We start from the raw sequence: 44,095 nt of genomic DNA on the forward strand, positions 1-44,095 counted from the left end.
GCGCGGCCCGTGGAACGGCCTGGACGACGTCGAGATCGCCACCATGGAATGGGTCGACTGGTACAACAACCGGCGCCTCCACAGCGCCTGCAACGACCTCCCACCAGCCGAATTCGAGACCCACTACCGAACACAAACCGCCACGGCTATCCTCACCCCAGCCAGCTAACCCGGCCTCCACGAAACTCGGCGCGGTTCAGGTGATGGTCTGCAGCCGCGCCAGTGACACCCGTGCCTGGGTGCCCAACGCGGCGTCCAGCATCGTGGTCGGGGTGACGTAGAACTCCCACTGGTCCAGGTCGAGCGGGTTGACCGTCGCCTTATCGGTGTGGTGCAGGAGGCAGAAGACGTAGACCCGGCTTGGACGGTGTGGCACCGTCGCCACAGTGTTCGTCCGGGCATCCCATCCCTTGGCGGGGGCGACATTGAACTCGATGCGCGACAGCCGCTGCTGACTCCACGACTGTACGTAAGCCGCCGATTTGACCTCGATGTCCAGCCCGCCGGGCAGCCGCAGGTCGACCGCATCCCACTCCGTGCGAACACCATCGCCGGCACCCATGGCCAACGCAACGATGTACTCGGCGAGGACCCCGCGCAGTCGATTGCTCATCAGGTCGGAGCATGCCCACGCCCAGAAGTCGGTCAGGACGGCACCTGCCGCAGCCCCGGCCTGTGTGAAGGGCTCGGTGCCCGACCTGCGGGGGACGGCGAGCGCGTCAAGCGGCACGCCGCCGGAGGTCGCCTCGAAGTCGAGCATTGCGGATGTCCTTCCGATGTGTAGGTGGGACAGATCGGCCCGGCCGCCCTGACCTCAGCCGGCCAACCCGGCCCGGTTCGGCATTGCGTGTCAGGCCGGTGGTTGTGGGGGTGGGATGTGCAGGAGGCGGGCGGCCCAGGAGAGGGCGACGGTGAGGTGGCGCCGGCGTTGGTCGAACAGGGCCGGGTTGGCGTCGCGCGCCGGGGCGAGCAGGGGTTGCTGCCCGGCGATCAGCGCGGCGTGGGCCGTGGCGTGCGGGCCCTGGTCGGTGTCCGGTGCGGGGCCGCCTTCGGCGTGCAGGGCGACGAGCCACAGATGGTGGTCGAGCCAGGGATCGCCGATCGCCGCCGACGCCCAGTCGGCCAGCACCAAGCGGCCGTCATGCCACCAGAGGTTGGCCGCGCGTACGTCACGGTGGATCAGGCTGTCCCCCTCGACGGGTGCCTCGGCGGCGGCGGCATGGAGCGTGTCCAGGTGTTCGGCCAGCCACCGGCGTGAACATACGCCCATGCGCAGCAGGCGGGCCGGGTCGGCGGCGATGGCCTCCCAGGGATTGGCCATCTCCCGCAACACCGGTACGCCGGACGGCGCGGGCAGCGTGTGCACCTCGTGGAGCAGCTTCCTGGTGGCCGCGACCAGGGGTGCGGTCCACTCGCGGACCCAGTGGTCCTGCTCCAGCATTTCCAGCACGAGCATCGGCATCGGCTCGCGGGTGCTCGCCAGCAGCCGCGGCAGGAACGGGTGGTCACCGAGGGCCTCGTACACCGCCGACTCCACGACAAGTTCGGCGGGTGCGGCGGCTTTGACGAATACGGAACCGCCATCGGCACGGTCGGCGATTCGCGCCACGGAATGCCCGCCCGTGACCGGTCGCAGACCAGTGATCTCGCAGCCCAGCGCGCGGCCGACCGAGGCGGCGATGTCGGCGTCGGTTGCCGGTCCGGTGGTCATGGGCCGGCCGGACACGCGTGACAGCAGCAGTTCGACCACCGGTTCGTTGGCGCGGCGGACCGCCTGCCTGCTGTCCGGGTCCGGCCGGCCGAGCGACTCGGTGACCAGGCGCCATATCAGGGCGCGCAGCAGCAGTTGGTCGATGTCGTCCTCGCCGTCCAGTTCGTCGAGGATGCCGGGCGGTGCGGCCGACCAGGCCAGCAGGTCCACGGCGGCGACCGCCAAGGCGTAGCCCGTTGGCCGCCAGCTGGGTGAGAAGTCGATGACCGCGGGCGGCTGCCCATCCGCGAACAGCACGTTGCCCGCGATGTCACAGTGCACGAGCTGGCTGGGCAGCCGTACCGGCCGGGTGGCGGCGCGCAGGGCCTCCACCAGATCCGACAGTTCCGGCGCCGGCTCGACCTCGGCCTGGTCCCATGCCACCCGCTCGGCCACCGCCCAGCGGTTTCTGCCGCGCCCCAGCCAGCTCGGGGCGGGGACGCCGGCGAGGGCCGCGTGGAAGGCCCGGCCGGCCGCGACGAGCTCCGGCCAGCGCGTCACGGGATCGGGTTCGCCCTCGACAACGGTCCACGCCGCCCATCCGCCGGCGACCCATGAGCCGTCGGCCGCGCGTACGGGCCGGGGCACCCGGAAACCCGGACCGCGCAGATCGGCGAACACCTCGGCCAGCCATGACGCCACCGCCGGACGCGGGGCGGGCTTGAACACCAGCTCACCCGCCTGCCAGCAGGTGCCGCCACCTCCGGGCAACAGCCGCGCGGGACCGGACGGAACCCCGAATGCCGCGCGTACGTCCAGCGGGAGATCATCGGACACCACGCCACCCTCCACACGGGCCCGCGCCGGTGTCAATCGAAATACCACCCCCTGCCAGGCCTCTCGACTCGCAGGTGCGGGCGTTGCCGCCGGTCAGCTCTCGATGAGGACAAGGAGCACTGCCTCATGCCTCACCCCCGAAGAATCGTCCTGCTCGGCGGCGGCTTCTCCGACGACCCCGACACCCTGCTGGACGACTTCGTCCTCGCGACCACGGGCAAGCAGCGCCCGAAGGTCTGTTTTGTTCCGACGGCCAGTGGCGACTCGGCGGGTTACGTCGACCGCTTCTACGCCGCTTTCTCCTCCCGTGACTGCCTGCCCACTCACCTCTCGCTGTTCCGCCGCGAGCACCGCGACCTGCGCGCCCTGATCCTGTCGCAGGACGTGGTGTACGTCGGGGGCGGCAACACCGCCAACCTGATCGCCGTCTGGCGCCTGCACGGGTTGGACGAGGTGCTGCGCGAGGCGTACGAGGCCGGGGTGCTGCTCTGCGGAATCAGCGCGGGTGCGGCCTGCTGGTTCGACGCCTGCCTCACCGACTCGTTCGGCCCGGTGAGCCCTCTGCTGGACGGTCTGGGACTCATCGGCGGAAGCTTCTGCCCCCACTACGACGGGGAGGCCGACCGGCGGCCTGCCTTCCTGAACGCGGTGGCCGACGGCAGCCTGCCGGGCGGCTGGGCTCTCGATGACGGAGTGGCCGCCCTCTTCACCGACGGAGTGCTCACCGAGGCCGTCTCGCGGGTGCCCGGCGCCGCTGTCCACCGGGTGACCGCCACCGCCGACGGCACTGCCGTGGAAACCGCCGCCCCGGTCCGGCAGCTCCGTTAGCGCCCCTTGTCGAAGAGCCGGAAGAACCGCTGGGCCGCGTCGGTGTCACCGGTCACCAGCGCGTCGCCGGCGTCGGCCGCCTCCGCCACCGTGAGGCCGGTGAAGATCAGGGCCCGCAGCGTACGGACGTCGGCGCGCACCGTCGCGTGCGCCTGCGAGTGTCCGCCGCGGGCCACGCTCACCCCGGACGGCGTGGCCGTGATGTCGAACGCGTCGACGCCCACGACCAGCCGGACCGTCAGGGACGGTGTGTCCGGGGCGGGCGGCCGGTAGAAAACCTTGAGCAGCAGCATGAACGCGTCGGTGCTCATCTCGGCGCCGCCCAGTGTCGCCCGGCGCGCGCCCCAGCGGGCCAGCTCGATCAGCACCGGTTCGAGCTCCCGGCCGCTGTCGGTCAGCTCGTAGGCCCGGGCGCTGACCGGCGGCCCGAGCTCCACCCGGCGGACCACCCCTTCGTTCTCCAGCTCGCGCAGGCGCTGGCTGAGCACGTTCTGGCTGGCGTTGGGGAGGGCGTTGCGCAGGTCGCGAAACCTTTTCGGGCCGAAGACCAGCTCCCGCACGATGTGCAGGGCCCAACGCTCGCCGACGACGTCGAGCGCCAGGGCGGCGCCGCATCCGTCCCCATAGCTTCGCTGTGACACAGGTCAACTTTACTCTAGGAGCAACTGGTCCTACTTTAGGAGCAATCAGTGTGAAGTTAGGAGTTAGAGATGGACGCACTGCTCGCCCGCGTCATGGAGGCGCACGGCGGACTCGAACGCTGGAAGAACCTGTCGATTCTCACCGCGCGCATCACCGCCGGTGGTCCCTTCTGGGAGTTCAAGGGTCAGCCCGGCTTCGCCGGCGACGACCTGGTGGAGGTGAGCCTCCAGAAGGAGCGCATCGTCCATCGCCGCCCCGAGACCGGCCGTACGGTCGTGTACGACCGCGAGGCGGACCGGGTGACCGTCACCGGCCCGGACGGCGAGGTGCTGGCCGATCTGCCCGAGCCGAGGTCCACCTTCGACGGCCACACGCGGGACACGCAGTGGAACGTGGGTCAGGTCGCGTATTTCCGCAGCTACGCCCTCTGGCACTACCTCGTCGAGCCGTACGTCTTCACCTGGCCGGGGGTCGAGGCGCACGAGGTGGAGCCGTGGACCGAGAACGGCGAGAAGTGGCGGGTGCTGAGCGTCACCTATCCGCCGTCGATCCACACGCACAACGCGACGCAGCTCTACTACTACGACGACTCCGGGCTGCTGCGGCGGATGGACTACCAGCCCGACGTGACCGGCGGGTCGGAGACGGCGCACTACATCCGGGCGCACGAGGTGGTGGACGGCATTCCCGTTCCGGTCAAGCGGCACATCCACCGGCGCAACGAGGACCGCACGGCGGACCTCTCCTGGGCTCCCATCACGATCGACATCTCGGACGTCACGATCGGTTGAGAGGCCCGGCCGGGCAGGCCGGTGGCGGTCCGGCCTGCCCGGGTCTCTGTCTCTCCTGCCGCCATGGGTGGCAGGTCAGGCGGCGGGCGAGTGCTCCTTGATGTAGCGGATCAGGCCGACGACGTCGTCGGGCACGAGGCGGCCGATCGCGCCGCTGGAGTAGACGCTGACGACGACCCGCCCGGCGGGGTCGAGCACGAAGCCGGTCGACTGGACGTACCGGGGGTCGTCGTTGACGAAGGCGCCGGTCGTGCGAGCCAGCAGGTCCGGGTCGGCGCTGTGGCCGACCGGGAAGTCCAGCCGGAGCGTGGTGACCAGGTCCTTCGTCGTGGCCTCGTCGTCCACCGACAGGGCCACCACCTTGGCCTCGACGCCGCCCAGGGCGTCCAGCGACCGCTGGAAGGCGCGCAGCTGCGCCTTGCAGTAGGGGCACCACGAACCCCGGTAGAAGAGCACGACGCCGAAGCTTCCGGCCAGCGCGTCGGGCAGGCGCAGGGTCTCTCCGTCGATAAGGGTCACGTCCAGATCGGGAAAACGGTCACCAGGGTTGAGCAGCGTCATGTTCGATCCCCCTGTCGTATCGAATTCGGGTTGTCACTGTCTTCGCGTCACCACGGGGCGAGGTCTTACCTCACGAGTTCGGGCGAATAGCATCGGACGTATGGCGGCCGATCACGGCCTCGGGCAACACCAGGCCACCCTCGCCTCTGCCGACGCCGAGTCGGCCGAGTGGCTGCGTACGCTCGGCGGCGCCGGAGCGGAGCGGGAGGCGGCCGTGGAACGGCTGCACGCGATCCTGCTGCGCGTGGCGGGCAACGAGGTGCGCAGGCGTGCCCCGCGACTGCGCCTGTCCGGACCCGAGCTGGACGACATGGCGCACCAGGCCGCAGCCGATGCCCTGCTGGCCGTCATCGCGAAGCTCGGTCAGTTCCGCGGTGAGAGCCGGTTCACCACCTGGGCCTACAAGTTCGCCGTCCTGGAGGTGTCGGCCAAGCTCGGCCGCCACTTCTGGCGTGATCCGGGGGTGCCGCTGGAGGGGGAAGACTGGGAGCGCCTGCCCGACCGGTTCGAGTTCGACCCGGCCGAACGCTCCGAGCGGCGCGCCCTGGTCGACGCGCTGCGCCGGGCCGTGGATGAGGAGCTCACCGAACGGCAGCGCCACATCTTCGTCACGATCGTGCTGCAGGGCGTCCCGTCGGACGCTGTGGCCGTTGAACTGGGCACGAACCGCAACGCGATCTACAAGGCGATGTTCGACGTCAGGCGCAAGCTGCGCGCCGCGCTCGTCGCCCAAGGCTTCCTGGACATCGGCACTGCGAGGCGGTCATGAACGGTTTGGACGAGCTGGACCGGTTCCTGCGCACCGACCCGCGCGACGTGGGCTGCGACAAGGCGCTGGACCTGCTCCACGTGTACGTCGAACTCGTGGCCCGGGACCCGGACGACGCGCGGCGGCGCTACCCGGGGATCGCCGTTCACCTGCGCGCCTGCGGCCCCTGCAACGACGATTTCGAGGGCCTGCTGGCCGTGGTGTCCGACGCGATATAGCGCAGCGCGTGGAGGCAGAGGTCGACGACGGCATCGGCGTACGCGGCGTCGAGGGGCTGCCCCGACACCAGCAGCCGATAGTGGAGCGGCGCGAAGACGAGGTCGAGAGCCGTGTCCGGATCGACGTCGGCGCGGACGGCCCCGGCCCGCTGCGCCTCGCGCAGCGCCTCTCGCACGGGTGCCCGCCGGGGCTCGAACCACTGCTCCGCCATGGCGCGGGCCAGGTCGGGGTCGGTCTGCGCGGCGCCGATCAGTTCCCGTAGCCGGCTTCCCCCGGCCCCGTCCACGTACAGGGTGAGGAATCCGTGCGCGTAGGCGCGCAGGAGCGTGGCGAGGTCGCCGGTGGCGAGGTCGCCGTCGGCGGGGAGCGGGCCGATGCTCACCTTGTCGAGGAACGCCTCGAAGACGATCGCCGCCTTCGAAGGCCACCACCGGTAGAGCGTCTGCCTGCCCACGCCCGCCCTGGCGGCGATGCCGCCCATGGTGACCGACTGGTAGCCGCCCTCCACGAACAGGGCGTACGCGGCGTCGAGGATCGCCCGCCAGGACTCCTGGCTGCGGCGGGCGGGATCGGCGGGGATGGGTCCACTGTAGTGGAGACGAGACATCTCGTCTCGTGTATGGTCGTCGCGAGACGAGATGTCTCGTCTCGTCAAAAGCCGTGAAGGAGGCGCGCTGTGACCGGAGACCCCGCGGCCGGAGGCCGCTTCACCATCGAGCGCCGCGACCGCTGGTCGCTGCGTACGCCTGACGGGTCCCCTTTCCTGTCCGTCGGGGTCGTCCACGCGGACGACACCAACCTGCGTTATCCGCACAACATCGGGATCTACCGGACGCGTTATGGCGGGTCACGCGGACGCTGGCTGCGCGAGGGACTGGTGCCGGAGATGACCTCGTGGGGGTTCAACACGATCGGCTGGACCTCGGAGTACGTCAGCGGCACCGGTCTCGCCACGGAGGGCGGCCCCGTCGACCTCGGACACTCGGACGGCCTGCCGCCCGACGAGCTGGCCGCGTCGGGCCTGCCGTACACGCTGTCGCTGCGGGTGGCCGAGATCGAGCTGTGGAACGGGTCGCCGGCTTACCGCGATCCCCGTACGCCTGCCTTCGCGGAGTGGTGCGATCACCTGGCCAGGACGCTGTGCCGCCCGGACGACACGAACCTGCTCGGCTACTTCCTCGCCGACGTGCCCGGCTGGGGGCCGCACCCGGCGGGCGGCGGCTTCCCGCCCGACGAGCTCTCCGCGATCGCGGAGGCCTACTATCGCGTCGCCACCGAGGCGATCCGGCGGCACGATCCCCACCATTTGATCCTGGGTGACCGCTACGGCACCCGGGCCGGGGTGCCCGAGCCGGTGCTCGACGCCATGGCGCCGTACGTCGACGTGCTGTCGGTGCAGACGTTCCCCCCTCCCGGGCCCGGCCACCTCGATGCGGCGCTCGACCGCATCGAACGGTGGCACGAACGCACCACCCGGCCCGTCCTGATCGCCGACACCGGCAACTGGTGCCCGACGACGATGAGCCCTGGCCGTACGGGGTCCTGCCGTGACCAGCGCGAACGCGGCGAGGGGTACGCGACGGCGGCCGAGGCGTTCGCCGCCCGCCCGTGGTGCCTGGGCTGGCACTGGTGCAGCTGGCTGGAGAACCCCCACCGCGGATTCGGGCTGAAGGACCCCTGGGACGAGCCCTACCGGGACCTCGTCGACGCCGTGACCGAGACCAACCACCGGCTGAGCGCGCTGCTAACCGCGGCGGCGCCGCAGCCGCGTGGCGATCGTGCCGAGCGCCGTCACCAGCGCGACCAGGCCCAGGACGACGAGCAGGTTGCGCCCGTAGTCCAGCGGCAGGAGTGACGGATTGTCGGCCCGGCGGCCGAGACCCGTGACCATCGGCAGGGCGACGAACGACAGCACGGCCGCGACGATCAGCCCGGCCCGCACCCACGGTGGCGTACGCAGCCTCCCGGCGGCCACGCCGACGAGCAGGACGAGCGGCACGAGCACCCCGTCATGCGCCACGACGAAGCCGCCGAACCACAGCGCCCAGCCGAGCGGGTCGCTGTGGCGGGCGTCCACGAGCAGGCCGGTGAGTCCGGTGAGGACCAGGCCGCCGCCGATCGCGTATCCCAGCAGACGCGGTGCGTTCACGCGTCTCGGCAAGCGTCTCGGCAAGCGTCTCGGCAAGCGTCTCGGCAAGCGCGGTGCGTTCACGCCGCCACCACCCTCGACACCCATTTGGTCTGCAGCACGCCCGGCCGGTTCGGCGCGATCAGCCGTACGGGGAAGCCGTGATCGGGGGCGAGCGGCGCGCCCCCGATCCGCAGCGCCAGCAGCGTGAGCGGGTCGTTCCAGTGCGGTGGCCGCACCTCGCTCGACCGGTAGCCCCCGCCTCTCTCCAGCGACTCGACCGTGAGAACGGCGTCCGGCGCGATGCCCGCCAGGGCGGCGAGGTCGCGCAGCCGGATGCCCGACCACTCGGCCTCGGCGCTCCAGCCCTCCACACAGGCGATCGGCAGCCGCACGGTGTGCTGGGGGAGCCGCAGCAGGTCGTCGTACGCCAGGGACAGCGGCGTGCGCACCGCGCCGGTCACGGTGAGCCGGTATCCCGGGTCGTGGATCACGATGGTCACGCCCGCCGCCTCGGCGGACTTGTTGACAGGCAGGCCCTGCGGGCCGATGTGCGGGTCGCGCGGCGCCAGCAGGGCGAGCCTGGAAAGCGGCGCGTACGTCTCGCCCACCGTGAACAGCACGGTCAGGCCCGACGCGGCGGCCACCGTGCCGAGGAAGCGGCGCCGCGCCGTCACCGTCTCCGGGGGATCGACCTGCTCCCGCGTCCACAGGTTCCTGCGTATCTTCGCCCACTCGTTGACGACATGGATGATCAGGGCGCCGTACAGGAGATATGCCGTCCAGTAATGCGCGACGGGAAAAGAGAACGGCCACAGGTAAACGTACGAGATGTTCAGCAATCCAGTGACCAACTGGAATAGCGAAGCCCCGACGAGAACGAGCACGAGCGCGCGTTCCATGGCGTGGGAGAGCGACCGGAACGGCGGCCACTGCCACAGCTTCGGATAAACGGTCCAGAGCTTCGCGAAAAGCAGCGGAACCGTCGCAAGCCCGCCGATGACGTGGAGCCCCTGCGTCACCCGATAAAGCCCGACCGGCCGGGACGGCCACGCCAGGCCACCGGGTGGATGCTGCATGAAGTGGCTGATCAGGCCGGTCACGAAGGCCACGGTGAAGCTGATCCCGAGCCACATGCCGAGCCGGGCGGCCACGCGCTCGGAATGCAGCACGCTGCCGAAACGGCCGGGCACACTTCGAAGAAGCGTTTCGGCCCGTTCTCTCACGGCGGAATCAACGACGGAATCACGCACCATGGCGCGGCCTCTTTTCCCGGAACGGCGGCGAACCATGATCCGCGCCGCCCGCGCCGGAAAGGACATTCGGAAGCACAATCGCGACCGTACCGCCGCCCGGCCTCGCGAATGCTTACGGAACCATGACGGGCCGCCGGGAGATCCGGCCGGCGCTGGTCCACGGCCCTTTTCCGTCGGCCGGCACGCGCGCCGGCCGGCACGGGCGGGGCGAAGATCTTTTGTCGGTGGCGCCTGTCAGGCTTGCCGTGAACCTCAAGTCCTTGTGGGAGCCCAGGCTGGGACGCCAGCAGCGACCACGTCGTCCCCCTACAACCCTTGATCGAGGTGCCATGTCCATCGCACAGGTCGATTCCCCAGCCGAACCCGCGACCGCGGTTTCGAGACGCACCCCGGCCGTGATCCGGCTGCTGGTGCTCGCCACGTTCGTGGTCATCCTCAACGAGACGATCATGATCAACGCGATCCCGCGGCTGATGGGCGCTCTGCACATCACCGAGCAGACCGCGCAGTGGCTCTCGACCGCCTTCATGCTGACCATGGCCGCCGTGATCCCGATCACCGGTTGGTTCCTGCAAAGGGTGACCACGCGCCGCGCGTACGCCACCGCGATGGGCCTGTTCCTGCTCGGCACGGCGTTGGCCGCCGTCGCGCCGTCGTTCGAGGTGCTGCTGGGCGCCCGCATCGTTCAGGCGTGCGGCACGGCCGTGATGATGCCGCTGCTGATGACCACGTTGATGCAGGTCGTGCCCGAGTCGGAGCGGGGCCGTGTGATGGGCAACGTCAGCCTGGCCATCTCGGTCGCGCCCGCGATGGGCCCGACGGTGTCGGGCGTGATCCTCCAGTTCGGCTCCTGGCGGTTGCTGTTCGCCGTGGTGCTCCCCATCGCCGGGATGATCACCTGGCGCGGCCTGAAGCAGCTCAAGAACGTCGGCGAGACCCAGGTCAGCTCGATCGACTGGCTGAGCGTGGTGACCTCGGCCGTGGGCTTCGGCGGACTGGTCTACGGGCTCAGCCGGTTCGAGGGTGGCAACGTTCGCGTGGCCGCCGCGATCGTGGGAGGCGGTCTGGCCGCCATCGCCGTCTTCGTCGTCCGCCAGATGTCGCTGCAGAAGCGCGGCGTGCCGCTGATGGACCTGCGCACCCTGCGCCACCGCACCTACACGGTCGCGCTGATCCTGATGGCGGTGTCCTTCATGGCGATGCTCGGCTCGATGATCCTGCTGCCGTTGTATCTGCAGAACATCCGCGCGCTCAGCCCCCTGGAGACCGGGCTCCTCGTGATGCCGGGCGGTCTCGCGATGGGGCTGCTCGGTCCGCCCGTCGGCCGCCTGTTCGACCGGTTCGGCGGCCGGGTCCTGGTCATTCCCGGCGCTGTCGGGATCGCGCTCGCGCTCGCCGGCTTCACCCAGGTCACCATGACCATGCCCTACTGGCAGCTCCTGGCGCTGCACGCGCTGCTGATGGTGAGCCTGGCCGCGACCTTCACCCCGGTGTTCACCCTCGGGCTCGGCGCGGTGCCCCCAAACCTCTACTCCCACGGCAGCTCGATCCTGAGCACGCTGCAGCAGGTCGCCGCGGCCTTCGGCACCGCGCTGGTGATCACCGTGATGAGCGCGCGAGCCGATGCCCTGCGATCGGCGGGAGTCGCGGAGGCGCTCGCCGACCTCGACGGCATGCGGCTGGCCTTCGTCATCGGCGCCGTGCTGTCTGTGGCCGTGGTCGTCACCGCCGTGCTCCTGCCCGCCCGAGCGGACAGCGCCGTCAAGTCGGCGGGGCCCGTCCACTGAGATGGGCCTGACATTGGCGGAGGGACGCCTGTGGTCGATCCGCCCGCCCCGCGATCGCGGAACGAGCGGATCTGGTCATCCGGCGGTCACAGCGCCTGGCGGCATATCCCTGGGGAAGAGGACGCCGCCGCCAGGCGTCGTACGGCGGGATGTGGCACACGGGGCCGCCTCGTGGAGTGCGGCCCCGTGCCCGTCGGCCGATGCGATCAGTCCGGCTGGTTCGGCCGGTTCGGTCAGTTCGGCCGGTTCTGCCGGGTCGGTCAGGGGCGGCCCGGGCCTCCGCCGTCGCGGCGCGGCGCGCCCGCGGCGAGTGCGAGGTCCTGCTGGATCACGTAGTACTGCGACTTGGGCTTCAGGTCCGCGTCATACAGCAGGGCGGCGCCCTCCTGCGGGTCGGCGAACCAGCCGGGGATCCAGGAGTAGGTGTCGCCGAAGCCCCACGGGGTGAACGAGATGCACTCGCGCACCGCCAGGCAGGCCTTCAGAGCGCGGGACCAGTAGCTCTCCTGGGCGTAGACGGCCAGCGGGTTGGTCGGGGTGTTCACGTTCGGCGCGGCCTCGGTGAACGTGCGGACGTCCACCTCGGTCTCGGCCACCTTCAGGCCGAGGTCCGCGAAGCGCTGCAGGTTGTTCTGCAGGTCGGGGAAGCCGTACTGGGTGTCCAGGTGGCCCTGGAAGCCGACGCCGTCGATGGGCACGCGCTGCGCCTTCAGCGTCTTGACGAAGTCGTACACCGCGTTGCTCTTCGGCCCGGTGAACTCGAGGTTGTAGTCGTTGTAGAACAGCAGGGCCTTGGGGTCGGCCTCGTGTGCCCAGCGGAAGGCGTCGGCGATGTAGCCGAGGCCGCCCCACGCCTTGTACCAGATGGTCTCGCGGGGCTTGCCGTCGTCGTCGAACGCCTCGTTGACGACGTCCCACTGCCAGATGTCGCCCTTGAAGTGCTTCACCTGGTCCTGGATGTGCTTCTTGAGCACGGCCTTCACCTCGTTGTTCGACAGCGTGGTGGTGAAGCCGTCGGAGGAGAGCCAGGTGGGCAGCTGGTTGTGCCACACCAGCGTGTGACCGCGGACCAGCTGCTTGTTCTTCTTCGCGAAGGAGACCAGCCGGTCGGCCGCGGCCCAGTCGTACGTGCCGCGGTTGGGCTCCACGAGCTGCCACTTCATCACGTTCTCCGGGGTGACGCTGGAGAACTGCTCGGCCGTGATCCGGGTGTATTCGGCGTTGCTGCCGAGCTCATCCGTGTTCACGGCGGTGCCGATGCGCAGGCCGATGCGGTCGCCGAGAGCGCGCAGCGAGTCCGCGGGGACGGGCGCGGAGTGCCCGGGGCCGGGCGGAGGAGGGGCGGGGGCGGCGCCGGGCTCGGCCGAGGCCGAGCCGGTGAGAGCCGCCCCGCTCAGCAGGACCGTGGCGCTCACGAGGCCGATGGACAGTGCGGAACGAAGCACACGAACTCCTCGGGGGATGAAAGTAGGGGGTTGATGGGTACTGCGATCGGGTCAGCCCCGGCGGGCGGGCAGCGACAGGCGCCATCCCTCCGACCGGAGCGCGGGAATGACCGTGTCGACGGCGGCGATGGTCTGACTTCGGTCCCCGCCGCCGTCGTGCATCAGGACCACCGCCCCCGGTGTGATCCCTTCTCTCAGGCGGCGGACCAGCTCGGCGGTGCCCGGCGTCTCCCAGTCGCCGATGGCCAGACGCCACCCCAACGCTTGCATGCCGAGGTCTGCCGCGACGGCCGGCGTCTGTCCCCAGTTGCCGTACGGGGCACGGAAGTACGGGATGCGCGCCCCTGGTACGGCCGCGCGGATGGCGGCGGTCGTCTCCAGCAGATCGGCGCGGATCCGCTCGGCCGGCCAGGTCGCCATGTCGTCGTGGCGCATGCCGTGGTTGCACAGCGTGTGCCCGTCGGCGACGATCCGCCGGACGACCTCCGGGTGCTGCCGCACATGCTCGCCCCAGAGGCAGAAGACCGCCTTCACGCGGTGCTCGCGCAGCACGTCGAGCAGGCGCAGGGTGTCGGGCGGGTTCGGCCCGTCGTCGAAGGTGAAGCTGACCGACCGCCCGCCGCCGCGGGCCGAGTCGACGACCGTGGGAGTCGGGTTGTCGGCCAGCGCCGGGTGTGCCATGCCCAGCAGCAGACCTATCGCGGCCAGTGGAGCGGCGAGAAGACGTGGCCTGCGTGGGCGACGGCTTCGGTTGACCACGATGACTCCATCTTCAGACGACGTACGCCCGAAAGTTTCTGTGACATTACGAAAGTAATGCAGACCATAGGAACGCGATAGTGCTACGTCAAGAGGTCAAAACCGCCCGCAAGCTCGCGTACACGGTGTCGTGGCTGATGAAAGGCATGCCAGCGGGTTCCCGACCGCCGTAAAACACCCGGCAGCCCCTCCGAAACTTTCGGGTTAGAAGGGGTGTGATCAGGGGAGGCGGCCAGCCTCCTCGTCGTGGAGGTACGCCGACGCCTGGAGGGTGAACAGCTCGGCGTATCCGCCCCCGAGCCGCATCAGTTCGGTGTGGGCGCCGTCCTCCACGAGCCTGCTGTCCTCCAGGAACATGATCCGGTCGGACTGGCGGACGGTGGAGAACCGGTGCGAGATGTACAGCGTCGTCTGTCCCGCCGCCAGGGCGCGAAGCCGGGTGAACAGATCATGCTCGGCCTGCGCGTCGAGCGCGGAGGTCGGCTCGTCGAGCACGAGGATCGCGGACTCGCGCATGAACGCCCTGGCCAGCGCGATCTTCTGCCATTCACCGCCGGACAGGCTGACGCCCTGGTCGAACCACCGGCCGAGCGGACTGTCGAAGCCCCTGGGCAGCCGCTCGAGGCGCTCGGCTATCCCGGCCCGCTCGGCGGAGTCCGCGATCGCCTCCCTGTCCTCAAGATGCGAGAGGTCGCCGAGGCCGATGTTCTCGCTCGCGGTGGCCTGATAGGTCACGAAGTCCTGGAACATCGCGCTGATCCTGGCCCGGTAGTCCTCCGGGTCGTACTCCCTGATGTCGACGCCGTCGAGCAGGATCCGGCCCTCCGTCGGGTCGTACAACCGGCACAGCAGCTTGATCAGGGTGGACTTGCCCGCGCCGTTGCGGCCGACGACCGCGACGGCCTCGCCCGGACGGATCTCGAAGCCGACCCGGTCGAGCGCCTTGACGTCGGAACCGGAGTAGCTGAACGAGACATCCTCGAACCGCACGTGACCCCGTACGTCGGCCGGCACTGGGCGGGGCCGCTCCGGCCTGCGGATCTCCGGGCGGGTGCCGAGGAAGCGGTAGAGCAGGTCAAGGAACAGGTTGTTCTCGTACATGCCGCTGAACCCCAGGAACAGGCCCTGGACGGCACCCTGCACGGCGGTCGCGGCGCCGGTGTAGAGCGCGAGATCACCCAGGGTGAGCCGGCCCGAGCCGGCCTGCACCGCGATGTAGAGGTAGATCCCGGAGCTGGTGAGGGTCGTCAGCATGCTCCACGCGGCGGCGGCCGCGTTGCGGGTGCCGATCAGCTTGCGCTGCCGTTCGTAGTAGACCTGGCCGAGCCGGCGGAACCGGTCGACGAGATAGGAGCCGAGCCCGAAGTGCTTGATCTCCTTGGCGTACGTGTCGGTGGTGACGAGCCCGGCCAGATACTCCATCCGGCGGCGGATCGGTGAGCCGAGGAAGCTGAACGCGAAGCTCCTGGCGGAGTATCGGGTCTGCGAGACGAACGCGGGGATCGGGGTGACGAGCGCGACGACCGCGAGCAACGGGCTGATCGCGATCAGCATGGCGATCATCGTGCAGAACGTGATCACGGTTTTCACCAGGCCGAACGCGGAGTTCATCATCGACAGCGGGCGGCTGGGCGCCTCCTGGTCGGCCTGCCGCAGCAGGTCGTAGGACTGGGAGCCTTCGAAGAAGGCGAGATGCAGGTCGCTCGCGTGCGCCATCACCTTGTGGCGGATGGTGAGCACCATCTTCTCCTGCAGCAGTTGCTGGGCGATGTTGGTGAGCGACGTGACGACCGTGGTCACCGTGAAGAGGAGGAACTGCAGCGCGGCCACTGCGACGATCTTGGCGACCGACGTCATGGCGATGCCCGGGAACAGCGGCACCGTCAGCATGACGACGTCCGAACGGTGCTGGGCGTGCACCTGGATGCCCTCGACCACCGAGTCCATCAGCAGCTTCGTCATGTACGCCGAGGCGGTGGGCAGCAGGCCGCTGACGATGGTGACCGCGCCGATCACCACGGTCAGCACGGGACTGGCCTGCCATGTCAGCCCGACCACGCGCGGCAGCCCGCGCGCGGTGCCGGCGACCGTCTGCCGGATCCGCCGCCACCGCGACCTCAGGTCTCTGGGCTGTTCGCGCGGCGTGGTGTCCGGAATGTCGATAGGGCCGGTCAGCCCGCTGTCGGCGATGCTGGTCGGGTCGTCCAACCCGAGTGGCAGGCGGCGCATCGCCGATTCGATGCCGCCCCCACCCCGGTCCACTAAGCACCGCCCTGAGACCTGGCCGGCGGTTTCGCGTGCTCGAACGCGCCGTGCGGGAAGGGCTCGATCGGCGAGGCCAAGAGGATCGGTTCGCCGTTCGCGTCGGGCCGGCGAAACCGGGCGGACAGCGCCGCCGGGGCGATCCGACCGATCGTCACCGCGGCTCCGCGCTCGGCCATAAGCGGAACGGTCACGTTCACGGCGCGGCGTTGCCCGGCGCTCATGCTCGGGCCCTCGGCGCCTGGCCGGCGGCGTCCGGCAGGGGCTGCGTCAGGGGCGTTCGGTGGGGGTTTCGTCATGCCTCGACCGTACGGAGTGAGCACTCACTCCGTCAAAGCGTTTCTCGCCGACCGGGCTCGTCCGGTTCTGACCGACGGCATTGACTGGGCCGTGCGGCTTGTGCTCGGGCCGGTCCCGCCTCGCCTACCGTGGCTAGACTCGGTGAGGTGACGTTCGATCTGCATGGGCGGACGAGGCGACTGGAGCTGACCGACCAGGATCTGCGGTCCTTCGAGGCCGTCGTGCTGGAGGCCACGCCGGACGGGATCGTCCTGGACCGATCGGCCTTCTATCCGGGCGGCGGAGGCCAGCCGCCGGACCACGGCGTGCTGCTGTGGCAGGGCGTCGAGACCCGCATCGAGGGTGTACGCAAGGGCGACGACCTCTACCTCATCCCCGCTGCGGACGACCCGATCCCGCCAGCCGGAACGGTCGTGCGGGCGGCGGTCGCCGACGAGCGGCGCTCCGCGCTCATGCGCACGCATTCGGGTCTGCACGTGCTGTGCGGCGTCGTCTTCCGCGACTACGGAGCCCTGGTCACCGGCGGGAACATGGAGCCGATGACCGCGCGGATGGACTTCAACCTCCCCGAGGTGCCGCCCGGGTTCAAGGAGGCGGTCGAGGAGGCGTGCAACGCCGAGATCGCCGCCGACCGCCGGATCGACGTACGGGTGCTGCCCCGCGCGGAGGCGTTCGCGATCCCCGACATCATCCGCACCGCGACGAACCTCGTGCCGGAGGGCATCCCCGAGGTGCGGATCGTCGACATCGTGGGCCTGGACACCCAGGCCGACGGGGGTACGCACGTCGCCTCGACCAAGCAGATCGGCAGGATCAAGGTCGCCAAGATCGAGAGCAAGGGCCGCGGCTTCCGCCGCCTCCGCATCGCGATCGCCGACTGACCGCGCCCCGGCGGACCAAGCCGCCGGCCAGCTGCGCCGTCGGCTGATCGTCGCCCGACCGGGCCGCCGACCGCCGGGTCAGCTGAGCGCGCCGCCGACCCGCCGTACGCCGAACATCGGCAGGTCAGAAGTCGATCCGTACGACGGCTCGTCTGAGGGTCGGCCTGCTCACCTCGGTGAACCCGGCGTCGAGGAAGACGTCGCGGCTGCCGACGTGCAGCTCGCCCCAGGTGATCTCGACCCCCGGCCTGGTGATCATCGGGTATACCTCCAGGGCCCGGGCTCCCCGCTCGCGCGCGTAATCGATCGTGGCCTGCGCGAGCGCGTAGGTCACCCCGCGCCGGCGGAAGCCCTTGCGGGTGACGAAGCAGGTCACGGCCCAGACGCTGTCGTCGGCCTGGTCCTCCTGCCGCCCCTTCCAGGGGACGCGGGTGCGGGTCAATTGGGGATAGGCCGTACGGGGCTCGACCGCACACCACCCGACCGGCTCACCGTCCAGGTAGGCCACGAGACCGCTGGTCGACCGGGCGCCGGGGGTTCCGCAGCCGGTCTGTTCGCGCAGGCGCGCGGCGCGTTCCGCGTCGGACACCGAGTGCCACTGGTAGGTGAAGATCTTGTAGCGCTGGCAATGGCAGTCCGTCGTGCCGAAGACGGCCTCCAGGTCGTCCCACGACGCCTGGTCGGCGGGGACGACGACGAGTCGATCGGCGGGAATCGGCTCGGTGATGTCCTGCCTCATCTCTACGGGTGGTCCTCTCCGACCAGGCCGTCCACGGACTCGCGGATGAGGTCGGCGTGCCCGGCATGGCGGGCGTACTCCTCGATCATGTCGATCAGCAGGCGGCGGAGGCTGGGCGACTCGCCGCGTGAGCTGGTGTACACCGCGAGCCGTCCGAGGCCGCCCTCGGCCAGCGCCTGCCGTACGTTGGCCCGGGAGCGGGCCACGGCGTCCTGCCACAACGTCGTCAACTGCTCGGGGGTGTCGTCGGTGGCGGTGCGCCACTCCCACTCGGGGTCGGCGTCGAAGTCCACCGTGTCCCACGGCGGCGCAGGAGGTCGCCCCAGCAGCTTCTGCGAGAACATGTCGTCCTCCACCAGCGCCAGGTGCTTGAGCAGCCCTCCCAAGGTCATCGACGACGCGGCGGTGGTCGCCCGCAGACCGGCCGCGTCGAGCCCGCCGCACTTCCAGGCGAAGATCCGGCGCTGGCGGTCAAGGGAGCCCAGCAAGGTGTCGATTTCGTCACCGGCGACCGGCGGCTCATGGAGGACGTTTTCGGTCATGCGGCACAGGCTACGGTGCATTCCGGACGATCCACTTCCGGAATATGGCGGGTGTGCCGAATGACGCACGACGAGAGCCCGACGGCGCGGGCGCTCCTGCTCCTCGAACTGATCCAGAGCAGCCCCGGCATCACGGCGGAACGGCTGGCCGGGCGGCTCGGCGTCTCGGAGCGGGCCGCCCGGCGTTACGTCGGCATCCTGCGTGAGGCGGGCATCCCCGTCGAGTCCGAACGCGGCCCCTACGGGGGATACCGCATCGGCCGGGGGCTCCGGCTGCCGCCCCTGATGTTCACGCAGGCCGAGGCGCTCGGGCTGGTGATGGCCGTGCTCGACGGTCACCACGACTCGGCGGACCCGGCCGATCCCGTGGGCGGCGCGCTCGGCAAGATCCTGCGGGTGGTTCCCGAGGCGGTCGCAGGGCTGGCCGCGGCCGTACGGAGCCTGAGCACGAGACACCCCGAGCCCGGGGCCAGACCGCCCAGCCCGGAGACCACCGCCGCCCTCGTCCAGGCCTGCGCGGGGCGCCGCCGGCTGCGGCTCGGATATCGCATCCGCCCGGGAGACGAGCGGGTCATGGAGGTCGATCCGTGGGCCGTCGTCGTACGCCGCGGCCGGTGGTATCTGCTGTGCTGGTCGCACACGAAGAACGCCCGCAGGGTGCTGCGGGTGGACAAGGTGGCGGACGTCGAGGTGCTCGACGTGCCGGCCGGCCCTCCGGCCGATCTCGATCCGGCGGAGATGCTGGAAGACCATCTGTCGGCGGGGTGGCGGCACCAGGTGGAGGTCGTCGTCGACGCGCCCGCCGAGGCCGTGGCCGAGTGGATCCCGCGCAGCCTGGGCCGCCGCGAGCCGATCGACGCGACCACCACGCGCCTGGTGGGCAGCACGGACGAACCGGGCTGGTACGTCCGGCAGCTCACCGCGATCCGGGCGCCCTTCCGCATTGTCGGGTCACCCGAACTGCGCGAGGCCGCCGAAGCCCTGGGCCGGCGCCTCCTCCAGGCCGGATCCTGACGTGCCGGTCCTGTTCGCCGGATCAGGTGCGGAGCTGGTCCGCGCACAGCTCTAGGCGGAGCAGGTGGCCCACAGTTCGGCCCAGTTCTCGGCCATGAAGTCGTCGTTCTGATACGCGACCGTGAATGAGTGCGGCTCGGGATAGAAATCGACGATGCTGACGCCGGCGGGGTGCCGCTGGTCGACACCGGTGAGGTGCGGGTGGGTGGGCGGGCAGGCCACCGTGAGCAGGGCGTCGCCGCCCGGCGGCAACGTCGTACGTTGCATGAACTCGAAGCCGGTCATGGGTTCGTGCTGCACGTTCGAGCAGACCACGTCGATCTTCACGGAGATGCGCATCCTGTGCGGGTCCGTCTTCGACTGGGAGTTGCTGAACGACACCTTCACCTCGCGCCCGTTCACGGTGATGGCCTTGTAGTCCAGCAAAGGCCCGTCGTAGGTGTCCTGGATGATGGACGTGGTCCGGGTCGTCACCGGGTACGGCTTCGTCGACGGGCAGATCACCGAGACGTAGGACGAGAATCCCGGCGCGACGGAGGTCGAGTTCGTCCTGACCACCGTGTCCTCGGCGAACGCCGGGGCGACGGAAACCGCGAGCGCGGCCGCGGCCATCGCCGCGATCGCGCCCGTTCGCGTGAGCTTGCGCATGTTGCCTCTCCTTGTTCGTCAGGCTTGTCCTTGCGCCGACGACGCTAGAGAGACGGTCTTGCCGCGATCTTGTGTTTGTCGTGTGGCGGGCTTGACGGGCACTTGCGACGGACGTTTCAGGTCGGCATGACGATGGTGGACAGGAGACGCCGGGTGCGGCCCGGCGCGGGCCACCTGCCGGAATCCCACGCCGTCGCGGCCGAGGTCGATGTCGTCGCGCGTGAGGTGACGGTCGAAGTCGGCCAGCAGCAAGGCGACGAACGTCACGAACCCGTGGTCAAGGAACTCCTCACCGGCTGGCTCGCGCGCACGCTGCCGGCCACGGCGCGAGACGCGCCGTGATGGAGCTCGTCCTTCCTGCCGTCCCCCGCCTGCCCTCCTGCCGGCGCCTCTCCCGGAGGAGAGGTCAGCGCAGGCCGGCGAACAGGTCGTCCTCCTTGGCGGGGGCGGCCACCCGGGACGTCGTCCGGATGAAGTACTCGCGTGAGAACGCCTGGTGCTGGGCCTCCGGCGGCATCTTCAGGAAGGGGATGTTGTCGCCCTGGCTCGCGTGGGCCGCCAGCGCCTTCAGCTTGTTCTCCACGTACGGCGAGACGTCCACGACGCTGGTGATGAGCTCGTCGGGCGTGCCGAAGTCGTCGGGGAGCTCGAAGTCGTCCGGCGCCATGCCGTTGGCCCGCATGAACTCGAACATCTGCCGGATGCCCTCACGCGGCACGGCGGCATAGTAGAACTTGTCCGGAATGCCGGTCTTCTCGGCCGCCGCGACCGCGATGCGGTGGGCCTGGATGTGGTCGGGGTGCCCGTAGTTGCCGTTCTCGTCATAGGTGACGACGACCTGAGGGCGGTAGTGCTCCATCAGCGTGGCGAGCCTGGCGGCGGCCGTCTCGACCGGGACGTTCGCGAACGCGTCGGCGTGGCCGTTGCCCTCCCAGCCGTCCATGCCGGAGTCGCGGTAGCCCAGCAGTTCCAGGTGGTCGATCCCCAGGTGGGCGATCGACTCGTGCAGCTCGGCCAGCCGCCGCTCGGCGACGGCGGCATCGTCGTGACCGGGCTCGCCCGGCTTCACCCCGCCCGGGCCGTCCCCCTGCTCGCCGTTGGTGCACGTCACCAGGACCGTACGGATCCCTTCGGCGGTGTATTTCGCGAGGATCCCGCCGGTGCCGATCACCTCGTCGTCGGGGTGCGCGTGCACGGCCATGAGGGTGAGCTGTCGGTCCATTCCGTCCCCCGGAGTGTCGTTTACCGTCACCCGGACGAGCCTATATCGCCCCTTGAACGTCGCGCGGGCGCGTGCCGTTTGGGGCGGCCCGGCCCGGTTAGGCGACCGCTATGAGCATTTATCGAGACATGGCGGCGGGAGCGGTCGCGGGAGCGGCCGGGACGACCGTGCTCAACGCGATCACCTATCTGGACATGGCGGTGCGCGCCCGTCCGGCGAGCTCGCTGCCGGAGCAGGCGGCCGGCGCCGTCAGCGAGCGGCTCCACGTCGGCCTCGGCGAGGAGGAGGACGCCCGCAACCGGGAGCAGGGGCTCGGGCCCATGCTCGGCATCCTCACCGGCGTCGGTGTGGGCCTCGCCTACGGCCTGTTCCGCCACGCCGTACGGCGGAGGGTCAGCCTCCCGGCCGCGGCGACCGGGGTGGGCATGGCGGCGGCGGTCGCGGGCAGCGCGCCGATGACCGCGCTCGGGCTCACCGACCCGCGTGAGTGGGGCGTCGGCGGCTGGATGTCCGACCTGGTCCCCCACCTCGGCTATGGCCTCGCCACGGTCGCGGCGTTCGAACTGACCAGGTCCCGCCGCCGGCGCTAGCTAGAGGAGGAGGCGGCGGTGCTCGCGGCCGGGGTCATGCGGGTGGTCACCAGCCACCAGATGACCAGTTGGAGCAGGGCCAGCGCCACGGCGAAGGGCGGCAGCGTCCAGGCGCCGATGCCCTGGGCGATCGCCCCGGCGAGCCACGGGAACACCGCGCCGCCGATCACCGACACCCCGTTGATCAGCCCGATGGCGGTGGGCACCAGCCGGGCCACGGTGAGCCGGGGCGCCACGGCCATCGTCGTGGGGAAGATCGGCCCGAGCCAGAAGCCGAGCAGCACGAAGCTGACGCTGGCCATCACGGCGCCCGGCACGAGCCAGGCCAGCGTCGTGCTGAGCGTGACCCCGGCCAGGCAGAGGAAGGTCATCCCGGTCGCGGTCATGCCGAGCCGGGTGGCGATCGGGCTGATCAGGAAGCGGCCCAGGGTGAGCCCGAGCCAATACCCGGAGACGGTGTATCCGGCCAGCAGGCCGCTCTGCCCGTGCTCGTCGACCAGGAAGCTGAATCCCCAGTTGCCGACGCTGATCTCCAGGCCGACGTACACGGCGAGGAACACCGCGCCCAGCAGGACGGCGGGCTGCCGTGAGGCGGTGGCCAGCAGGCCGGAGCGCTCCGCGTGCTCCTCGGCGGTCGCGGGCGGCGGGGCCTCGCGGGCGGGCAGGGTCAGATAGAAGCCGATCAGCAGCGGCAGGCAGACCAGGGCCAGCACCAGCCACACGGCCGTCCAGGGCAGGAAGGTCAGGATCCACGTGGCCAGCAGCGGCCCGAGCAGCGCGCCGACGCCGAAGAACGCGTGCAGGCGGTTGAGCAGCGTCGTCGCCCCGGGCAGGTCGGTCAGGTAGGCGTTCAGCACCGATTCGAAGATGCCGGTGCCATATCCGGCCACGATCTGGATCACCAGGAAGGCCAGGAACGGCGGGCGTACGGCGGTGAGGAGACCGGCCAGCGCGAACGTGCCACCGCCGAGGATGAGCGAGGCCCGGATCCCGAGGCGGTGGATCAGCGGGCCCGCGGTCGAGCCCGACAGCATGAACCCGGCGGAGAAGGCGAAGAACTGGGTGCCGATCGTGGCCTTGTCGAGGCCGTAGTCGTCGATCTGCGCCGGCAGCAGCACCCCGCCCACGCCGGAGCTCAGGCCGACGAGGACGAAGGTGATGTAGGAAAGCGCGACCGGCGCCCAGAACTCGCGCCGCAGTGCGGACACCTGACCTCCCGCGTACGAGCAGCCTTCCGGCCACCCGGCATGCGGGATCGGCCGACGATCAACGGTGATCCCGTTTTCGGCGACATGTTACTTGCTGTGCCCGTTGCTCCCATAGGGGTTTACCGGGGGTTATCGTCGCAAAGTGGCGAGCGCGAGGGTGAAGGCCAACGGCATCGGGATCGCGTACCGGACGTACGGTCCGGACGGCGCCCCGCCGCTGATCCTGCTGCACGGTCTGGGCGAGGGCATGGCCGGCTGGGACGGCGTGGCCGGCGCGCTGGCCGTCGGCCGGCACGTGTATGCCCTGGACCTGCGCGGTCACGGCGCCAGCGACTGGCCGGGGGACTACGGCCTGGAACTCATGCGCGACGACGTCCTCGCCTTCCTCGACGCGCTGTCGCTCGACCCGGTCGACGTGATCGGGCACTCCATGGGCGGCGTCGTCGCCTACCTGCTCGCGGCGGAGCGGCCGGGCCGGGTGGGCACGCTGGTCCTTGAGGACGTCCCGCTCCCGGTGCCGCGTGTCCCGCCCCCGCTCGTACGGCCGGAGGGGCCGCTGTCGTTCGACTGGGCCATGGTCGAGGCGATCAGGCCGCAGATCGACGAGCCCGACCCGGCCTGGCTGGAGCGGCTGGGCCGGATCACCGCCCGCACGCTCGTGATCGGCGGCGGGCCGGACAGCCACATCCCGCAGGACCGGGTCGCCGAGATGGCCCGCCGCATCCCCGGCGCCGTGCACGTCACGATCCCGGCCGGGCATCTGGTGCACGAGACCGCCCCCGACGCCTTCGTCCGCGAGGTCACGGCCTTCCTCGGTTAGAGCGAGGTCACGGCCTTCCTTGGCCAGACCGGCTGACAGGGCCGGTGGCCCGATCCCGTCGCGGCATATACTTCCTTCATGGAAGTAACTAGTTCGGTCTGGACGATCGTACGGGCGTTGCATCGGGCGGCCCAGATACAGCGGCGAGCTGCGGCGGCCTCCGAACCGGGGCCCGTGGCTCTCGGCCTGTTGAATCTCGCGGCGCAGGGCGGTGTGCGGCCGAGCGCGGCGGCGGCGGAGCTGGATGTTCCGCCGCAGTCGGTGACGCGGGCGGTCGCGGAGCTGGAACGGCTCGGGTTCGTGCGTCGCGTCGGTGACGCCTCGGACGGACGGTCGTACGCGATCGAGGTGACCGACGCCGGGCGCCGGGAGCGTGAGCGGTTCCGGGACGAGATGACCGCACGGTTTTCGGCGCATCTCACCGGCTGGGAGCCGGAGGAGATCCGCCGTTTCGCCGACCAGCTCGACCGTCTGGTGACCTCGCTCGCCTCGGACGCGCCCGCCCGCCCGGCCACGGAGCGCAAGCCGAACGCGTGGCGGACGTCGTCATGAGCGACGTCGATGTGATCGTCGTGGGCGCGGGCCTGGCGGGCCTGGCGGCGACCGCGTTCCTGGCCCGGCAGGGGGGGCGGGTGCTGGCCGTCGACCGGCACCCGGGCACCTCGGTGCATCCGAAGGCGCGGCTGGTGAACGTCCGGTCGATGGAGCTTTATCGCACCCTGGGCATCGAGGCGGAGGTCCGCGCGGCGGGCGAGGCGAACAGCGGGTTCGAGAACGCCGAGACCCTGGCGGGAGAGTGGGCAACGTGGATCGCGCCCCCGGCCGACGAGGTCGAGGCGGCGGGCCTGAGCCCCACCGTGCCGTACTCGTGCGACCAGCAGCGTCTCGAACCGATCCTGCTGCGACGCGCGCGAGAGCTGGGAGCGGAGGTCCGGTTCCGCACCACGGCCGTCCTGACGGACATCACCGCCGACCAGGTGACGGTCGGTTTGCGTGGGGAGGACGGCGAGGAGAGGTTCGTACGCGCCCGGTTCCTCGTCGCCGCGGACGGCGCCCGCAGCGGCATCCGCGCCCGGCTCGGCATCGCGCTGCGCGGCGAGGAGATCAAGGGGGAGTCGGTCAGCGTGGTCTTCCGCGCCGATCTGGCACCGGCCCTGCGCGGGCGGGAGGTCAACGCGATCATGTGTCGCGACGCCGGCGCGTTCCTGTTCGCCCGCGGCACCAAGGACGACCGTTCCTGGCAGCTCGGCACCTACCTCCGGCCGGGATGGGCTGCGCTGGAGCCCGGCGAGCTGGACGACCGGCTCGTCGAGGTCATCCGGGCGGCGACGGGCCTGCCCCACCTGCGTCCGGTGATGGAGGACACCGCGCGGTGGACGACCGGCGCCTACGTCGCCGGCCGTTTCCGCGCAGGCCCGGTGTTCCTCGTCGGAGACGCGATCCACGTGATGCCGCCCTACGGCGGCTTCGGCGGCAACACCGGAGTGCAGGACGCCCACAACCTCGCCTGGAAGATCGCCGCCGTGTGCCGTGGCGATGCAGCCGAGACGCTGCTGGACACCTACGAGCCGGAACGGCGGCCGATCGCCGAGCTGACCGTCGCCCAGGCGCTCCTGCGTTCCCGCAAGAGGCCCGGACAGGCGCCGCCACCGGAGCAGATCGACGCCGTCGCGCTCGCGCTCGGCTTCCGATACGGGCACGACTACGGGCACGACGGCGGCGCCCCGGTCGAGGACCCCGCCCGGCCGAGTGGCCGGCCGGGCACCCGGATGCCGCATGTGCGCCTCGGCGACGGCCGCAGCACGCTCGACCTCCTCGATCCCACCCGCTTCAGCCTCGTCGGCCGCAGCACGGAGCCGGTCGTCCGCGATCTCGCGGCCCGCCTCGATGAGCTCCGTGAGCTCGTCGCCGCCGTTCCCGTGGCCGCAGTTCCCGTCGACCCCGGCGTCGTCGACCCCGCCCACCGCGAACGGTGGGACGCGGTGTGGGACCCGGGCGCACTGCTCGTCCGTCCCGACGGCGTCATCGCGGCACGGATCAGGACCCGATCCGAGATGCGCGAGGCGCTCCTCTCCTGCCTCGGGAGACGTCGCTAGACCATGGGCGGCAGCGAGAAGACGGCGAACAGGGCGGGGTCGCCGAACACGACGTTGCGCGCGACGCGGTCCCCGTAGATCGTGAGCACCTGGAGCGAGTGGGCCCGGAAGACGCCGTCGCCGCCGTCCACGTAGGCCGCGAGCGCAGGCTGTCCGTTGGCGCGGGTCGGCACCATCCGCCAGGGGCCCCGGGCGGCGCAGACCCAGCGGATGAAGTCGCCGAACATCTCCCGCCCGGCGAACCACGACAGGAACGGCGGCATCTCCAGCACGGCGTCCTCCCGCAGCAGCCGCTCCAGGGCCTCGACGTCGGCCTTCTCGAACGCCGCGACGTAGCGGTCGAGCAGGTCGCGGCAGGCCGGGTCGTCCGGCTCGACCAGGTCGTCCTCGGCGGGCGCCACCCGGTCGAGCTGGGCGCGGGCGCGCTGCAGGGCGCTGTTGACCGCGGCGACCGAGGTCTCCAGCAGGCCGGCGACCTCGCTCGCCCGCCAGGCCAGCACCTCGCGCAGGATGAGCACCGCCCGCTGCCGTGGCGGCAGATGCTGCAGGGCCGCGACGAACGCCAGCCGGACCCCGCCCCGCGACGCGACGAGCGCGGCGGGGTCCACCAGCGCGTCGGGAACGGGCTCCAGCCAGGTCACCTCGGGCAGCCGCCGCTGCGGTCCCGCCTCCGGGTCGTCGCTCGGGCCGGTGAGGCCGGACGGCAGGGCCCTGCGCCCGCGCTGTTCGAGCGCCGTGAGGCAGGCGTTCGTCGCGATGCGGTAGAGCCAGGTGCGCGGGGAGGCCCGCCGCTCGTCGTAGTCGCCGGACGCCCGCCACGCCCGCAGCATGACCTCCTGCAGCAGGTCCTCCGCGTCGTGCACCGAGCCGAGCATCCGATAGCAGTGCGTCATCAGCTCACGCCGGTAGGGCCCGGTGATCTGCTCGAACTCCTCGTCACTCCACATGTGTTCTCCCGCGTCGCGTGGCCGTCACCGGTATCTACCGCCTCGCCGCGCCGGACTCATCGGTCGCCGATGAGTTTTCCGGCCGGCCCCGGTAGGTACCGGCGAACCCACTGCGGAAGGACACGACGTGACAACCAGCCATACCGTCCGCCCCGCGCCGCCCCGTGCCGGGCGGCCCTGGCCGATGCTGGCGGTGCTGCTCGCCGGCCAGTTCATGGGGCTGCTGGACCTCTACATCGTCAACGTGGCGATCCCCAGGATCGGCGCCGACCTGGGGGCGTCCGGCGCCGCGCTGCAACTGGTCGTGGGCGGCTACATCATCGCGTACGCGACCCTGCTCATCACCGGCGCCCGGCTCGGCGAGCTGTACGGCAGGCGCCGCATGTACGTGATCGGGGTCGCCGGATTCACCGGGGGCTCGCTGCTGTGCGGGCTCGCGCCCGATGCCGGGACGCTGATCGTCTTCAGGTTCGTCCAGGGGGCCGCGGCGGCGGTCATGGTCCCGCAGATCATGAGTGTGATCCAGACCAGGTTCACGGGCAGGGCCAGGGCCACCGCGCTGAGCGCGTACACCGCGGTGCTCTCGGCCGGTTCGGTCGTCGGGCTGGCGCTGGGCGGGGTGCTGGTCGGCGCCGACCTGGCCGGCACCGGCTGGCGGCCGGTGTTCCTCGTGAACGTGCCCGTGGGCGTCGTGCTGACGGTCGTGGTGCCCCGGCTGGTGCCCGCGGACGCGCCGCCGGACCGGCCGCGCGGCTCGCGCCGGCTCGACCTGCGGGGCCTCGCGCTCGCGCTGCCCGCCACGCTGCTGGTCGTGCTCCCGCTCGTGCTGGGCCGGGAGGCCGGGTGGCCCCTGTGGACGTACGCGTCGATGGCCGCGGGGGTGGTGCTCGCCGCCGTGTTCGTCGTGGCGCAGCGCCGTACGGCGGCCCGCGGCGGCGACCCGCTGCTGAACCTGGACGTGCTGCGGGCGACCGGCATGCCCTCGGGGCTGACGACGCTGCTGGCCCTGATGGTCGCCTATGGCGGGTTCCTGTTCACCTTCGCCCTGCATCTGCAGGGCGTGCTCGGGGAGAGCCCGCTGCGTGCCGGGCTCACGTTCCTGCCCATGGCCGCGGCGTTCGGGCTGGGCAGTTTTCACTGGCGCAGGCTTCCGGGGCGGATCCACCACCTGCTGCCACCGGCCGGGCTGGCGCTCAGCGTCGTCGGCACCGCGGCCCTGGCCGTCTCGGCGACCGGCGACCCGGTGATGTGGGCCGCGCTGGTGGTGCTCGGCGCGGGGCTGGGCGTCTCGACCAGCCTGCTCACCCACGCCCTGGTCCACGTGCCGCCCGCCCGCGCCGCCGACGCGAGTGGCCTGCTGACGACGACCATGCAGTTCGGCCAGCTCAGCGGGGTTGCGGTGTTCGGTGCGGTGTTCCTCGCCCTGGCCGATCCGCCGCGTCCGGAGGCCATGGGCGCGACCGCCTGGTGGCTGGCGCTGGCCGCGGCCGCCGGCGCGGTGAGCGCCGTCGCCCTGGCCCGTGCCGTACGGGCCCGGCCCGCGTGAGGCCAGGTGCCGCGTCCGGCGGCGTTGCGTCCCCTGCGGACGGCCTTTGCCAAGGCGGGGTTACCGTGGGGTGTACGCCCTGGGGCCCTGGGGGAGTGATCCGTCATGCCTTACGGCCGACAGCTCGCCGACCGCGTGCTGGACGCGGTGAACGCGCATGACCTCGACCGGCTGGCGGCGTGCTACGACCGGCATGCCGTCCTGGTCACCCCTCTGAGCATGTGCGAGGGGCGCGATCGGATCATCGGCTACTGGAAGGACCTGTTCGGGGGCTTCGTCGACCTGGCCATGACGGTCTGGAACAGGGTGGAGTACACCGAGCCCGGCTTCAACGAGTGGATGATGACGGGCACGCACACCGGCACCATCGCGCTGCCGGACGTCGTCGCGGACGCGAGCGGCCGGCGGATCACCCTGCGCGGCTGCGGGGTGTTCCACACGAAGAACGGCCTCGTGGCCACCCATCGGCACTATTTCGACCTGCTGGAGCTGTACTGCCAGCTCGGATTCTCGCTCGACATCGACTAGCTAACCTCACCCCGCTTTCGGGTGATTTGTGGTGGTTTACGTAGCCTGGAAGCCTGGGAGAGGGGAGGCGTCATGCCCGATCCAGCGGACGCGACCGTGTTCTTCGTGGGAAACGCCACCATGATCATCCGTTCTCACGGTTTCACCGTGCTGACGGATCCGAACTTCCTGCACCAGGGGCAGCGGGCCCATCTCGGCTGGGGGCTGAGCACCCGTCGCCGTACGGAGCCGGCGATGGAGATCACGGAGCTCCCGCCGCTGGACCTGGTCGTGCTGTCGCACATGCACGGCGACCACTGGGACAGGATCGCCAGGAAAGGCCTCGACAAGGACCTGCCGATCGTCACCACCCGACACGCGGCGGCCCGGCTGCGCCGCCAGGGTTTCGTCCGCGCCATCGGCCTGGAGCCGTGGGAGTATCACCACGAGCGCCACGGGGACGGCACGCTCACCGTGACGGCCACGCCCGCCCGGCACGCGCCGGGCCCGGTGAACTCGATGATGCCGCCGGTGATGGGAAGTGTGCTCGACTTCGCGCACGCGGGCGAGGTCGATCTGCGCCTGCACATCAGCGGCGACACGATCATGGACGAGTGCCTGTCGGAGATCCCGCGCCGCTTCCCCGACATCGACGTCGGCATCCTGCACCTCGGCGGCACGCGGATCCTCGGCGTCACCGTGACCATGGACGGCGCCCAGGGGGTGGAGTGGCTCGGGCTGATGCAGCCGGAGTCGGCCCTGCCCGTCCACTACGACGACTACGCGGCGTTCGCCTCCCCGCTCAAGGACTTCCAGCAGCACGTCCGGCGAGCGGGGCTGTCGCACATGGTCCACTACCTCATGCGCGGCGAGACCTACCGCCTGCCCGTACGGAAGGCCGGCGTACGCCCGCACCGCCCGGTCGTCGGGCCCGGCTGACCGCACCGGGGACCTTCGAGGACTCACCACGCGGTGAGAACGCCGCCGCGGCGTTGTCCTGCCCCGGCCGTACGGACCTCGCGATCAGGCGGAGTGGCTCTCCTTCGGAGTGGCGGGATCGGCGCTCCACTCCGACCACGAGCCGTCGTAGACGGTGAGCCGATCGAACCCGATCTCGCGGAGGGCCAGGAAGGCGGCGCTGGCGGAGACCCCGCCGCCGCAGTAGAGGATCGTGGGCCGGTCCCGTACGATGCCGGCCCGCTCGGCGAGCTCCGCGATCTCGGACGGGGCGCGCAGGAGGCCGCCTTCGGCGAAGAGGGCCGGCGCCGGGAACCTGACCGCGCCGGGGATGTGGGCGCCGGCCGCCCGGTAGGTCTCGTCCATCCGGCAGTCGGCGATCGTGACGTCCCCCGTGCCGAGGGCCGCGAGCACGTCGTGCTTGGTGACCCGCAGGTCCCGGGGTCCGGGCACGGGGTACGTACGAGGCTCGGGCGCGGGCACCTCGGCGGTGACCGGCCGGTCCTCGCGCAGCCACGCGGGCAGCCCGCCGTCGAGGACGTGGGCGTCGGCGTGCCCGTACTGGCGAAGCGCCCACACCAGCCGTGCCGCCATGTAGATCGTGCCGTCGTCGTAGGCGACCACGGTCGTGTCCGGCCCGATGCCCGCGGCCCCGAGCACGCGGGCGAACGCCTCCGGCGTGGCGAGCTGGCCCTCGACCGGGTCGTCCTCGTCCGACAGGTCGCGCAGCCAGCTCAGGTAGACAGCGCCGGGGATGTGGCCGTCCGCGTAGGCGCGCGCACCCGCCTCCGGGTCGTCGAGCCGCCACCGTACGTCGACGATCCGGACACCCGGGTCGGTCAGCCGGGCCGCGAGCTCGGCGGTGCCGATGAACGTCATGATTGCTCCTTTGTGCCGAGATAGATGTCGCGGACGCGAGTGGAGGAGGACAGGTCGGCGGCCGGGCCGGATTCGGCGATGCGGCCGGTCTCCAGCACGTAGGCGTGGTCGGCGAGGTCCAGCGCGAGCTTGGCGTTCTGCTCGACCAGCAGGATGGTGTGGCCCTCGTCGCGCAGCCGGGCCAGCGCCTGGTAGATCCGCGTGACGAGCTTGGGCGACAGGCCCATCGACGGCTCGTCGAGGATGAGCAGGGTCGGCCGGGCCATGAGCGCCCGGCCGATGGCGAGCATCTGCTGCTGGCCGCCGGACAGCAGCCCGGCCGGGGCGTCCAGCCGGCCGGCGAGCTCCGGGAAGGTGCCGAGCACCCGGTCCAGCTCGTCGTCGCTCCGCCAGCTCCGGGGGCGGGTCGCCGCTCCCATGCGCAGGTTGTCGCGGACCGACAGCCGGGCGAAGACGCGCCGCCCCTCGGGCACGTACGCGATGCCGAACCCGGCCATCTTGTGCGCCTCGTGCCTGCTCACGTCGGTGTCGCCGACCTTCACCACGCCGGAGCGGTCCGCCTGCAGCCCGAGCAGGCCCCGGATGGTGGTGGTCTTGCCCGCGCCGTTGGCTCCCAGCAGGCAGGTGACCCGGCCGGTGGCGGCCTCGAACGAGACGCCGTGGACCACCTCGATGCGGCCGTAGGCGACACGCAGGTCGCGGATGGTGAGCGCGGCCGTCATGGTGTCCCCTCTCCCAGGTACGCCTCGATGACGCGGGGATCGGCGCGTACCTCCGCCGGGTCGCCCGCCGTCAGCAGCTCGCCGTGGTCGAGCACCGCGATGTGGTCGGAGACCTCCATGACGAGCTGCATGTTGTGCTCGATGAGCAGCACGGCCACGCCCGCCCGCGCCATGCGGGTCACCTGCTCGCCCACCATCCGCGCGCTGGTCGCGGGCAGCCCGGCGGCCGGCTCGTCGAGCACGACCACGTGGGGGTCGAGGGCGAGTACCCTGGCCAGCTCCAGGAGCTTGGCCTGGCCGAAGGGCAGGGACTCCACCGGCACGTCGGCCGAGTCGGCCAGGCCGAACCGCTCCAGCAGCTCGCGGGCGGCCGTGCGCAGCCGCCGTTCCTCCCGCCGCGCGCCCGGCGGCGCGAGCAGGGCGCCGACCAGCCCGCTGCCGCCCCGGCCGTACGCGCCCATCATGACGTTCTCCAGCACCGTGAGGCCCTTGAAGATCTCCAGGTTCTGGAAGGTGCGGGCCAGGCCCGCCGAGGCGCGCAGCTCGGGACGCTGTCCGGTGAGGTCGCGGCCGGCCACCTCGATCCTGCCCCGGTCGGGGCGTTCGAAGCCGGAGACGATGTTGGCCAGGGTGCTCTTGCCGGCTCCGTTGGGGCCGATCAACGCGGTCACCATGGCCGGCCGCACGGTCAGGCTGACGTCGTTCAGCACGCTGACCCCGCCGAAGCTCTTGGAGACCCCCGTGATCACCAGTCCTTCGCTCATCGGGCCCTCCTCGGCGCCAGGCGCGCGGTCAGGCCGCCGACGCCGTCGGGGAACGCCTGGACGGCCACCAGGAACACCACGCCCACGATCAGCGACTCAAACCCGGCGTATTCGGTGCCGAGCTGGGACAGGCCGGTCAGCAGCGCCGCGCCGATCAGCGGGCCGGTGGGACGGCCCGCGCCGCCGACGGTCAGGCCCACGACGAACAGCACCGCTGTGAAGAAGCCGAAGGACGAGGGGCTGACGAAGGTGTCGTGGAACGTCTGCAGGGCTCCGGCCACCCCCGCGTAGCAGCCGCTGAGGCCGAAGGCGAACAGCCTCAGCCGGTAGGCGGGCACCCCGCTCGCCACGGCGGCGGGCTCGGAGGACCCGAGCGCCCGCAGCGCCCGGCCCGCCCGCGAGGACGCCACGTTGTGCGCCACGAGCACGCCGAGGAAGGCGAGCGCGGCGGCCAGGACGTACATCGCGGTGGTCCCGCTCACGGCCTCGCCGAGCGGCGGGATGCCGAGCAGGCCGTTGGGCCCGCCGGTCAGCCAGGTCAGCCGGCCGAACAGCAGATAGAGCACGTAGCCCGCCGCGAGGGTGGCCATCGTGAAGTACGTGGCCCGCAGCCGCAGCGACGCCGACCCGATCAGCAGCGCGACCACGGTGACCAGCAGCGGCGCGCACACGAAGGCCAGGACCGGCGGCAGGATCGAGCGCGCGCTGAGGATGCCCGCCGTGTAGGCGCCGAGGCCGTAGAGGCCCGCCTGCGCCAGGGAGATCATCCGGGCGTGGCCGTTGATGAAGTCGAGCCCCGTGAGCAGGAGCAGCATGACGCAGAACTGCACCAGCACCGAGTGCGCGTAGTCGGAGACGAACACCAGGGGGAGGGCCACGAGCAGGACGCCGGTCGCCACCGGCGGCGACAGGACACGCGAGACGGCCATCAGACGCGCACCGCCTTCCGCTGCGCGAACAGGCCGGTGGGCCGGGTGAACAGCACGATCAGCAGGACGACGAACGCGACCGCGTCGCTGTAGGTGGCCGAGCCGTACCCGGCGACCACGGCCTCGGTCAGCCCGAGCAGCAGCCCGCCGGCCAGGGCGCCGTAGAGGTTGCCCAGCCCGCCGAGCATCGCGGCGGCGAACCCCTTGAGCCCGAGCAGGGTCCCCGAGTCGTAGGACATCACCGACAGCGGTGCGAGGCCGACCCCGGCGAGCGCGCCCAGCACCCCGGCGAGCACGAACGCCCAGCGGGCGGTCGTACGGAACGGCACGCCAAGGGAGGCGACCATCTCGGGGTCGTCGGCGGCGGCCCGCAGGATCGTGCCCCGGCGGGTGCGCCGGAAGAACGCCGACAGCGCCGCGGCGACCACCACGACGACCGCGAGGTTCCACAGCGCCTGGGTGTCGACGACCGCTCCGGCGACGTGCAGCGGCGCCTCCCCGAGGAAGTGGGGAAGCTGGTAGGTGCGCGCGCCGGTGGCCAGCAGGACCACCGCTTTGATCACCAACGTCAGCCCGATCGTCGCGAGGGTGATCACGTCGGCGTTGTGGGAGCGGGAGAAACGACCGGCCGCCAGCTCCGTCAGCAGGCCGGCCGCCACTCCGACGGCCAGGGCGGCGAGCAGGCTCACGACCAGCGGCGGTCGCAGCCACTCGTTGACGATCCCGGCCATGACGCCGCCCAGCATGACGAACTCGCCCTGCACGAAGTTCACCGCGCCGGTGCCGTTGGCGACCACGCCGAAGCCCACGGCCACCAGCGCGTACACCGCGCCCACGCTGAGCCCGGCGAACAGGACCTGGAGCAGCAGGGTCACCGGGCCTCCCACCGGGCCTCCCACCGGGCCTCCCACCCGGCGCGGGAGAGCGGGGGCCGGGTCGTCCGGCCCCCCGCCAGGTCTCCGCTCGGGCGAACCACGCCGGACACGACCTAGCTCCCGGCGGGCACGAAGCGCGTGCCGTCCCACTTGATCATCGTCACGCCGTCGGAGGCGAGGCCGCTGTGGTCCTGGGCGCTGTACCGGAACACGCCGGTGAGGCCGACGTACTCGCCCAGGTTCTCCAGCGCCTTGGCCAGCGCCGGGCCGTCGGTGGTGCCCGCCTTCTCGATGGCCTCGGCGGTGATCATCATGGCGTCGTACGCCTGGCCCGCGTAGACGTTGGGCTGCTCCTGGTACTTCGCCTGGTAGGCCGTGACGAAGTCGCCGATCGTCTTCTTCTGCGGGTCGGAGTCGGGCAGCAGGTCGTAGACGGGGAGCTTGGGGGAGGCCAGCACGGTGCCGACGCTCGCCTCCCCCGCCTGCCGCATGTACCTGTCGTCCACGAAGCCGTGGCCGTGCTGGATCAGCACCGAGTCGTCGCGCACCAGCGCCCGCGCGTTCTTGATGAAGGCGACGCCCGAGCTGTCGGTGGTCCAGGCGAGGTAGGCCTGGGGCTTGCCGGCCGCGAGCTTGCCGAGCGTGGGGGTGAAGTCGTTGGTGCCCGTGTCGAAGGACGCGACGTCCATCTTGATGCCGGCCGCGGGGACCTCCTGCTTGGCCACCTCCAGCGCCGACTGCCCGAAGCCCGTGGTGTCGGGCAGCATCGCGACCCGCGAGACGCCCTTGGCCTTCCAGAACTCGATGATCTTCTGGATGACGACGGTGTCGTTGAAGGTCGCCTTGAACGTCAGCGCGTGCGCGCTTTCCGGCTGCACGATGTTGCGGGCGCCCTCGGTGGCGACGAACAGCTTCTTCGCCGGTTCGGTGAGCTGCGCCATGGCCAGCGCGATGCCGCTGGCGCTGCCGCCGCCGACCACGACGTCGACCTTGTCACTGGTCAGCAGCTTGCGGGTCTGCGACACCGCCGTCGCCGTGTCGCCGGCCGGGTCGTAGAACTTCCACTCGATCTTCTTGCCGTCGATGCCGCCCCGCTGGTTGATCTGGTCGATGGCGAGCTCGATGCCCTTGCGCATCTTGTCGCCGACGTTCGCCGCCGGGCCCGTCACCGAGAACAGCGTGCCGACCTTGATCGTCTTTGCTTCGCCGCCGCCGGAGTCCGCGCCGGCCGAGCAGCCGGCCACCAGGACCGCGGTGGAGAGTGCGGCGGCGAGCCCATGCCTTGTCTTCATGTTTCTCCTAGTGCTGCCGATCGGTGTGCTGTTGATCGGGAACGTCGCGTTCCCACTGCTCGTCCGCCTGCCGTACGGCGGCGATGATGCCCTGGTAGCCGGTGCACCGGCAGAGGTTGCCGGACAGCGCGACGCGGATGTCGCGCTCGGACAGCCCCCGCCGGGTGCTGAGCAGCTCGTACGCCGTCATCAGCACCCCGGGGGTGCAGAACCCGCACTGCAGGGCGTGGTTGTCGGTGAAGGCGCGCCGCAGCGGATGGGAGGCCGAAGCGCCGGAGGCGAGGCCCTCCACGGTGGTGACCTCGTGCCCATCCGCCTGGACGGCCAGCAGCAGGCAGGACCGCACCGACGCGCCGTCGAGCAGGACCGTGCACGCGCCGCACACCCCCTGCTCGCATCCGACATGCGTGCCGGTGAGCCGCAGCTTCTCGCGCAGCAGCTCGGCGAGGCTCTCGCGCGGCTCGGCCCGTACGGCGTGCTCCACGCCGTTGACGCGCAGCCGGACGAGAATCCGCTCGTCACGCTCCCCGGGACCGGTGGTCACCGCTGCTCACCCGCCCGGGACCAGGCCGTCTCCAGGCTCCGCAGCGTCAGCGCGTACACCAGCCGCCGCCGGTGCGCGGCGTCGGTGCGGGCGTCGCCGTACGGCTCGCACTGGACCGCGGCGGCCCTCGCCACCGCCCGGAACGCCTCGGGAGACGCCGCGGACGCCTCCGCAGACGCCTCCGGAGCGGCGCCGATCAGCGAGGCCGCCGCGGGCACGCGCCACGGACGCGGCCCGACCCCGGCGCAGACGAGGGCGGCGTCCGCGATCACGCCGCCAGCGGTCAGCGTCAGCTCGCAGGCGACGCCCACCAACGGCAGGTCCGCGTGCCTGCGGCTGTACTCCACCCACGCCTGGCCGGTGCGCGGCGGCGGGAGCGGGAACCGCACGCCGATCGCCATCTCGCCCAGGGCCAGCGACGTGTGGTTCGCCCCGAGGAAGAACTCGCCGGCGGGACACGTCCTGAGCCCGGCCGCGGACGCGATGCTCACCTCGGCCCGGCAGGCCACGGCCACCGCGGGCAGCTCCGCGGACGGGTCGGCGTGCGTCAGGCTGCCGACGATCGTGCCCCGGTTGCGGATGGCGATCCTGCCGATCAACGCCGTCGCCTCGGAGAGGATCGGAATCCGGGCGCGCACGTCCGCGTCCAGCTCCACGCGGCGCTGCCGTACGGTGGCGCCGATGTGGAGCGCGTCGTCGTCCCACCGCAGGACGTCCAGGCCGGCGACGGCGTTGATGTCGACCAGCGTCCCGGGGCGCGCCGCCCGCCGGTTGAGCAGCGGCACGAGGCTCTGCCCGCCGGCGAGCACCCGGGCGTGCCGATTCCCGGCGAGGTGGGCGAGCGTCTCCTCCAGCGAACGCGGGCGCACGTAGTCGAAGGCGGCGGGTCTCATCGGGGGTCAGGCTCCGATCGGGGACCCGATGCGGGTGATGTCCCAGGCCTCGGACATGTGCAGCGGCAGCACGTTGTCGCCGCCGATCTCCTTGAGCTTGAGCATCGTCTCGTACGACTCGAACAGGTCGGTGTGGCCGCCCGGCGGGATGACCTTGAAGTGCTCCTGCTGCTCTTCGGTGGGGTAGAAGTTCTCCTTCAGCACGCACATGCCGGCGATGACGAAGGTGCCCTCGCTCGTCTTGACGATCGCGGACTGGCCGCCGAAGGTGTGCCCGGGGGACAGGATGAGCTCGAGCCCTTCGGCGATCTTGTGCGTGCCGTCGAGGAGCTCCAGGTTCCCCTCGGCGATCTTGTCGTAGTGCTCCTTGGGGGCGAACGAGGTGGCGAACATCTCGTGCGACGGGGTGGTCTCCCACTCCCTGCGCTGCACGTAGACGGTGCTCTCCGTGAACGGGTCCATCGTCATGCAGTGGTCCCAGTCCAGGTGGGACAGGACGACGAAGTCGATGTCGCGCGGGGCCAGGCCGCGGTCGCGCAGGTGCTCGGTGATCGGCTTGACGTCGACCACGTCGGCGAAGACCTGGCCGACGTGCACGAGCTGGCGGTCCTTGGGCCGGATGTGCTCGGCGTAGTCCCGGGCGCTGCACCCCACGTCGATCAGCACGTTGAGGTCCTTGCCGCGCACCAGCCAGGACACGTACGGGATGTCGATGGCCACGCCCGCGTTGTGCATGTAGGTGAAGCGGCTCTTCTCCCTGTGTGGTCCGTACGCGACGACCATGGGCTCGATCGTGAACAACGTTGTCTCCTTGTCGGGGATCAGAAGGGGCCGGGCAGCAGACCGGACACGTAGGCGGGCGTCAGCGGGGTGCGGTCCACCTCGACGCCGAAGGGGGCGAGCGCGTCGGCGACGGCGCAGGCCACGGCGGCCGGCGTCGCGATCACTCCGGATTCGCCCATTCCTTTGCTGCCGTTGACGGTGAGCGGAGACGGCGAGCAACAGTGCCCGAGCCGTACGTGGGGGATCTCGGCGGCGGTCGGCAGCAGGTAGTCGGAGAACGAGGTGGCCAGCGGCACGCCGTCGGCGGTGTAGGGGACGTGCTCGTACAGCGCGCCGCCGACGCCCTGGACGAACGCGCCGAGGACCTGGCCCTCGACCATGAGGGGGTTGAGCATCGTGCCGCAGTCCTCCACGGCCGCGGCGTCCACCACCGCCACGTCGCCGGTGAGCGGATCGACCTCGACGACCACGGCCACGCAGCCGTTGGAGTAGGTGGCCGGGGGGTCGTAGAACCGGTTGGCGACCAGGTCGGGCTCGGGGAGGCGCTCGCGCACGGCGGGATCGAAGTGCGCCCGGCCGGCCAGCTCGGCCAGCGGCACGCTCCGTGCCGGCACGCCGCGAACCCGGACGTGCCCCTGGTCGAACTCCAGGTCGCGGGGGTCGCACTCGAGCAGGCCGGCGGCGAGGCGGGCGAGCTTGTCCCGCAGGTCGCGGGCGGCCAGGGTGAGCGCCCCGCCGATGACCGTGGCGGTCCGGCTGGCCCTCGTGCCCGCCGTGCTGATCGGGACGGCGGCGGTGTCGTCGGCCAGCACGGTCACCGTCGCCGGGTCGACGCCCAGCACGTCGGCCACCACCTGGGCCAGCACCGTGGCGTGCCCCTGCCCCTGGGACGGCGTGCCGACCGCCACGGTCACCTCGCCGGACGGCTCCATGGTGACCCGCACGTGGTCGTGCGAGGCGAAGGACCACGACGACTGCAGCGCCCCTGCGGTGCCCCAGCCGCTGGGCTCGACGTACGGGCTGACGCCGACGCCCAGGTAGCGGCCGCGCTCGCGGGCGGCCGCGCGGCGCTCCTCCAGGCCGGTGTAGCCGATCAGGCCGGCCGCCTTGTCGAGGGACTCGACGTAGCTCCCGCTGTCGTAGTCCATCCCGGTGGCCGAGGTGTAGGGGAACTCCCGGACGAGGTTCTGCCTGCGCAGGTCGAGCGGGTCGCGGCCGAGCAGCCGGGCGGCCCGGTCGATCAGGACCTCCCGCGCGGAGTGGCTCGCCGTCCAGCCGACCCCCCGATACGGGGAGATCGGGGACTTGTTGGTCAGCACCGCGGTGACTTCCCAGGCCACGTTGCGGATCCGGTACGGCCCGGGCAGCAGCCCGGCCGACAGGTAGCACTCGATGAGCGCGCTCGCGCTGTTGAAGGAGTAGGCCCCGCAGTCGCCGACGATCCGTGCGCGGACCGCCTCGAACGCGCCGTCCGCCGACAGCGCCAGCTCCATGTCGACGATCTGGTCCTTGGCGTGCGGGGCGGCGGTGATGTTCTCCTGCCGGTCCTCCACCCACCGCACCGGAAGGCCGGTGGCCCGCGCGGCCAGCGCGACGGCGATCTCCTCGGGGGCCGCCGGGATCTTCTGGCCGAAGCCGCCGCCGACGTCGGGGACGAGCACCCTGATCCGGCCCTCGCCCATCTCCAGGCAGTGCGCCAGCTTCCGCCGCAGCAGGTGGGGCGACTGGGTGGAGCAGTGCACGGTCAGCCGGTCGCCGGCCGCGTCGTAGTCCGCCAGGCAGCCGCGGGTCTCCATCGGCGCGGCGATGAAGCGGCCGGTGGTGAACCGCCCGGTGACGACGTGTGCGGCGGACGCGAAGGCGTCGTCCACGTTCCCGTACGTCCGGCTGCCCGCGTAGATCACGTTGCCGGGAATGTCCTCGAAGAGCGGCTCGGCCCGGCCGTGCTGTCCGGCGAGCGGGTCGGTGGCGGCCGGCAGCGGCGCGTAGCCGACCCGGATCAGCTCCGCCGCGTCCTCGGCCACCGCCCTGCTGCCGGCGAGCACGATCGCCACCGGCTCTCCCACGTAGCGCACCCGGTCGGAGGCGAGGGCCGGTTGCGGGGTCTTCACCAGCCCGGGTACGGCGACGGAGTCGACCAGCGGCCGGTGCGGAAGCTCGGCCGCGGTGAGCACCGCGTGCACCCCGGGCAGCGACCGGGCCGCGCTGGTGTCGATGGAGACGATCCTCGCGTGCGCGTGGGGCGAGCGGAGGAAGTGCGCGTGCGTCATCCCCGGCACGGTGACGTCGGCGAGGAACCTCCCCGCGCCGGCGAGGAGCCGTGCGTCCTCCAGCCGCGTCAGGCGTGCGCCCAGTGCCCGCTCGCTGGGGCCGGAACCGGTGAGCCGCTCGCTCATGTCCCCTTCCGAGGATCTAACAGTTCGGTCTGATAGTTGTAGTCACGCCTGCCGGCCATGCTCGTGAGGTCGTGATCATCTGGGTTGATCAGTGATTTTGACCGGAGCGAGTCCGGCAGTGGAGTCCGTTCCTGTTTGCTCGAACAGGAACAGCATACATAGCCTACCGGCTGTGTCGGAAATTCTGCACGTTAGGGTGATCGAGGCCGCGCACCCCCGTCCGCTGTGAAAGGAGAGCCCGGGTGACCGTCAAGAATCGCGATGGGTCGGCCGTGGACGGCAAGGTGCGGCGTCGTGATCCCGACCGGTCCCGGCAGGCGATCCTGGACGCGGCCGAGCAGGTCTTCGCCAGGGAGGGCTACGACGGGGCGAGCATGGCCGCGATCGGCAAGGCGGCCGGGGTCTCGGGCACGCTGCCCGGCTACTTCTTCGGCGACAAGGCGACCCTGTACGCGGCGGTCATCGACCGGCTGTTCGAGGAGCGCAACCGCGCGCTGGAGGAGCTGGGCAGGGCGGCGACGGCCGTGCTGAAGGAGGAGGACGGGCTCCGCCGCGGGCTGGAGGTGCTGGTCGGCGGTTATCTGCGGTTCCTGCTCGCGCGCCCCACGTTCGTGCAGCTGATGGCGCGCGACGCCCTCGAGATGACCCGCAGCGGCCGGGCGACCGAGCCGCGCCATTCGGCCGCCTACGAAAGCAGCGTGCGCGGGTTCCTCGCGGCGCTGTCGCCGCCGCCCGGTCCGGGAGTCGAGCCCGACCAGTTGCTGATCAGCATCGTGGCGCTGTGCTTCTTCCCTCTCGAGCACGACGCGACCATGCTCGCCGGCATGGGGTACCGCGCGTGGACCCCCGCCTTCGTGGGCAAACGCACCGAGCACGTGGTGGACATCCTGCTCCGGGTGCTGACCACCACGCCCGTACGGTAGACCTGCTCGATCGGCCTTCGAGGACATGCCCTCCGCTGTTCACGGGCTCACGGGCGTACGGCTCGCAGGCGTACGGGCTCACGGGCGTACGGGCTCACAGGCGTACGGGCTCACAGGCGTACGGGCTCACGGGCTCGCCGCGAGGAGCAGGAAGGCGGCGCACAGCGTGAGGTGCACGCACGCCTGCAGCAGGTGGGCCCGGCCGGGCATCACGGTCAGCGTCGCCACGACGACGGTGATGCCGAGCAGCACGATGTGCGTCGGGCCGAGCCCGAGCAGCAGCGGGCCCTTCATCCACAACGACGCGACGGCGATCGTCGGAATGGTGAGCCCGATGCTGGCCATGGCCGAGCCGAAGGCGAGGTTCATACTGACCTGCACCCGGGCCCGCCGGGCCGCGCGCACGGCCGCGAGGGTCTCCGGCAGCAGCACCAGCAGCGCGATCACGACGCCCACGGCCGACTGCGGGAGGCCCGCCGCGCTCACGGCCGTCTCGATCGCGGGAGACTCGACCTTCGCCAGGCCGACCACGGCGACCAGCGCGCTCAGCAGCAGCGCCAGACTGGCCACGGTGGCCCGCGTGCTCGGCGGGCTGGCGTGTTCGGCGGCCTCTCCGCCATCCTCGTCCGTCTCCACGGGCAGGAAGTAGTCGCGGTGCCGCACGGTCTGGGTGAGCACGAACAGGCCGTACAGCGCGATCGAGGCGAGCGCCGCGAACGCGAGCTGGGCCGGGGCGAAGGCGGGGCCGGGGCTGCTCGTGGTGAACGTCGGCAGGACGAGGCTCAACGTGGACAGGGTGGCGACGGTGGCCAGCGCGGCTCCCGTCCCCTCCGCGTTGAACACCGCCACCCGCCGCCGCAGGGCCGCGACCAGCAGCGACAGGCCGACGATCCCGTTACAGGTGAGCATCACGGCGGCGAAGACGGTGTCGCGGGCGAGCGACGACGCGGCCGGGCCCCCGGACGCGGTGAGGCTGATGATCAGGGCCACCTCGATCACGGTGACCGCCACGGCGAGCACGAGCGACCCGAACGGCTCGCCCACCCGATGGGCGATGACCTCGGCGTGGTGCACGGCCGCGAGCACGGAGACCGCGAGGAACAGCGCCGCGATCACCACGACGACGAGAGGAATGGTCCGTCCCCACGCCAGCGCGAGCACTGCCACGGCGAGGATCGGGACGGTCACGGTCCAGGTGGCGGCCAGTCGGCGGAAGAGCAGGATCACATGCTTTATCCTGCCCAAATGGGACGAATGGTATAAAAGTCTCAGCTCAGAGCTGCTTGAGCAGCCAGCGGGGACCGGCGACCACGGCGCCGAGGGCCGTCACCCGCTCGCGCAGCCCGCGGTCGGCGGTGACGACGAGCGTGGTCTCCCAGGGCCGCATGTCGCGCACCGCCTCCACGATCGCGTCGTCCCCGCTGCCTCCCGCCGCCACGACCGTCAGGTCCCCGGTCACCGGCCCGGAGTCGGCGGCACCGGTCGCCGCCCCTTCGAGCACCGCGACCATGCGCGGGAACCACCGGGTCAGGGCCGGCACGCCTTCGGGCATCTCGCCGATGCCCTGTTCGCAGAGCGGGACCAGCTCGTTGAGCAGGCGGTTCGCGGCGCCCGCCCGGTCCTTCCACCAGCCGTGCTCGGCCCGCGCGCCGATGATGTTGGCCATGTCGAGCACGACGACCACCGGGCTCAGCGCGGGCCTGATCCTCGGCCACGACTCGGCGAAGCCGGGGTGCAGCTCCCTCGCCGGGACCTCGTCGGCCGCCACCCAGCGCATGTCCGCGCTCTCGCCGTTGGCGGGCGAGGCGTCGAGCAGCCCTTCGGCCTCCGCGATCACCGTCTGGAACGACCAGCCGCCGTGGTCGTCGACGTAGAGCCCGCGCACCCGGACGAGCTCGGAGTCGAGCGCCGCCTCCTCGCGGGCCTCTCGCAGCGCGCCGGCGATGGCGTCCTCGTGGCTGTCACGCGCGCCGCCCGGCAGGCCCCACGTCCCGCCGTGATGGCTCCACCAGGAACGCTTCTGCATCAGCACGTACGGCATGCCGTCGAGCGTGTGGTGCACGGTGAGCAGGCCGGCGGCGCCGTACAGCCCCCAGTGCTGGTGTCCCAGTGAGCACAGGGCCCAGCCGTCGCCGTCCTTCGCCGTCATGCACCCATCTTGCCGCAGCCTGCCGAGGCGCTCTAAGGGTCACCAGTGTTCGAGAGGGACCTCCACCCCTGCGGTCAGATCGAAGAGGGTCACTCCGTCCATGATGCGGACGACCTGGATCTGTGTCGCGAAACGTACTTCCCGTAGGCGCGTGGCGGCCTCGTGGGCGGTCTGCGGGAAGTGATAGCGATCGGCCGCTTCGCCGTCCGGGACGGGCCGGATCGAGCGGACCTCGAACCGGTCCGGCGGCCATACAGGGGGAAGAGGAGCTGAGTGGTGCCAACCGGACATGTCTCTCCCGTCAGGCCGTTTCCAGAGAAGTTGACCCATGGGGCCTTGTTGATCGCCAGTGCGTGACGGGGTCGTAGGCCGATCGTTATTAACCGGTAAGCGATCCTTTCTGGCCTGGAGTCCCTAGCCCGTTAGCGTTTGAGCCCTCACTCGTGATTCCCCCATTGTCCGGAGAATCAGGAGATGTCATATCTGGAGAGGCGCCCGCTTCCTGCGGCCGGAGGAGCGGGCGTTGTCCTCCCACTTTTCTCCTCCGTCTCGCGCCGTCATCGGCGCGGGTGGCGGTGACCGTTGCCCGTCGCCGTCCCCTGCCGGTCCATCGATCCCGGCAGGGGACGGCGCAGGCGTGGCGGCGGCAGCCCGGTGAGCGTGTCGACCTGGGGTCGAGCGCCGAGGTCTCCGTCGGCGCGTAGCCGGTGAAACGCCGTGCCTGCGCTCGGGCCCTTCGAGCCCACCCGCGGCTGCCGCCGCCCTTGCTTTCCTCGTTCTCGCCTGAACGTTTCACCCGCTCCCGGGTTCCGGTGTGCCGTCTCCGGTGGTTTCTGTGCTTGTGGGGGCCGGTGTACGCGGTTGCCGCTGTGGGGTGTCGTTGACCGGTGATCGGTGGGGTCGTACGTTGCTGTGCGGTGTTCCTGGGTGTGGATGTCCGGGTGTGGATGTCGTT

Annotated in this window: 48 protein-coding genes; 18 read left to right on the forward strand and 30 right to left on the reverse strand. The window is 71.2% G+C overall.

The annotated features are described in order from the left end of the window. The first annotated feature begins 19 nt into the window (after positions 1–19). Complete coding sequence (locus FLV34_RS43495; protein ID WP_369074152.1) at positions 20–169, forward strand: integrase core domain-containing protein; 150 nt, start codon at positions 20–22, stop codon at positions 167–169. 27 nt (positions 170–196) lie between these two features. Here FLV34_RS43495 and FLV34_RS33850 read toward each other — a convergent pair whose 3' ends face one another. Together FLV34_RS33850 and FLV34_RS33855 are read right to left on the reverse strand one after the other, a co-directional pair. Continuing rightward, positions 197–760, reverse strand: coding sequence for a hypothetical protein (locus FLV34_RS33850; RefSeq protein ID WP_147945038.1), 564 nt, complete (start codon positions 758–760; stop codon positions 197–199). Between the two features lie 90 nt (positions 761–850). Then, the gene (locus FLV34_RS33855; protein ID WP_187280803.1) at positions 851–2,527 is read right to left on the reverse strand and encodes a TIGR02569 family protein; all 1,677 of its coding nucleotides are present in this window, start codon (positions 2,525–2,527) and stop codon (positions 851–853) included. A 126-nt stretch (positions 2,528–2,653) separates the two neighbouring features. Here FLV34_RS33855 and FLV34_RS33860 point away from each other — a divergent pair, with 126 nt between their 5' ends. Beyond that, complete coding sequence (locus FLV34_RS33860) at positions 2,654–3,355, forward strand: peptidase E (protein WP_142650189.1); 702 nt, start codon at positions 2,654–2,656, stop codon at positions 3,353–3,355. Here the strand turns inward: FLV34_RS33860 and FLV34_RS33865 are convergent. Continuing rightward, the gene (locus FLV34_RS33865; protein ID WP_147945040.1) at positions 3,352–3,996 is read right to left on the reverse strand and encodes a helix-turn-helix domain-containing protein; all 645 of its coding nucleotides are present in this window, start codon (positions 3,994–3,996) and stop codon (positions 3,352–3,354) included. The genes FLV34_RS33860 and FLV34_RS33865 overlap by 4 nt on opposite strands. 69 nt (positions 3,997–4,065) lie before the next feature. Here FLV34_RS33865 and FLV34_RS33870 point away from each other — a divergent pair, with 69 nt between their 5' ends. Further along, on the forward strand, positions 4,066–4,788 hold the full coding sequence (locus FLV34_RS33870) for a hypothetical protein (protein ID WP_147945041.1): 723 nt from the start codon (positions 4,066–4,068) through the stop codon (positions 4,786–4,788). Between the two features lie 75 nt (positions 4,789–4,863). Here FLV34_RS33870 and FLV34_RS33875 read toward each other — a convergent pair whose 3' ends face one another. After that, positions 4,864–5,349, reverse strand: a complete 486-nt coding sequence (locus tag FLV34_RS33875; protein ID WP_142650192.1) for a peroxiredoxin family protein — start codon at positions 5,347–5,349, stop codon at positions 4,864–4,866. Positions 5,350–5,449: 100 nt separating this feature from the next. On the opposite strand from FLV34_RS33875, the gene FLV34_RS33880 reads away from it, so the two are divergent. Then, the gene (locus tag FLV34_RS33880) at positions 5,450–6,118 is read left to right on the forward strand and encodes an RNA polymerase sigma factor (protein WP_142650193.1); all 669 of its coding nucleotides are present in this window, start codon (positions 5,450–5,452) and stop codon (positions 6,116–6,118) included. After that, positions 6,115–6,336, forward strand: a complete 222-nt coding sequence (locus FLV34_RS33885) for a hypothetical protein (RefSeq protein ID WP_142650194.1) — start codon at positions 6,115–6,117, stop codon at positions 6,334–6,336. Before FLV34_RS33880 ends, FLV34_RS33885 begins: the two co-directional genes overlap by 4 nt. On the opposite strand, the gene FLV34_RS33890 is transcribed toward FLV34_RS33885, so the two are convergent. Then, complete coding sequence (locus tag FLV34_RS33890) at positions 6,264–6,944, reverse strand: TetR/AcrR family transcriptional regulator (RefSeq protein WP_147945042.1); 681 nt, start codon at positions 6,942–6,944, stop codon at positions 6,264–6,266. The genes FLV34_RS33885 and FLV34_RS33890 overlap by 73 nt on opposite strands. A 69-nt stretch (positions 6,945–7,013) precedes the next feature. Here FLV34_RS33890 and FLV34_RS33895 point away from each other — a divergent pair, with 69 nt between their 5' ends. Further along, positions 7,014–8,192, forward strand: coding sequence for a hypothetical protein (locus FLV34_RS33895; protein ID WP_222709720.1), 1,179 nt, complete (start codon positions 7,014–7,016; stop codon positions 8,190–8,192). Here FLV34_RS33895 and FLV34_RS33900 read toward each other — a convergent pair. Continuing rightward, the gene (locus tag FLV34_RS33900) at positions 8,082–8,486 is read right to left on the reverse strand and encodes a hypothetical protein (protein ID WP_142650196.1); all 405 of its coding nucleotides are present in this window, start codon (positions 8,484–8,486) and stop codon (positions 8,082–8,084) included. The genes FLV34_RS33895 and FLV34_RS33900 overlap by 111 nt on opposite strands. Positions 8,487–8,545: 59 nt before the next feature. Further along, positions 8,546–9,637, reverse strand: coding sequence for a molybdopterin-dependent oxidoreductase (locus FLV34_RS33905; protein WP_261986001.1), 1,092 nt, complete (start codon positions 9,635–9,637; stop codon positions 8,546–8,548). Positions 9,638–10,050: 413 nt separating this feature from the next. Between FLV34_RS33905 and FLV34_RS33910 the strand changes: the two genes are divergently transcribed. Next, positions 10,051–11,508: an MDR family MFS transporter gene (locus FLV34_RS33910; RefSeq protein WP_147945044.1), complete on the forward strand. Its 1,458-nt coding sequence runs from the start codon at positions 10,051–10,053 to the stop codon at positions 11,506–11,508. Between the two features lie 260 nt (positions 11,509–11,768). Here the strand turns inward: FLV34_RS33910 and FLV34_RS33920 are convergent, their stop codons facing one another. The 4 genes from FLV34_RS33920 to FLV34_RS33935 all read right to left on the reverse strand — a co-directional run bounded on the left by FLV34_RS33920 (position 11,769) and on the right by FLV34_RS33935 (position 16,198). Next, positions 11,769–12,953, reverse strand: a complete 1,185-nt coding sequence (locus tag FLV34_RS33920; RefSeq protein WP_142650199.1) for an endo-1,4-beta-xylanase — start codon at positions 12,951–12,953, stop codon at positions 11,769–11,771. A gap of 51 nt (positions 12,954–13,004) precedes the next feature. After that, positions 13,005–13,634, reverse strand: a complete 630-nt coding sequence (locus FLV34_RS33925; RefSeq protein WP_142650200.1) for a polysaccharide deacetylase family protein — start codon at positions 13,632–13,634, stop codon at positions 13,005–13,007. Positions 13,635–13,931: 297 nt separating this feature from the next. Beyond that, the gene (locus FLV34_RS33930; protein ID WP_147945045.1) at positions 13,932–15,941 is read right to left on the reverse strand and encodes an ABC transporter ATP-binding protein; all 2,010 of its coding nucleotides are present in this window, start codon (positions 15,939–15,941) and stop codon (positions 13,932–13,934) included. A gap of 32 nt (positions 15,942–15,973) precedes the next feature. Next, the gene (locus FLV34_RS33935; protein ID WP_142650202.1) at positions 15,974–16,198 is read right to left on the reverse strand and encodes a hypothetical protein; all 225 of its coding nucleotides are present in this window, start codon (positions 16,196–16,198) and stop codon (positions 15,974–15,976) included. 222 nt (positions 16,199–16,420) lie between these two features. Here FLV34_RS33935 and FLV34_RS33940 point away from each other — a divergent pair, with 222 nt between their 5' ends. Continuing rightward, positions 16,421–17,155: an alanyl-tRNA editing protein gene (locus tag FLV34_RS33940; RefSeq protein WP_142650203.1), complete on the forward strand. Its 735-nt coding sequence runs from the start codon at positions 16,421–16,423 to the stop codon at positions 17,153–17,155. 124 nt (positions 17,156–17,279) lie between these two features. On the opposite strand, the gene FLV34_RS33945 is transcribed toward FLV34_RS33940, so the two are convergent. Beyond that, on the reverse strand, positions 17,280–17,894 hold the full coding sequence (locus tag FLV34_RS33945; RefSeq protein ID WP_147945046.1) for a GNAT family N-acetyltransferase: 615 nt from the start codon (positions 17,892–17,894) through the stop codon (positions 17,280–17,282). Between the two features lie 2 nt (positions 17,895–17,896). After that, the gene (locus FLV34_RS33950) at positions 17,897–18,436 is read right to left on the reverse strand and encodes a DinB family protein (RefSeq protein WP_142650205.1); all 540 of its coding nucleotides are present in this window, start codon (positions 18,434–18,436) and stop codon (positions 17,897–17,899) included. Positions 18,437–18,496: 60 nt separating this feature from the next. On the opposite strand from FLV34_RS33950, the gene FLV34_RS33955 reads away from it, so the two are divergent. After that, a complete protein-coding gene (locus tag FLV34_RS33955; protein WP_147945047.1) occupies positions 18,497–19,450 on the forward strand; it encodes a YafY family protein in 954 nt (317 codons plus the stop codon). A 51-nt stretch (positions 19,451–19,501) separates the two neighbouring features. On the opposite strand, the gene FLV34_RS33960 is transcribed toward FLV34_RS33955, so the two are convergent. Continuing rightward, on the reverse strand, positions 19,502–20,098 hold the full coding sequence (locus FLV34_RS33960; protein WP_147945048.1) for a hypothetical protein: 597 nt from the start codon (positions 20,096–20,098) through the stop codon (positions 19,502–19,504). Between the two features lie 126 nt (positions 20,099–20,224). Here FLV34_RS33960 and FLV34_RS33965 point away from each other — a divergent pair, with 126 nt between their 5' ends. Beyond that, positions 20,225–20,440, forward strand: a complete 216-nt coding sequence (locus FLV34_RS33965) for a hypothetical protein (protein ID WP_147945049.1) — start codon at positions 20,225–20,227, stop codon at positions 20,438–20,440. A 64-nt stretch (positions 20,441–20,504) separates the two neighbouring features. Here FLV34_RS33965 and FLV34_RS33970 read toward each other — a convergent pair whose 3' ends face one another. Beyond that, complete coding sequence (locus tag FLV34_RS33970) at positions 20,505–21,350, reverse strand: PIG-L family deacetylase (RefSeq protein WP_261986002.1); 846 nt, start codon at positions 21,348–21,350, stop codon at positions 20,505–20,507. Between the two features lie 80 nt (positions 21,351–21,430). Here FLV34_RS33970 and FLV34_RS33975 point away from each other — a divergent pair, with 80 nt between their 5' ends. Beyond that, positions 21,431–21,910: a hypothetical protein gene (locus tag FLV34_RS33975; RefSeq protein ID WP_261986003.1), complete on the forward strand. Its 480-nt coding sequence runs from the start codon at positions 21,431–21,433 to the stop codon at positions 21,908–21,910. On the opposite strand, the gene FLV34_RS33980 is transcribed toward FLV34_RS33975, so the two are convergent. Further along, positions 21,907–23,118 (reverse strand): sugar MFS transporter, encoded by a 1,212-nt coding sequence (locus tag FLV34_RS33980; RefSeq protein ID WP_222709721.1) that lies wholly within the window; start codon positions 23,116–23,118, stop codon positions 21,907–21,909. The genes FLV34_RS33975 and FLV34_RS33980 overlap by 4 nt on opposite strands. 142 nt (positions 23,119–23,260) lie before the next feature. Here FLV34_RS33980 and FLV34_RS33985 point away from each other — a divergent pair, with 142 nt between their 5' ends. The 3 genes from FLV34_RS33985 (at position 23,261) to FLV34_RS33995 (ending at position 26,034) form a co-directional block, all read left to right on the forward strand. After that, positions 23,261–23,938, forward strand: a complete 678-nt coding sequence (locus FLV34_RS33985; RefSeq protein ID WP_222709722.1) for an alpha/beta fold hydrolase — start codon at positions 23,261–23,263, stop codon at positions 23,936–23,938. A 78-nt stretch (positions 23,939–24,016) separates the two neighbouring features. Then, on the forward strand, positions 24,017–24,490 hold the full coding sequence (locus FLV34_RS33990; protein WP_147945050.1) for a MarR family winged helix-turn-helix transcriptional regulator: 474 nt from the start codon (positions 24,017–24,019) through the stop codon (positions 24,488–24,490). After that, positions 24,487–26,034 (forward strand): FAD-dependent monooxygenase, encoded by a 1,548-nt coding sequence (locus tag FLV34_RS33995; RefSeq protein ID WP_147945051.1) that lies wholly within the window; start codon positions 24,487–24,489, stop codon positions 26,032–26,034. The genes FLV34_RS33990 and FLV34_RS33995 overlap by 4 nt, the downstream gene beginning before the upstream one ends. Here the strand turns inward: FLV34_RS33995 and FLV34_RS34000 are convergent. After that, positions 26,031–26,981, reverse strand: coding sequence for a sigma-70 family RNA polymerase sigma factor (locus tag FLV34_RS34000; RefSeq protein WP_142650211.1), 951 nt, complete (start codon positions 26,979–26,981; stop codon positions 26,031–26,033). The two genes, FLV34_RS33995 and FLV34_RS34000, sit on opposite strands and share 4 nt — an antisense overlap. A gap of 127 nt (positions 26,982–27,108) precedes the next feature. On the opposite strand from FLV34_RS34000, the gene FLV34_RS34005 reads away from it, so the two are divergent. The 3 genes from FLV34_RS34005 (at position 27,109) to FLV34_RS34015 (ending at position 29,973) form a co-directional block, all read left to right on the forward strand. Beyond that, the gene (locus FLV34_RS34005) at positions 27,109–28,527 is read left to right on the forward strand and encodes an MFS transporter (protein ID WP_222709723.1); all 1,419 of its coding nucleotides are present in this window, start codon (positions 27,109–27,111) and stop codon (positions 28,525–28,527) included. A 105-nt stretch (positions 28,528–28,632) separates the two neighbouring features. Beyond that, positions 28,633–29,055, forward strand: coding sequence for a nuclear transport factor 2 family protein (locus FLV34_RS34010; protein ID WP_147945052.1), 423 nt, complete (start codon positions 28,633–28,635; stop codon positions 29,053–29,055). A gap of 72 nt (positions 29,056–29,127) precedes the next feature. Then, positions 29,128–29,973, forward strand: a complete 846-nt coding sequence (locus FLV34_RS34015) for an MBL fold metallo-hydrolase (protein WP_142650213.1) — start codon at positions 29,128–29,130, stop codon at positions 29,971–29,973. 84 nt (positions 29,974–30,057) lie between these two features. Here the strand turns inward: FLV34_RS34015 and FLV34_RS34020 are convergent, their stop codons facing one another. The 10 genes from FLV34_RS34020 to FLV34_RS34065 form a co-directional block, all read right to left on the reverse strand. Continuing rightward, on the reverse strand, positions 30,058–30,870 hold the full coding sequence (locus FLV34_RS34020) for a sulfurtransferase (protein ID WP_142650214.1): 813 nt from the start codon (positions 30,868–30,870) through the stop codon (positions 30,058–30,060). Further along, positions 30,867–31,592: an ABC transporter ATP-binding protein gene (locus FLV34_RS34025; protein ID WP_142650215.1), complete on the reverse strand. Its 726-nt coding sequence runs from the start codon at positions 31,590–31,592 to the stop codon at positions 30,867–30,869. Before FLV34_RS34025 ends, FLV34_RS34020 begins: the two co-directional genes overlap by 4 nt. Further along, complete coding sequence (locus FLV34_RS34030; RefSeq protein WP_147945053.1) at positions 31,589–32,356, reverse strand: ABC transporter ATP-binding protein; 768 nt, start codon at positions 32,354–32,356, stop codon at positions 31,589–31,591. The genes FLV34_RS34025 and FLV34_RS34030 overlap by 4 nt, the downstream gene beginning before the upstream one ends. Next, positions 32,353–33,285 (reverse strand): branched-chain amino acid ABC transporter permease, encoded by a 933-nt coding sequence (locus FLV34_RS34035; RefSeq protein WP_142650217.1) that lies wholly within the window; start codon positions 33,283–33,285, stop codon positions 32,353–32,355. The genes FLV34_RS34030 and FLV34_RS34035 overlap by 4 nt, the downstream gene beginning before the upstream one ends. After that, the gene (locus FLV34_RS34040; protein WP_168066303.1) at positions 33,285–34,160 is read right to left on the reverse strand and encodes a branched-chain amino acid ABC transporter permease; all 876 of its coding nucleotides are present in this window, start codon (positions 34,158–34,160) and stop codon (positions 33,285–33,287) included. The genes FLV34_RS34035 and FLV34_RS34040 overlap by 1 nt, the downstream gene beginning before the upstream one ends. A gap of 113 nt (positions 34,161–34,273) precedes the next feature. Continuing rightward, entirely contained in the window at positions 34,274–35,452 is a 1,179-nt protein-coding gene (locus FLV34_RS34045) for an ABC transporter substrate-binding protein (protein WP_147945055.1), read from the reverse strand. 7 nt (positions 35,453–35,459) lie between these two features. After that, entirely contained in the window at positions 35,460–35,996 is a 537-nt protein-coding gene (locus tag FLV34_RS34050; protein ID WP_147945056.1) for a (2Fe-2S)-binding protein, read from the reverse strand. Then, positions 35,993–36,889: a xanthine dehydrogenase family protein subunit M gene (locus tag FLV34_RS34055; RefSeq protein ID WP_142650221.1), complete on the reverse strand. Its 897-nt coding sequence runs from the start codon at positions 36,887–36,889 to the stop codon at positions 35,993–35,995. Before FLV34_RS34055 ends, FLV34_RS34050 begins: the two co-directional genes overlap by 4 nt. A 6-nt stretch (positions 36,890–36,895) precedes the next feature. Continuing rightward, positions 36,896–37,690 (reverse strand): N-acyl homoserine lactonase family protein, encoded by a 795-nt coding sequence (locus FLV34_RS34060; protein ID WP_142650222.1) that lies wholly within the window; start codon positions 37,688–37,690, stop codon positions 36,896–36,898. A 20-nt stretch (positions 37,691–37,710) separates the two neighbouring features. Then, positions 37,711–40,068 (reverse strand): xanthine dehydrogenase family protein molybdopterin-binding subunit, encoded by a 2,358-nt coding sequence (locus tag FLV34_RS34065; protein ID WP_147945057.1) that lies wholly within the window; start codon positions 40,066–40,068, stop codon positions 37,711–37,713. Between the two features lie 242 nt (positions 40,069–40,310). Here FLV34_RS34065 and FLV34_RS34070 point away from each other — a divergent pair, with 242 nt between their 5' ends. Continuing rightward, complete coding sequence (locus tag FLV34_RS34070; protein WP_142650224.1) at positions 40,311–40,991, forward strand: TetR/AcrR family transcriptional regulator; 681 nt, start codon at positions 40,311–40,313, stop codon at positions 40,989–40,991. Between the two features lie 126 nt (positions 40,992–41,117). Here FLV34_RS34070 and FLV34_RS34075 read toward each other — a convergent pair whose 3' ends face one another. Genes FLV34_RS34075 through FLV34_RS41900 form a run of 3 tightly spaced genes read right to left on the reverse strand, consistent with a single transcriptional unit; the run spans position 41,118 to position 43,431 of the window. Further along, positions 41,118–42,218 (reverse strand): calcium:proton antiporter, encoded by a 1,101-nt coding sequence (locus FLV34_RS34075; RefSeq protein ID WP_142650225.1) that lies wholly within the window; start codon positions 42,216–42,218, stop codon positions 41,118–41,120. A gap of 46 nt (positions 42,219–42,264) precedes the next feature. Further along, a complete protein-coding gene (locus FLV34_RS34080) occupies positions 42,265–43,140 on the reverse strand; it encodes an NUDIX hydrolase (RefSeq protein ID WP_142650226.1) in 876 nt (291 codons plus the stop codon). Positions 43,141–43,179: 39 nt separating this feature from the next. Beyond that, positions 43,180–43,431 (reverse strand): hypothetical protein, encoded by a 252-nt coding sequence (locus FLV34_RS41900; RefSeq protein WP_142650227.1) that lies wholly within the window; start codon positions 43,429–43,431, stop codon positions 43,180–43,182. Between the last annotated feature and the right edge of the window lie 664 nt (positions 43,432–44,095).

It is taken from the genome of Microbispora sp. CSR-4 (genome assembly GCF_008033685.1).
Lineage (GTDB): Bacteria > Actinomycetota > Actinomycetes > Streptosporangiales > Streptosporangiaceae > Microbispora.

What these genes read in the sequence shown, in the direction of transcription:
- FLV34_RS33960 (WP_147945048.1), bottom strand. Translation starts at nt 20,098, where the DNA reads ATGCGCAAGCTCACGCGAACGGGCGCGATCGCGGCGATGGCCGCGGCC.
- FLV34_RS33995 (WP_147945051.1), top strand. Translation starts at nt 24,487, where the DNA reads ATGAGCGACGTCGATGTGATCGTCGTGGGCGCGGGCCTGGCGGGCCTG.
- FLV34_RS34000 (WP_142650211.1), bottom strand. Translation starts at nt 26,981, where the DNA reads ATGTGGAGTGACGAGGAGTTCGAGCAGATCACCGGGCCCTACCGGCGT.
- FLV34_RS34015 (WP_142650213.1), top strand. Translation starts at nt 29,128, where the DNA reads ATGCCCGATCCAGCGGACGCGACCGTGTTCTTCGTGGGAAACGCCACC.
- FLV34_RS33890 (WP_147945042.1), bottom strand. Translation starts at nt 6,944, where the DNA reads ATGTCTCGTCTCCACTACAGTGGACCCATCCCCGCCGATCCCGCCCGC.
- FLV34_RS33860 (WP_142650189.1), top strand. Translation starts at nt 2,654, where the DNA reads ATGCCTCACCCCCGAAGAATCGTCCTGCTCGGCGGCGGCTTCTCCGAC.
- FLV34_RS34080 (WP_142650226.1), bottom strand. Translation starts at nt 43,140, where the DNA reads ATGACGGCGAAGGACGGCGACGGCTGGGCCCTGTGCTCACTGGGACAC.
- FLV34_RS41900 (WP_142650227.1), bottom strand. Translation starts at nt 43,431, where the DNA reads ATGTCCGGTTGGCACCACTCAGCTCCTCTTCCCCCTGTATGGCCGCCG.
- FLV34_RS34010 (WP_147945052.1), top strand. Translation starts at nt 28,633, where the DNA reads ATGCCTTACGGCCGACAGCTCGCCGACCGCGTGCTGGACGCGGTGAAC.
- FLV34_RS34045 (WP_147945055.1), bottom strand. Translation starts at nt 35,452, where the DNA reads ATGAAGACAAGGCATGGGCTCGCCGCCGCACTCTCCACCGCGGTCCTG.
- FLV34_RS34020 (WP_142650214.1), bottom strand. Translation starts at nt 30,870, where the DNA reads ATGACGTTCATCGGCACCGCCGAGCTCGCGGCCCGGCTGACCGACCCG.
- FLV34_RS33945 (WP_147945046.1), bottom strand. Translation starts at nt 17,894, where the DNA reads ATGAGGCAGGACATCACCGAGCCGATTCCCGCCGATCGACTCGTCGTC.
- FLV34_RS34030 (WP_147945053.1), bottom strand. Translation starts at nt 32,356, where the DNA reads ATGAGCGAAGGACTGGTGATCACGGGGGTCTCCAAGAGCTTCGGCGGG.
- FLV34_RS33975 (WP_261986003.1), top strand. Translation starts at nt 21,431, where the DNA reads ATGAGCATTTATCGAGACATGGCGGCGGGAGCGGTCGCGGGAGCGGCC.
- FLV34_RS33875 (WP_142650192.1), bottom strand. Translation starts at nt 5,349, where the DNA reads ATGACGCTGCTCAACCCTGGTGACCGTTTTCCCGATCTGGACGTGACC.
- FLV34_RS33910 (WP_147945044.1), top strand. Translation starts at nt 10,051, where the DNA reads ATGTCCATCGCACAGGTCGATTCCCCAGCCGAACCCGCGACCGCGGTT.
- FLV34_RS33930 (WP_147945045.1), bottom strand. Translation starts at nt 15,941, where the DNA reads ATGCGCCGCCTGCCACTCGGGTTGGACGACCCGACCAGCATCGCCGAC.
- FLV34_RS33990 (WP_147945050.1), top strand. Translation starts at nt 24,017, where the DNA reads ATGGAAGTAACTAGTTCGGTCTGGACGATCGTACGGGCGTTGCATCGG.
- FLV34_RS33925 (WP_142650200.1), bottom strand. Translation starts at nt 13,634, where the DNA reads ATGGCACACCCGGCGCTGGCCGACAACCCGACTCCCACGGTCGTCGAC.
- FLV34_RS33935 (WP_142650202.1), bottom strand. Translation starts at nt 16,198, where the DNA reads ATGAGCGCCGGGCAACGCCGCGCCGTGAACGTGACCGTTCCGCTTATG.
- FLV34_RS33955 (WP_147945047.1), top strand. Translation starts at nt 18,497, where the DNA reads ATGACGCACGACGAGAGCCCGACGGCGCGGGCGCTCCTGCTCCTCGAA.
- FLV34_RS33885 (WP_142650194.1), top strand. Translation starts at nt 6,115, where the DNA reads ATGAACGGTTTGGACGAGCTGGACCGGTTCCTGCGCACCGACCCGCGC.
- FLV34_RS34055 (WP_142650221.1), bottom strand. Translation starts at nt 36,889, where the DNA reads ATGAGACCCGCCGCCTTCGACTACGTGCGCCCGCGTTCGCTGGAGGAG.
- FLV34_RS33950 (WP_142650205.1), bottom strand. Translation starts at nt 18,436, where the DNA reads ATGACCGAAAACGTCCTCCATGAGCCGCCGGTCGCCGGTGACGAAATC.
- FLV34_RS33870 (WP_147945041.1), top strand. Translation starts at nt 4,066, where the DNA reads ATGGACGCACTGCTCGCCCGCGTCATGGAGGCGCACGGCGGACTCGAA.
- FLV34_RS34035 (WP_142650217.1), bottom strand. Translation starts at nt 33,285, where the DNA reads ATGGCCGTCTCGCGTGTCCTGTCGCCGCCGGTGGCGACCGGCGTCCTG.
- FLV34_RS33850 (WP_147945038.1), bottom strand. Translation starts at nt 760, where the DNA reads ATGCTCGACTTCGAGGCGACCTCCGGCGGCGTGCCGCTTGACGCGCTC.
- FLV34_RS33965 (WP_147945049.1), top strand. Translation starts at nt 20,225, where the DNA reads ATGACGATGGTGGACAGGAGACGCCGGGTGCGGCCCGGCGCGGGCCAC.
- FLV34_RS33880 (WP_142650193.1), top strand. Translation starts at nt 5,450, where the DNA reads ATGGCGGCCGATCACGGCCTCGGGCAACACCAGGCCACCCTCGCCTCT.
- FLV34_RS34025 (WP_142650215.1), bottom strand. Translation starts at nt 31,592, where the DNA reads ATGACGGCCGCGCTCACCATCCGCGACCTGCGTGTCGCCTACGGCCGC.
- FLV34_RS34065 (WP_147945057.1), bottom strand. Translation starts at nt 40,068, where the DNA reads ATGAGCGAGCGGCTCACCGGTTCCGGCCCCAGCGAGCGGGCACTGGGC.